Here is a 57671-nt window from a genome sequence, read left to right on the forward strand (position 1 = left end):
TGCATATGCTGTGGCGGCTTTGCATCTGCCATCATGGGAGGCGCTGCCGAGTCGAATATGCCCTGACGCACATCACGTCTTAGACTTCCAAAGGTTTGGTCACCTTTTCCGCGACAAACGGTTTGTTTCGCACCAAAAACCAGAGCATAGCGCAGATGGCTCCAACGACGACAAGCAGGACCCCGTAGCTTTGAATGAGGTTATCCGAGCGGGATGACACGATTTGAATGCCAAGTGCCCCCATAATGGTTCCGCTGAACTGGATGAGTGCTGCGGCTGATCCTGTATCAAATGTTTGTTGTTCAAGCAGCAGGTTCGCACCCGGAACGCGTAACACAATTACCGCAACCGTGTTGAGTGCCGCTACGGCAGCAAACAACCACGGCGAAACAGATCCGACCAAAAGCATTGCGATACCCGCCAAGACGATAACACCAAAACACCCTTGAATGATGGTTTCGACCTTTATTCTGCGGGACAATCGTAAATATAAAATTGGTCCGATCGTGGCACAGGCTGCGTTGAACGCGAAGATGAAACTGAAGGCTTGTTCGGACATACCGAACCCGTCGACATAGACATAAGCCGCGATCCCGAGAAAAGACATCAAGCACATGGGAGCCGCTGAGAAAATAAGCAACAGATACGCAAATCTGGGGTTCAGGACAACAACTCCTAATCTGAGCCAAGATTTGTAGAGCGGGCCTGTCGATCTTTCTTCAAGTGTTTCTTGGTAGAATATAACAAGCACGAACACAAAGGACGCAAAGACGGCCAAGGCTACGAACATCATGTGCCATGAGGCGATTTTAAGCAGGAAAGCCCCTAAAACAGGAGCCACCATTGGGGCGATGATGCCCAACGACATTATCACGGCCATAACCTGCTCTCTCTCGCGCCGATCGAACAGGTCTTTTACGATTGTGGTGCCAACGACTGCAACGCCGCCGCCGGCAAACCCCTGCAGGATACGAAACCCGATAAGATACTCAATTTGAAAGGCCAATGCGCACAACAGGCTGGCCGCGATGTAGAGCGAGAGGGTCATAAATAAGATCGGCTTGCGGCCTGTCCGTTCACTCAACGGCCCCCAAAACAGGATGCCGATAGAGAAGGCTATCATGTAGGCTGCAAGTGTCAGGTTAACCATGCCTTGGCTGGTCGCAAACGTCTTGGTCATTTGAGGCAACGCTGGCAGATAGAGATCAATCGTCAGCGGCGGGAACGCCCCTAGTGCGATCAAAAGAAACGCCGTTCCCCTTTTACCCAATGAAGGCTGTGCGATTTTCATTTCAGTTAGGCCGATCTTTATTACTAACGTTCCCTGCGCTTTTTACATGTGGGATGCTGTTTTGTGGAGGGAATGCGTCCTATGTGCGTTCAGTCGAGAATAGAATAGTAGGAAAGTGACTCCGATCGATAAGACTAAGGGCTCGCTCCCAATAATGCCATAGGATCACTAATATGCATTACATCTATCTCATGATCGCCATCGTCGGCGAAGTGGTTGGCACTTCTTTCATGAAGCAGTCTGATGGCTTTTCGAAGCTGGGCCCCTCGCTCGTGACAGCAGCAGGATATTTGGTCGCCTTCTATTTTTTGTCGCTGACGCTTCGCACCATCCCCACCGGCATCGCTTATGCGATTTGGTCCGGTGTTGGTGTCGTTCTGATCACGGCAGGCGCTTGGGTGTTCCAAGGACAGAGACTGGATTCTGCCGCTCTGATCGGAATGGCCTTCATCGTGGCAGGCGTTATCATCATGAATGTATTCTCTACCTCAATTTCGCACTGAAACGGTTTGTTGGTGGCAACGTCCAGACTGCAAGAAAATCAAAATAGCCTCACGTAGATCGGAAGATTTTGATTTTTACTCTCATCTTAACTGGGGCACACCGTCGAAACCTGAAAGACGGCTCTGGAGGCGGCCACCCAAAACATATGTGCGCGATATGACGGATGCGATCATATAGCGCTCCGTTAACCGTTGCCATTTGAGAATGCTGCCCAAGGACTTGCCTTTGATCTCGACCGCGCGCATTTATTTCCATGCATGGCATAATTTCGGTTTTCGGGCAGGGATGGCTTCCGTTGGCTCACGTCTATGTCGTGGTGGACAATATGCGTTTCATCGCCAAGGGTTGGTTTTTGTTGCGAAGGTGTATTTTGCTGCGCAACGATCAAATCCGGATCATATTCCTTTACACAGAAATCTATGGTCGTCGCATATTGGTTATCGAAAAGCATGTGGCGGGGGAGAATACTGGCAATTTTCATCGGAACCGTGCTCCATCTTTCCTTGCAAATCCAAAAGAGCCTAGAGAAGGTCCGTGTCATGCCGATGCTATCCACCCTATTTGCAAGGGCAGTACACCGCATGGGTTCGGATCCAAAGTAGGTTAAGCAAAGGATAGAGAAAAAACATGCAGCCAGTATGGATAGAGTGTAGCAAAAATGTGCGGAAAACATGGCGCAGAAAAGGCACTGAAATCTCTTCGAGCTAGATTATAAAGAAGAGGAATGGGCTCCTGACCTTCTCAAAGTCATTCGCAGTCGGAAATCCATCAATTGGTCCCTGTGCACAGAACCAGTCTTTCCTTGCTGCTGATGTCGGCCTATTCTGTTTTGAGATTTATGAGCCAATTGAGCGGGAAGGCGGAACTGGGATGCGACAGGGGTTTGACGAGTGGGTAATGGACTGTGCCGGTGCAGTGGCACGCCGTAGCCGCGATCCTTCCACCAAGGTAGGATGTGTGATTGTCCGACCTGACAAAAGCTTTGCTGCGGTTGGTTATAACGGGTTTCCGCGCGGCATGGACGATAAATCTGATTGGTGGGAGATTCGCGAAGAAAAATATGACCGTGTGATTCACGCCGAAATGAACGCACTGGCGGCAATGAAAGAGCCAGCCAAGGGCTGTATTGTTTATGTCACGCATCCACCTTGCAAAGAATGTACAAAATTTCTCGCGGCTCATCAGGTTGCCAAGGTTGTCTGGCGCCATCACGATGGGATTCAGGGACGGTTTGATACCACTCGATCAGAGCAGATTTTGAAAGACTGCGGGATAGAGTTTTCGGTGATTGGTTGAGCCTGTGGCTTGGATAATCCTTCGAGGGACATCAAAATCCCTTTGATAATCGTTTTTCCAGTGGCAATTTTCGGTCACTTTCCAGCCTTGCAGGGTCCTCCCATAAAATTGCCACAGATACCTGTATTTTCAAAGCAAATTCAAAGGGTCTTTTGACCCAGTGATCTGCCCGTTGGTCATCGCCATGTCTTTTGCATGTTTTGGAGTGGCCTTGCTCGGGTGGAGATACGCAAAGAGGAATAGAAGACTATGGTTCGCATCCATCGCCGCATTCACCGCCTGAGGGCTATTCGGCAGCTTGTTGGACAGACCGGATTGGCTGTTGTTGTGTTGTTTGGCCTGAACCAGCAGGTACTGGCCCAAGCTGTTGCCCCTAAGGTTTCCGAGCAAACAGAGGCGCATCCCGAGCCGATGGATGAGGACTGGCAGACTATCAGTAACCGCGCGTTGTTGGATCAACTGACCTATATGGCAACGGAAATTGAGAACCAGCGGGAACGCAATGCTGCATTGGAGAGCAAGGTTGATATGCTCACGCAGCGGTTGGACGGGATACAGGCGTTGTTGGTCGGCAATGGCACCATTTTGATGCCGCCGTTGCCCATTGAGCAAACCACTTTGCCAAAAAATGATAGTGCCGCCCAACACAAGTCTGTGTTGCCTCCTTTGGATTTGACCCATGGAACGCCAGACAATCAGGCTTCCATTGAGGACGCACCGTCTGGCGTTTCCCCTGCGCCAGAAGCGCAAGAGGAAACTGGATATATGAAAAAAATCCTCGACGCAGGTGGTTCGGTGGTAAAACGCGTTACTGACTGGTGAGGTGACAGAGTCGTTCTTGCGATATGACGTATTGCCAATGCCGCTTAGGACGAATTAAAATTTGCTGTGCCCGGCCAGCGCCATCAAGCGATAAGTCAGGTTTGCTGCGGTGAAGTCCCATGCCCATTGGTTCGACATGGGGGCTAGTTCTACCACGTCTATCCCAACACAGCGGCGGCCTTTGAGGGCGTGCTCTATCAGGGATAGGCTTTGGTAATAACCAAGGCCGCCGGGCACCGGCGTGCCTGTGGCGGGCATGATGGAGGGATCAAGGCCATCGACGTCGAAGGTAATATAGACATCCTGCGGGAAGTCGTTTGGCAGATCAATCTTGGTGATATTGCCGGTCACCAATTCTTCGGCATCGACAAAATGGATGTGCGGCGCAGCAAGGCGGCTGTCGTGTTCTTGCGAACACAGGGCGCGGATACCCAACTGCATCAGGGGTAATTTTTCTTCCACGGCGCATAAATGCATAACCGAGGCATGAGAGTGCTTCTGGCCTTGATAGGCAACACGCAAATCGGCGTGGGCGTCGATCTGAATGATGCCGACCGGTTTTTGCAAGGCGTCCACAACGCCCATGATGGCGCCATAAGACAGGCTGTGTTCACCACCAAGGGTAAGCGGAATGCGGCCAGCTTTGATGCTGCTGGCGGTCCTGCGGCGCAGAGCGATCATGACCTCTTCGATTGTTAAATCGCAATCGATCGGAGCGGATGTGATGATGCCATGGCTGAGAGGGAAGCCTTTGCCGTCAAAGCGTTCCAATTCTTGGCTGGCTTCAAGCAATGCCGAAGGCCCTGCACCTGTTCCTGCACCATAGGAAACGGTTTTTTCCAGCGGGCAGGGGATGACTTCAAACAGGGCGGTGTCGGGGTTGCTCTCGGCTTCTGTGAGCTCGGAGGCAAGGAAGGCTGGATAGGAGTAATCGGGCATTTTTCTGTCCTTTGACACCATATTTTACGACAGGCGGTCGCGAAATTCTTCGTAAGGAAAGCGGCGGATGACTTCGAGCGCGTCTGTCTCAGAATCCCAAATGGCGATAGATGGCAGGCGTACACCGTTGAACGTGTTGGTTTTGACCATGGAATAATGAGCCTGATCAAGGAAGGCGATGCGCTGCCCGATCTGGGGTTTTGGCTCAAATCGGTAATCGCCAATCACATCGCCAGCCAAACAGGAGGGGCCGCCAAGGCGCAGCACATGCCCCTTATCCGGTTCTCCAAGGAGCGCAGGACGGTAGGGCGCTTCGATGACGTCGGGCATGTGGCATGTGGCCGAAATGTCCATGATGGCCAGATCAATGTCGCCGTTTCTGCTCACGTCCAAAACTTCACCGATCAGAATGCCCGCGTCCAGCGCCACGGCTTCGCCCGGCTCTAGATAGATTTCAACATCATATTTGGCTTTGATGCCTTTGAGAAAATCGACCAGTTCGTCACGCTGATAGTCAGCACGGGTGATGTGGTGGCCACCGCCGAAATTGAGCCATTTGAGTTTGGTCAACCACGGAGCCAGTGTTTCCTCCACCGCTTCGAATGTGCGCTTCAGCGGCGCAAAATCTTGTTCACACAGCGTGTGCATATGGATGCCGGAGAAGGGAGCTAAATCATCTGCGTTCAATTGGCTGATCGGGGTGCCAAGGCGTGAGCCTGCTGCACAGGGATCATATTTAGGGATCGACCCTTCGGAATGTTCGGGGTTGATCCGTAGGCCAAAGTCCGGTGCATAGCCCCAGTTTTGGGCGGCGATGATCTGGGGAGAGAAGCGCGTCAATTGAGCCGGGCTGTTAAAGATCAAATGATCAGACAGCTCCAGAATTTCTGGCATTTCGTCCGCTTTGAACCCTGCGGAATAGGTGGCGACCTCTCCAGAGAATTTCTCCCGTGCCAGCTTGGCCTCCCACAGGCCAGAGGCGCAGGTGCCATCCAGATAGTCACCCACCAATTTGCCCAGTGACCAGCATGAAAAAGCCTTGAGTGCCAGCAGTACTTTGACGTCGGCCTGTTTGCCCACATCGGACAGAATAGTCAGATTGCGCCGAATAGCGGCAGCATCGACCACAAAACAGGGGCTGGGGACGCGGGAGAGGTCAAAGTCCTTGAACGCACCGGCATCACCTGCCTGAGTATCCATTATGGCGGTGTCCATGATGGTTGTACCTGTTAGTTGAATGCTCCGAGTGAGCTTTTCGATAAGGAAGAACCCGGCAAAACCGGGCTCTGGTGTTCTCTATTTAGAAGTCGAGCGGTTTGTCCAGCTCGGTCACCTGCCAAGGAAGGCCATGTTCGTTGAGCATGTCCATAAAGGGATCCGGGTCCATTTGTTCCATATTGAACACGCCCTTGCCCGACCATTTGCCCGTGAGCATGAGGGCTGCACCGATCATGGCTGGCACGCCCGTGGTATAGGAGATTGCCTGACTGCCAACTTCTGCAAAACAGTCTTCATGGTCGCAAATGTTATAGACATAGACGGTTTTGGCCTCACCGTCTTTTTCACCGGTCATAATGTTGCCGATGCAGGTTTTGCCCTTGGTGGTTTTGCCCAGATCGCTTGGGTCTGGCAGCACGGCCTTGAGAAATTGCAACGGAATGATTTCCTTGCCCTCATAGATTACAGGATCAATGCGGGTCATGCCGATGTTTTGCAATACCTGAAGGTGCGTGATGTAGGCGTCGCCAAAGGTCATCCAGAAGCGTGCGCGTTTGATTTCAGGCAGATGTTTGGAAAGGCTTTCTAGCTCTTCGTGATACATCTGATACATATTTTTTTCGCCAACAACGGGGAAGTCAAATGCCTGTTTGTTGGATAGGGCCGGTGTTGTGACCCAGTCGCCATTTTCCCAGTGGCGTACATCGGCAGTGACTTCGCGGATGTTGATTTCCGGGTTGAAGTTGGTGGCAAAATGCTGGCCGTGGTCGCCGCCGTTGCAATCGAGAATATCCAGCGTGTCGATGCGATCGAGCAGATGCTTCTTGGCGTGGGCTGTGTAGACGTTGGTCACCCCGGGGTCAAAACCAGAGCCAAGCAGAGCCATCAGTCCTGCTTCTTCAAAGCGTTGCTGATAGGCCCACTGCCAGTGATATTCAAACTTGGCTTCATCGCGCGGCTCATAATTGGCTGTGTCGAGATAGTTGATGCCGGTCTTCAGGCAGGCATCCATCAGGGTCAGATCCTGATAGGGCAGGGCGACATTGACCAACAGTGTAACGCCGAGCTTTTCGATCAGCGCTGCAGTGGCGTCTGTGTCGTCTGCGTCCACTTGTGCGGTGTGAATGGTCACGCCCGTGCGTGCTTTTACAGAAGCTGCGATTTCGTCACATTTGAATTGGCGGCGGGATGCGAGGGTGATCTCACCGAAAACTTCAGACAGTTGAGCCATTTTGTGGACGACCACGGAGCCGACGCCGCCTGCGCCAATAACCAGAATCTTGTTCATTATTAACTTCCTTTTCTTTAAAAGGGCGGTTTGCGCCGGTATCAATGTTCGAAATAAGTATATCCGTTGAGGCTTTCCTTGAAGGCGGTCATCATGGTCTTGCGCTCCTTCAGGGTCAGAGATTTTTTCGAGACAGCTTCTTCTACCATGGCTTTGAAAGAGTTGGACATGGCAAGCGGGTCATACTCGACATAGCGCAGCACTTCGGCAATGGTATCGCCTTCTACTTCATGGATGAGATTGAAGTCGCCGTCGGGCTGGATTTCAATGGTTGCCACGTTGGTGTCGCCGAACAGATTATGCAGATCGCCCAGAGTTTCTTGGTAGGCTCCAACAAAGAAAACGGCCAGTGAATAATGCTCGCCCTCTGACAAGACATGGATGGGCAGAGAAGAGGATATGCCGTCAGCCAGCACAAATTGATCCACTTTGCCGTCGCTGTCGCAAGTGATGTCGGACAGGATCGCGCGGCGTGTTGGTTCTTCATTGAGGCGCTGGATCGGGATGATGGGATGCAACTGGTCAATGGCCCATACATCAGGCAAAGACTGGAACAGCGAGAAATTGGCGTGATAGATGTCAGCGGTTGCTTCCAGTGCTGTTTCCACGTCCTCTGAAATCCATTCATCGCTTTGCGCAACTTTGCGCATTTTGGAGATCAGGTGCAGATAAAGCTTTTCCGCTTTGGCCAAATCCCGCAGGCCAGATTCGCCTCTGCCAAAGTTGCGGCGCACTTCATCTCTATAGAAGGTGACGTCGTTGAGGCACTCTTGCAATCGGGCAGGTGTCAAATAGCTTGCCACATCGCGCATATCACGCAAGGGGCGGGCGTCGTCGTCTTTGATTTCAACGTCTGCGTCATCGTTATAATGGGTGACGTCGAGAATGTTGAACAATAGCATAGAGCTGTAGGCAACGGTGGCGCGGCCGCTTTCTGTCACGATAATGGGATGGGCTTGCCCCGCATCATCCATGGTGTTTTTCACCGCCTCTACGATGTTGTTGCAATATTCGCCTGTGGTGTAGTTGATCGAGTTTTCTGTCGATTTATGTTCACCGGTATAGTCAATGCCAAGGCCTCCGCCCAGATCAATATACTGCAGCGGAGCGCCTTCTTTACGCAGTTCCACAAAATAGCGACAGGCCTCTGCGGTCGAGCGACGCACATCTAGAATGTCAGGTACTTGGCTGCCAAGATGGAAGTGCTGCAACTGTAGGCAGTCTAGAAAGCCTTCTGCTTTTAAGCGGTCAACCACATGCAAAACATCCGGCGACGACAGGCCAAAGGCAGAGCGGTCCCCTGAGGAGGATGCCCAGTTTCCGGTGATGCGATTGTTGAGCTTGATGCGAATGCCAAGGGCAGGGCGGATTTTGAGCTTCTTGGATTCTTTCAGCACCAGTTCCAATTCTGAAACGCTTTCCAGAACGATAATGGTGTTGAAGCCCAGTTTGCGCGACAACAAAGCCAGATTGATAAACTCACTGTCTTTGATGCCATTGCAAATAAGCAGGCTCTCGACGGACAGGCGCTGGCTGAGGGCAATGATCAATTCCGGTTTGGAGCCGACTTCCAGACCATAGTGATAGGGGCTGCCATATTCGACAATCTTCTCAATCACATGGGCTTGCTGGTTGACTTTGACCGGAAATACGCCGCGATATTCGGCTTTATAGTCAAGGTCTTTAATGGCCGCTTGAAAATTTCCATTGATGTGGTCAATCCGGCTTTTCAAACTATTGGCGACACGCAGCAAGATGGGCGACGCAATACCGCGTTCTTCCAAAGAATGCAGGATTTCGGTCAAGTCGGTTGTGGCCGGACCTTGTTCATGATGCGTGATCAAACCGATGTTGCCATTGTCCAGGACTTCAAACTGCCCTTTCCCCCAGCGCTCAATACCATAGATTGCCCCTGGGGCGTCTGGTTCCATGATGTTCAATCGCTTATCCTTTTTAGCATGCGGCCGTTTGTTTGCTCATCCAAGATCAGTGTCGTGGCCTTTGTCTTTTTGTGCATATGGCTGAAAGCGCGTGTCATGTGCAAGAGAAAATTCAGTTGAGACCGATTCTCTGCCTTAGGTCTTAACGATACGCGACAATTTTGCCAACAATGAGGGTATGTATGATCTATCCAGACTACACATTCTTGACTAAGTTATTGCAACAATCACGATTGAATGCACAAAACATGGCGGAGCAGAAATGGGACATCTAAAACAATTTCCAACAAAAGACGGTTTTTTTGGTGAGTTTGGCGGGGCGTTTTTGCCACCGCAACTGGAACCGCACATGAAGGAAATCGCGGACGCTTATGAGCGGTTGGCAGTCGATGGCTCCTATATTGCTGAATTGCGTTATATTCGCGAGCATTTTCAAGGTCGGCCTACGCCAGTGCAACATGCCAAGAACCTGTCAGAGAAAATGGGTGGTGCGCAGATTTATCTCAAACGTGAAGATCTGAATCATACCGGTGCCCATAAGCTCAATCACTGTATGGGCGAAGGCCTTTTGGCCAAATATATGGGCAAAAAGAAGCTAATTGCCGAAACTGGCGCGGGACAACATGGTGTGGCGTTGGCCACAGCTGCTGCCTATTTTGGACTGGAATGCGAAATTCATATGGGTGAGGTGGATATTGCCAAGGAATATCCCAATGTGGTGCGCATGAAACTGCTGGGTGCCAAACTGGTGCCTGTCGGATTTGGTGGCAAAACCCTGAAAGAAGCCGTCGATAGCGCATTTGCCTCCTATTTGGAGCAGGCAGACACGGCGTTGTTTGGCATTGGTTCGGTTGTTGGGCCACATCCTTTCCCTCGAATGGTGCGTGATTTCCAGTCGGTGGTTGGTTTTGAGGCGCGTGATCAGTTTCAGGCAATGACCGGAAATGATCCCGATCATGTTATGGCGTGCGTCGGTGGCGGTTCCAATGCTATGGGGTTATTCTCTGGTTTCATCGATAATGAAGATGTGAAGCTTTATGGTGTTGAACCGCATGGCACAGGCACCGAGCTTGGCAAACATGCCGCGACCATGACCTATGGAAAACCGGGCATGATTCATGGCTTTAAATGCATGCTGCTGACCGACGAGAATGGTGAGCCTGCTCCCGTTCATTCTATTGCATCCGGGTTGGATTATCCAGGTATTGGACCAGAGCATTCCTATTTGCACAGCATTGGCAAAGTGACCTACGGCTCAGCCAGTGATGACGAAACGCTGAAAGCCTTTTATGCGTTGAGCAAATATGAAGGCGTCATTCCTGCCCTTGAGAGCTCTCATGCTGTCGCTTACGCCATGAAGATGGCGCCACAGCATCCCGGTGAGAGCATTTTGGTCAATCTATCTGGTCGCGGTGATAAGGACATTGATTATGTCACTGAAAAATTCGGCTTCGGTGACGATTTTGAACTTTAAGATTCATTGAGGACCAAACATTGAAACAGCGGCTCCGATCTGCCGCTGTTTTTTTGACTGTATCTTTCCGTTTTGTGCGCAAAATGGTGCGATTTTGAAAGAAATGGTATTGTCACCTGTTCGCAAGATGGTTTAAACAGGTCTGGACCAATGCGGCCACTCAATGATCTCCCCGAGAGGCCGTGGAATGACACCATCGGTTTCTACCCGATGCGCCCTTTCCCTGAAGGAAAAAAAGAATGCCTGTATATCGTTCCAAGACTTCGACTCATGGCCGTAATATGGCTGGTGCCCGTGCTCTGTGGCGCGCAACCGGTGTGGGAAATAAAGATTTCGGCAAACCAATCATTGCCGTCGTCAATTCCTTCACCCAATTTGTGCCTGGCCATGTGCATCTGAAGGATCTGGGGCAGATGGTGGCGCGTGAAATCGAAGCCGCCGGCGGCATCGCCAAGGAGTTTAACACCATTGCGGTCGATGACGGCATCGCAATGGGCCACGATGGCATGCTCTATTCGCTGCCTTCCCGCGAGATCATCGCGGATTCGGTTGAATATATGGCCAATGCCCACTGTGCGGATGCGTTGGTGTGCATTTCCAACTGTGACAAGATTACGCCGGGTATGATGATGGCTGCTATGCGCCTCAATATTCCGGCGATTTTTGTGTCGGGTGGTCCAATGGAAGCTGGGCGTGCCGAAGGCATCGAACATGGACTTGATCTGGTCGATGCAATTGTTATGGGCACCGATCCTCAGGTCACTGATGAAATGGTGCAGAAGGTCGAAGAAGCCGCTTGTCCAACCTGTGGTTCTTGTTCGGGCATGTTTACTGCCAACTCGATGAACTGTCTTGCCGAGGCTTTGGGTCTTGGTTTGCCAGGCAACGGAACCGTTTTGGCGACGCACGCAGATCGCAAGGCATTGTTCCTTGAAGCTGCGCGTACGGCGGTTGCGCTTTGCAAAAAATACTATATCGACGAAGACGAGAGTGTCCTGCCGCGCAACATTGCCAACTTCAAGGCGTTTGAAAATGCCATGACGTTGGATATTGCCATGGGTGGCTCGACCAACACTGTATTGCATATTCTGGCCATTGCGCGCGAAGGCAAGATTGATTTCACCATGGCTGACATCGACCGTTTGTCTCGCGGCGTGCCTTCGCTTTGTAAATTGGCCCCGATGACCCAGAAATTCCATATGGAAAACTGTCATCAAGCCGGCGGCATCTTTGGTATTCTGGGTGAATTGGATCGCGCCGGTCTCATTCATCTGGATTGTAGTACTGTGCATGAAGCCACTATGGGCGATGCGATCAACAAATATGACATCATGCGCTCGCCTTCTGAAGAGGTTGAAACCCTGTATAAAGCAGCCCCGGGCGGCGTCCGCACAACCGAGGCTTTTTCTCAAGCCAAGCGCTTCAAAGAGCTGGATCGCAACCGTGTTGATGGCTGTATCCGTGATAAGGCCCATGCCTACAGTCAAGATGGCGGTCTGGCTGTTTTGTCAGGTAATATCGCGATTGATGGCTGTATCGTTAAAACGGCCGGTGTGGACGAGAGCATTTTGAAATTTTCTGGTCCTGCACGGATTTTTGAAAGCCAAGATGCGTCTGTCAAGGCCATCACAACGGGCAAAATAAACTCTGGCGACGTTGTGATCATTCGCTATGAAGGCCCTCGCGGTGGGCCGGGTATGCAGGAAATGCTCTATCCGACCTCATATCTGAAAGCGATGGGTTTGGGCAAGGAATGCGCGCTAATCACTGATGGCCGTTTCTCTGGCGGTACCTCGGGGCTTTCTATCGGCCATGTCTCGCCGGAAGCAGCGTCTGGTGGTGCTATTGGTCTTGTCAATGAAGGTGATATCGTCAACATCGACATTCCCAACCGGACCATTGATATCGCGGTCTCGGATAGCGAGCTGGCCGCTCGTCGTGAGGCTATGGTCGCCAAAGGCGATGCTGCTTGGAAACCGGTCGAGAAACGCGAGCGCATTGTATCTGTTTCGCTTGAAGCCTACGGCCTGATGGCAACATCAGCCGACAAAGGCGCCGTGCGCGACCTCTCAGGACTGAAACGCATCGACGACTGATCCTTTTCGGACAATATTCTATCTATCGGAAACCCGGTCTCATTCGAGATCGGGTTTTTGCGATCTATTTATTCAAGTAATAGTTGTATTGCGCTGCAATTTTGATTGTTTCTATCGTTTTTCAGGTTTAAGTCTTGATGTATGCAACTTTGCTTTTTTGTTGTGAATGTGATGTGAAATCAATGGTTAAGGATTGGGGCCTGATATGAATCTTCGAAATATTTTTCCTTTGAAAATGGTGAGAGCCGTTTCGGTTTTTGTTTTGCTTTTTGCCGTTTCCGCGTGTCAAACCACCGGCATTGACGCCACTAACCTGAAAACGCAGTTTGCTTCCGATGGCTGGTCAATGCACAAGAAGGGGAAAGTTCAGGTTTATGAATGTCGATCATGCAAAACGCCCCAATTTGTATTGATAGATCCGATCAAGGTTAGAGGGGATGTTGAAGAGGCTATTCGGGCTAATGTTCTCTCTAAAGAACTTATGAATGCCGTTGCTAATGTCATAAAAGTTGCCAGCAAGGGAGCATATCAAGCTTCGCCGGTTAAAAAAATTGCAACACCTACCTACTCTGGGTTTGAGATCGTGGGACGATTTAAAACTGGAAAAGGGATGTTCTATGTTGCGAGCCGAAGCATCATACAACAAAACCGCGGATCCAACGTCGTTTCGATTGCTTCCAACCGAGGGGTGGCTGTTCGGAATTTGAAACGCTTCTTTGCGACCAGCAAAATTACCAGAGGCAAATAGTCCTGCTTCTGCCTACGCACGGTAGCCGAATTCAATGCGCAGATTTGATAATAACCCGGTCTCTTTGGAGATCGGGTTTTTGTTTATCCAACCGGGGTCAGGCGCAGTTTGGCTTGGGCGAGGCTGGAACCGGTGAAGACCAAATGGGTGCAATCGTTGGCATAGAGCAGCTTGCCGCCAGCGCGAATGGTGCCCGATATTGAATAGGTGCGGCCACGTAGAATTTGGTGGCGATCATAGGGGATGCTGAAGGCTATCGGGATCTGCTGTGCCGGTACAATGGTGGTATTGGCCAGCATGATGGCGGGGCCATCGCTGATAGAAATGTCCAGCAAACGCACTTCCAGCGAGGCATCGTTCGGCAGTATCGTAGGGGTCAGGCTATAAGCCTCACCGCGCAGGGTGCTGTTGAGTAGATCGTCGAACAGTTTGTCGTCAGTTGAAGCATCATAGGGCGATGCAAACGGGCCAAATGACAAGGGATTGGCACTGCGATAAGCAAAGGACATGAAACTCTCCAAAAAGGTCAGGCAGTTGATTGCCAGACCAGTCTGGCGGTCAATTGCGGCAGCAATGCACCTGCAATTGAGGTCATTTCTTGACGCTTTTGGGGTCTTTTTAGGGGCTCTAGCTTGTTTCTGCGCGCACCAATTCCCGCGTTTTCATAAAGGTAATGTCTGGATTACGCTCTTTGGTATAGTCCAGATCCCATTGGCTTTTGGCCAAAAATACCGGGCTGCCTTCGCGATCATGGACCACTGTGGCTGCGTTGGCCGAGATGAAGCTTTTCAGCTTGGCTTCATCGTCACATCTCACCCAGACAGCTAGATTGTAGCTCAAGGGTTCAAAGTCGATCTCAACGCCATATTCGGCCTTGGCACGGGACTTCAGAACGTCGAGCTGCAGGTCACCGACAAGGCCGATGATCCAGTTTGAGCCGATGTTGGGTTTGAAGACTTGTGTCAGGCCTTCCTCGGCCAAATCTTCCAGTGCACGGCGCAATTGCTTGACCTTGGATGTATCGAACAGGCGGACACGACGTAGAATTTCCGGAGCAAAGGCTGGCAGGCCGGTGAACTGGATATTTTCGCCCTCGGTGAAGGTGTCCCCCACACGAATGGTGCCGTGGTTGGGAATGCCGATGACATCACCAGGGCCGGCTTCTTGGGCGATCTCGCGATCCTGCGCAAAAAACATGATTGGGCTATGCACCATCACGTCTTTGCTGGTGCGCACTTGACGTAATTTCATACCACGTTTGAAATGACCAGAGCACACGCGCATAAAGGCTACGCGGTCGCGGTGGTTTGAGTTCATGTTAGCCTGAACCTTGAAGACAAAGCCGGATACTTTTTTCTCGTCAGGGGTCACAACGCGGGCTGTGGTGGGCGAGGGGCGCGGCATAGGCGCGATTTCTGCGATCAAGTCAAGCAGGGCCGTTGGGCCGAAATCTTTCAACGCCGAGCCAAAAATAACCGGAGACAAATGGCCTTCGCGATAGCTCTCAAGATCAAAATCGGAATAGCCAATTTGCGCCAACTCGATCATTTCACGGGATTCTTCGAGCAATTGAGGATCAACGATGGCGTCGAGTTTACTGTCGTTGATATCACTTGTCTCTACCACGGTGTCAAAGGCTTCGCCTCTGGTTTTGGCGGTATAGTAGTCCCCGTTGGTGACGTTGTAACAGCCGTGAAAGTTTGAGCCTGAACCGATGGGCAGAACCATCGGAGAGACGTCCAGAGCCAAGGCTTCCTGAATTTCATCCAACAGCTCGAACGGATCTTTGGCCTCTCGGTCGCATTTGTTGATCAGGGTGATGATCGGGATATCACGCAGGCGGCAGACTTCGAACAATTTGCGCGTTTGGGTCTCGATGCCTTTGGAGGCGTCGATCACCATGATGGCGCTGTCAACGGCGGTCAGGGTGCGGTAGGTGTCTTCGGAAAAGTCTTCATGGCCCGGTGTATCAAGCAGATTGAAGATAAGGCCATGATGCTCAAAGGTCATCACCGAGGAGGTAACCGAAATGCCGCGTTCCTGTTCGATTTTCATCCAGTCTGACTTGGCACGACGCTTCTCGCCACGGGCTTTCACTTGTCCGGCCATGCGAATGGCACCACCGAAATAGAGCAATTTTTCGGTCAGGGTGGTTTTACCCGCATCGGGGTGGGAGATGATGGCAAAGGTGCGGCGGATTTCGTGGTTCGATGACAGGGCGTGCATGGATGTCTTTCTTTGGGTAGACCATGTGGCTTTGGCTATCCCTTAAGCGCTGTGTTCAGCGGTGGGCGCGATCAACGGCAAAAGGCTGGATTTGGCCGGACAATAGGGGAGATGGCACCGGATTTCCAGCGGAAAAGGCGAAGCGGTTAGCTCTCGCCCAGTTCTTCTTGCAGGATTTCCAACTCCAGCCATCTTTCTTCGGCCTTTTCTAGCAATTCTTCCTGAGCTTCCATGGCCTTGGCGGCTTTGTTGAAGGTCTCCGGGTCTTTGGCAAACAGTTCCGGGTCTTCCAAACGGGCGCGCAGACGGGCAATTTTGGCTTGGATCTCTTCCATCTTGCCCGGCAAGGTTTCAAGCATATGCTTGTCCTTGAAGGTCAGGGTTGTGCGCTGTTTCGGATCGGCTGTTGGAGTGGAGGCATCTTGTTTGGCGGTTTTTTCGCGTTTGCTCGCCTTGCGGGCCTTCACTCCGGTGCCGCGCTGGGCCACCATGTCGCTGTATCCGCCTGCATATTCGGTCCAGCGGCCATCGCCTTCAGCAAACAACGTTGTCGTACAAAGACGGTCGAGAAAATCACGATCATGGCTGACGAGGACAACCGTGCCAGAATAATCGTCGATGACTTCTTGCAAAAGATCAAGGGTTTCAAGATCAAGGTCGTTTGTCGGCTCGTCGAGTACAAGAAAGTTGGATGGCTTGGCCAGTGCACGGGCCAGCATCAACCGGCCTCGCTCTCCGCCTGATAGAACCGAGATTGGACTGCGTGCCTGTTCGGGGCGGAACAGAAAATCTTTCATATAGCCAACCACATGACGCGAACTATCGCCCACTTGCACCATGTCGCCGCCGTGGGTGGTCAAGGCTTCTTGCAAAGTCCATTCCGGCTGTAGGCTTTCGCGCTTTTGATCAAGTGTCATCATTTGCAGATTGGTGCCCAGCTTGACTGTGCCTGTGTCCGGTTTCAAGCCTTCGGTCAACAGATTGATCAAGGTCGATTTGCCTGCCCCGTTGGGGCCGATGATTCCGATGCGATCACCGCGCATAATTTCAATCGAAAAGTCTTTTACGATGTCCCGTCCATCGAAGGCAATGGACAAATTGCGGGCTTTGATCACGGTCTTGCCCGAAGATTCGCCCTCGGATGCACTCATTCTGACATCACCCACCGGGCGATTGCTGGCCATTTCACGTTTTTTGCCGCGCAGATCCTGTAATTCCCCCATGCGGCGCATGTTGCGTTTGCGTCGTCCACTAACGCCGTACCGCACCCAATCCTCTTCAGCGAGAATCTTCATTTTTAACTTTTGCTCTTCGGCTTGCTCAAGTTCAAAAATTTCGTCGCGCCACGCTTCAAAATGGTCAAACCCTTTACTAGACCTGCGGGCTATGCCGCGATCAATCCAAACGACGTTGCGGGTCAGATTTTCAAGGAACCGTCTATCATGGCTTATGATGACTTTGGCTGATCGAATCTGTTTCAATTCGCCTTCAAGCCATTCAATAGCGGGCAAATCAAGGTGGTTGGTTGGTTCGTCTAACAGCAAAATGTCGGGTTGTGGTGCCATCACCCGAGCCAGTGCGGCGCGTCTCGCTTCCCCGCCAGAAATGTCCGCAGGCTTTTCTGCGCCTGTCATGCCCAGCTGTTCGAGCAGATATTGGGCTCGATAATGCTCATCGCCTGGTGCCAGACCGTCTTCAACATAGTCCAGAACTGTGTCATAGGCGGAAAGATCCGGTTCTTGAGGCAAATAACGAAGGGTGGTGCCGGGCTGGAAAAAGCGTTCGCCACCGTCTGGTTCCACCAAAGCAGCTGCAATTTTCAACAAAGTGGACTTGCCTGACCCATTGCGACCGACAAGTGCGATGGAATCTGCTTCATGGACGGCGAGTTCGGCACCGGCCAGCAGTGCCTGACCTCCGATCGTGAGATGGATATCCTGAAGATGGAGGAGTGGTGGAGCCATGGTGCGAGCCGTTTCAACGTCCAGAGCGGTTTCGCTGAAAGAATTGCGAAAGGGGGCGCTGGTTTTTGTTTTAAGCCGTTTCATGCGCCAATGATGGATCAATTGGCCAGGAAATAGGCTCTGTGAAATTAGAGTAGTAACGAATGAAGACAAAATTTGTCGCGCATCAGGCTTTAAACAAACCGTGTGGCGTTGACAAGGCCCATGCTGGGTTTGCCAAAAAGGAAACCGCCTACAGCAGCAACGCCAGTGCGGGCTAGTGAGCGCACAGGGGGCGTGTCATGTTAGGGATTTGCGTTTTTGTCTTCGGAACGATTGGTCATTTTCCGAATGCGTTCGGCGAGTGAAAAGACCTCATTCCAAGCATCTTTTTTTTCCTCTGTTTCCGCGGCCGGAGCAACAAATTCTGTATTCGGCTTCGGTATAGCATCGACTGTTCCGTTTGAGGCCGGTTTGTCACTGTCGTCATCGCTCAATAAAGCGTGGATGACAGATTCTTCGCCTTCGGATTGGGCTGTGAAGCCTGTGATCTGGGCCGCGATATTCTTGATTTCATTGCGCAGCATCATTTCTTTTGGCGACAGCGGTGCGTTGTTATCTGGTTGTGCTGCTTTTTGTTTGAAGTCTGCAAGTTCCTTGCTCAACGCATCACTTTTGGCGATTGTATCTGATAAACGCGCTTCCAGTTGCGCATTTTCATTTTGCAAGGTGTCGACAAAGGCGGACAAGTCGTCTCCTTCTGCTGCATTCATTCCATGCTGCAGCTGCATGGTGAGACTGGCAACTTTGGCTTCGGCTTCAACACGCCGCGCTTCCGCTTCCGCAAATTTCTGTTGGCTTTCAGGATCGGTAACCGGCTTTTGCGCTTTGCTGCGTTCCAGTTGAATATTCAAATTGGAGATAGTGGCATCCATATCTGCTAATTCAGTCTGTAGGCTATCCAGCTTGCTTCGTTGCGCTTCCAAACGTTCTTTGTTGTGATCCAATTCATCAGATTTTTGGCTCAACAACCCTTCTGCTTCCGCGCGGCTGCGGATTTCTGTGTTGTATCGGCTGTGGAGCTCTGAAAGCTCTTCTTTATAATTTTCGATGCGGGTGGACTGAGCGATCAACTCGATTTTCTGTTCGCTGTAATTTGTTTCCAGATGCAACAATTGTTGCTCAAGGTCGGATTGGGTCGTCTCAAGGTCTGAAATAGTCTGCTTGGCTTGTTCCAGGTCATGGCTTGTGTCTGCGAGCGTCTGGACTGTTTGTGCCATTTCTTGCTGTTGGGCGGCTAGATCATCCTTGAGGGATAGAATGTCTGCCTCTCGTTCTGAAATTTCCGTTGCACGGGCTTGTAGATTTGCGTTGAGCCGATCAATTTTCATGGCCTGATTAGCCATATTTTCCAGTCGGGTCTCTGCAATCACTTCCAGTCGACGCAGCTTTATTGCTTGCTCGGCACGCTGCATGTCCTTTTCGGCCTGCAATTCGCTGTAGCTGATGGGCATTTCTGCCATCACACGTTTTTCGGTCAATCGGATGGCGCGCCGCCAAATCAATGGCAGAACAAAAAGCGTCAGGAGTAATGTGACAAACACTCCCAGCAGAATGTACATGGCGATTGCGATCACTGCGCCTTACCCTTCGTTGCTTGGCTGCCTTTTTGCGGTTTCATTCTACCCCCGTAACGAAACCCATCAGCGACGGCTCGGTCTTGGTAAATTTATCAGTGTCCGAGCGTCGCACCACAGCTTCTCCAGTGTTATCAGTCAACGCTGGTTAACGGAATAGCAAAATAGCGTGGTTTGGCTTTTTGTGCGTGCGCGACCCAGCGTCAGAACGGGTTCCATGTCGGTTTTCGGGTGAATTTTAAATAGCCCATGTTGACCCCCAGCCGAGCACCGATACCCGAACGGATAGGCACGATGTAATATTGTTGATCTGCGGAAAGGACCGTCAAACCAAAGCCCCCTACCAAATAGGCCGATCCATTGATGCCGCCCCAACGACGGAAAAGGTAATCAACGCTGGGAAGCTTATAGACAAGCATCATTGTGCGGTTGCCATCACCACCAAAATCCCAACCAATTGAGGGGCCTTGCCAAAAGACTTTGTGAACACCCATGTTTTTGGTGTTGAGTTGGCCTTCTCCGTAGCGACCACCAACAACAATTGCGCCGCTGCCTTCTTCACCGAGGATGTAACCATTTGGCAATCCGTATTTAGAAACAGCTCTTTCAACGAGCGAAGCGAGGCCACCGGTTACGGACCCAAAAAAACTGTGTCCTGCGGCAACAATTTCTTGAACTGTATAATGATTGTCATCGCTAGCGTTTTGCGCGCGCGTTACGGCGGGGGACAAGAATGCACCAATGGTCAGTGCGATTAGGAAGAGCCCATTGCGGTAGAAGCGCGATATATGCGGCTTGCTCAATTTTGTCATCGCTTTTCATCCTGTTTGAAACGGTCAGAGCGCTCACAGAGCGGTCGTTCTGTTTCGTCTATCGCTGGTGGTTGCCAATCAACATGCCCAGAATGTAGTTGGGCGTCTCATTGGCAATATTAAATTTACCATAAGAGATGGATGTGGCATTTTTCTTAACATCTGATTATGCAAACGAGAATAGGTTGGATTGTGATGAAAAAATGGTCGCTCCGGACATTGTTTGGTTGTGGAGTGTCAGTGATCCAGTTGGGACGGGGCGCTGCTCCGATATTGATTTGTATGGTTTAGGCAAGACTTGGCAATTGCGGCTGAGGCCCATTTGGGCTGCTTTCCGGCTCTTTTTCGTAACTTTTTTATTAATTTTTAGCGTCTATCCGATGGCGACCATGGCGTCGGGCCAGTCTCGTCGTGTGGTGGTGGACACCAATTCTGGTTATGCTTTGTTTGGCTATGATCCTGTTGCCTATTTTACAAGGCATGTTGCCGTGCCGGGCTTGCGGGAGAATGAATTCGTTTGGCAAGGGGTGAGCTGGATTTTTGCTTCAAAGGCCAATCGCGCTGTTTTTATGGATGATCCCGAGATTTATGCACCGCAATATGGTGGGCATGGGGCTTTGGCGATGGCTCGGGGATATCCTGCTGACTGCAATCCCAATGTATGGGCGATTTACGGCGACCGGCTATTCCTATTCTATTCTTATACTGCTCGTGCCGCATGGGCGGAGGCCGTTGATCTTCACGTTGAACGGGCCGACAAATATTGGGTCGAAGTAGAAGGCACGCTTTCCAGGTAGATATTTGGCTTGTCGATTCAAACTAGATTGAATGCGGTTTTGCCGATCAAGAGCTTTTTTGCAGGTTCGTTTGGCCTTAATTGGCTTTGGTGCGGTCTTTTCTGTCTTTCATCTTGATGAAACTAGCCTCTTGTTGCTTATCTGGACTTGGCACAAGGGTGCCTTAGAGGTAATCCTCAAATTATATATGACGCTGTATGATTCGCGCTGGGTGCGGATGTCTGCATCGATTTGGAATTCTTTGTGATCAGTGTGCACTCGTAAGGGGGGGCGACTGACACTGAAGTGATTCTAACGTGGTGCCAAAGCTTTCGAGGATGCAATGACTGGTATCGATACTCTTTCTTCTATGGATTTGGCCGCTCTTTTGTGTAGCCGTGTTTGTCACGACATCATTAGCCCTGTTGGTGCGATCACCAATGGTCTTGAAGTGATCGAAGAAGACAATGGCGAAGAGATGCGCGCGTTTGCGATGGAATTGATCACCAAAAGCGCCAGAACGGCATCGGCCAAACTACAGTTTGCACGGTTGGCATTTGGTGCCGCGGGCTCTGCTGGTGCTGAGATTGATACAGGCGATGCGGAAAGTGTTGCACGCAACTTTATGGCTGGCGAGAAAGCTGAACTTGAATGGGAAGGCACACGGGTTCTTATGCCAAAGAATCTTGTAAAACTGCTTCTCAACTTGGTTCTTATCGGTGGGTCGACAATTCCCAGAGGTGGTACCATCAAGGTGTCCTTGGCTGGGGATGCACGGTATCCTACATTCACGTTGGTATGTGAGGGTAAAAATGCTCGTATTCCTGCCAGCCTGGATCGGTTGTTGCGTGGCAGACCTGCAGATGACCACGGCATTGATGCGCATGCCATTCAACCCTATTATACTGGACTATTGGCACGGGAATCAAAAACCGACCTTTCATTTGATTGGGTTGATGACACTATTACCATCATAGCCAAGCCGGTACATATTCCAGCTGCGGAAGACATGATTGGTGTTGCCCAACCTTCCTGAGACACTTCAATAATCGCAGCTTCATTCGAAAATGGCTGCTTTATTTGAATTTCTGGTATTTCAGGCCTAGTTTCCGTCGAAACAGGCCTGAAAGAACGCCAGTTAGGTAGTTATTGCTCGCTAACTTTTGATTTATGCAAATTGTTTCAGCTTAAATTAACGGTTTGGCCCGAAACTCAGACGGAATAGCTGTCTTTTTTAAAGACTGGTTTCCGTTAAGAATCAGGGTTTTGGCCATGGATGATCTGTTACGCGAATTTATCGAGGAAACAAACGAAAGTCTCGACGTCGTTGATGTTGAGCTAGTAAAGTTTGAGCAAGAACCCAACAATGCTCAGATTCTCGATAATATTTTTCGATTGGTACATACGATTAAAGGGACCTGTGGTTTCTTGGGGTTACCAAGGCTCGAGGCCTTGGCGCATGCCGCCGAAACTCTAATGGGAAAATTCAGAGATGGTGCGTCGGTGACTGGCGAATCTGTCTCCATTATCTTGTTGTCGTTGGATCGCATTAAAGAAATCATGAGCGAGCTAGAGGCCAATGAGACGGAACCCGAAGGCCTCGACGAAGACTTGATTGATCAATTGGATCGATTGTCTGGAATTGGCAAATATGCTGGTCTGGATGCAGTGCCGGCGGTTGATGCAGTCGCGGAGCCTGCCGAAGAAGAGATTGAGGTCGCCGAAGCCAGCGCGCCTGCTGGAAGTGAGAGTGGCAGCGAAGTATACCAAGTCATTGAACGTGAGCTTAAAGCGGGTGAAGTCTCGCTGGATGATTTGGAACGCGCCTTTCGCGATGCAGAGGGACCAGAAGATTTTGATATTGCTCAGAGCGCTAAAGAAGCTGCCGAGCAAGCCGTTGCCGATGCCGCTGCCCAAAAACGTGCTGGCAAGGTGCCCGCCACCAAGGTGGTCGCGAAGACTGAAGTGAAGAAAAAAGAGGAGCCTAAGGCGGCTTCCGACAAAGAAACCAAATCAGTTGCTAATCAGTCCATTCGTGTGAATGTCGAGACGCTTGAGCATCTGATGACCATGGTTTCCGAACTGGTGTTGACGCGCAATCAGTTGCTTGAAATTGTTCGTCGTCACGAAGATTCCGAATTCAAGGTGCCTTTACAACGCCTATCCAACGTTACGGTGGAATTGCAAGAGGGCGTCATGAAGACGCGGATGCAGCCGGTTGGTAACGCTTGGCAGAAGCTGCCGCGGGTGGTGCGTGACCTTGCCAACGATCTCAATAAAGACATTGATCTTGTGATGATCGGTCAGGACACAGAGCTTGATCGTCAGGTTCTGGAGCTTATTAAAGATCCGCTAACCCACATGGTCCGCAACTCGGCTGACCATGGTTTGGAAATGGGTGACGAGCGTGTTGCGATGGGTAAGCCTGCCAAAGGCACAATTACCCTTTCGGCCTATCACGAAGGCGGTCATATCATCATCGATATTGAAGATGATGGACGTGGCATCAATACCGAAAGAGTCAAAGACAAAATTCTCAAAAATGAGCTGGCTACTGAAGCTGAAATTGAGAAAATGTCTGAGCAGCAGATCAACAAATTCATTTTTGCTGCTGGTTTCTCTACAGCCGAAAAAGTGACCAATGTTTCTGGTCGCGGCGTTGGTATGGATGTTGTCCGCAACAATATCGAGGTAATTGGTGGTTCTGTCGATTTGAAATCGACTCCTGGTAAGGGCTCTATTTTCTCTATCAAGATTCCGCTTACTCTGGCGATTGTTTCATCTCTGTTGGTTGAGGCATCCGGTGATCGATTTGCCATTCCTCAGCTGTCTGTTGTCGAGCTGGTTCGGGTGCAGAATAACTCCGAACACAAGATCGAGCGTATCAAAGATACACCGGTTCTGCGTCTGCGCAATAAGCTGCTGCCTCTGATCCACTTGAGCAATCTTCTGGGTATCGAAGGGCGCAATGATGAAGAGTTGAAACTGGATGACAATGGTTTCATTGTTGTCATGCAGGTTGGACCTCAGACCTTTGGTGTTGTGGTTGACGCTGTCTTCCACACAGAGGAAATCGTGGTCAAGCCAATGGCTTCAATGTTGCGTAATTTGACGCTGTTCTCCGGTAATACCATCTTGGGTGACGGCTCTGTTATTATGATTCTCGATCCAAACGGTGTCGCCCAAGCCTTCGGTAGTCATGTTGGGACTGACGTTGAGTCCAATATTCAAAAAACCGAACAGGAAGCCCTGCCAGAAGAGAAAAATACAGTGTCGTTGTTGATTTTCCGCGCTGGATCGTCCGAACCCAAAGCCGTGCCTTTGTCTCTGGTTACGCGTTTGGAAGAATTCGCGATCGACAAGATCGAATTCTCCAACGGGCGGGACATGGTACAATATCGTGGTAGCCTGATGCCGCTCATTCAGGTCAATGACTTTGTACAACGTCGCACCGAAGGATCTCAACCAATGTTGGTATTCTCCGATACAGGCCGCTCAATGGGCTTGGTCGTGGATGAAATCGTCGACATTGTAGACGAGCAACTCAATATCGAAGTGTCTTCCGAGATTCCTGGCTTGCTGGGCACTGCCGTTATCAAAGGCAAGGCAACCGAAATTATTGACGTCGGGCACTATCTGCCTCAGGCGTTTGAAGATTGGTTCCATCGCAAGGAAATGGGCGACGAGGATCGGTTGTCCAAAAAACTTCTGTTTGTTGATGACTCAAGCTTCTTCCGCAACATGCTCGGACCGGTATTGAAAGCGGCCGGGTACGACGTGACCATATGCTCTGGTGGAGCTGAAGCCCTTTCTGTCCTTGAGCGCGATCCAAGTTATGAAGTCGTCGTGTCCGACATCGAGATGCCAGAAATGAATGGTTTTGAACTTTGCGAGGCCATTCGTCGCCAGCCTGCAACGCGGGATATTCCGATCATCGCCTTGTCTTCATTGTGCACACCTGCAGCCATCGAACGCGGTCGTCGGGCAGGGTTTAACGACTATGTTGCCAAGTTTGATCGTCCTGGTTTGATTGCTTCGCTGAAAGAACAACATATTGAATTGGGAGTTGCAGCATGAGCAACCAATTTGTAAGCGAAATGGAAAAAGACAATCTGGATGAAACCATCCAGTATGTGACCATTTTTATTTCGGATCAGCTTTTCGGTTTGCCAATCAGTCGTGTACATGACGTTTTCGTGCCTGAATCTGTCACTCGCGTGCCTATGTCGCAGGCCGAGATTGCCGGTGTACTGAATTTGCGTGGTCGGATCGTAACAGCCATCGACATGCGCAAACGGCTTGGCCTTGGTCCGCTCGAAACCGAAGGCAGCCTGATGGCGATCGGGATCGAGTTTAAAGAAGAGTCATACGGTTTGATTATCGATAGTGTAGGCGAAGTTCTGGATTTGTCAGAATCCAGCCGCCAAGCTGTACCTAGCAATTTGGATCCGCGCTGGGCCGATATTGCTGCAGGTGTCCACCGTCTTGAGAATAATTTGATGGTGATCCTCGATGTTGATCGTGTTCTTGGCGATATGGTAACCACGAATGTTGCGGCCTAACGGCCTCAACATGGGGCCTTTGGAGTAGAAAAATGAAGACTTGTCTGGTCGTTGATGATTCCAGTGTTATTCGCAAAGTGGCGCGTCGCATTCTAGAAGACCTTGAGTTTGAGATCACAGAGGCCAAAGACGGTCAGCAGGCTTTGGACAGTTGTGCTGTACAAATGCCAGATGCCGTCTTGCTTGATTGGAATATGCCTGTCATGGACGGCCTTGATTTCTTGGTTGAGTTACGAAAGTTGGATGGGGGATCCAACCCTAAGGTGATTTTTTGCACAACGGAAAATGATGTTGCGCATATTGCCAAAGCGATTCGTGCGGGGGCTAACGAATACATCATGAAACCTTTTGATCGGGAAATTGTTGAAGCGAAGCTTCAAGAAGTTGGCCTGATTTAAAGAATAGAGCCTTAGTAGTGAGTATGAGTGATGGGTTTGATGTCCGCAAATGCGACGGTTTCGAGAGCCACTTCGAACCCGATAAAAGTGATGGTTGTCGATGATTCTGTCGTCATCCGAGGGCTGATTGGGCGATGGGTTAGCGAAGACCCTGCTCTTGTTTTGGCGGGATCCCACCGGAATGGTCGTTTGGCTGTTGAAGATGTAGCCAAATCCAGGCCTGATATCGTGGTTCTTGATATCGAGATGCCAGATATGGATGGTTTGACAGCCTTGCCACTGTTGTTGAAGGGATATCCAAGCACCAGAGTGATTATGGCATCAACACTGACGCGCAGGAACGCAGAGATTAGTATGCGCGCCTTGTCGTTAGGTGCCACAGATTATGTGCCGAAACCCGAATCCAATAGCCAAATCACAACATCAAAAGACTTTCGCACCGAGTTGATCAACAAGATCAAGGCCCTCGGTGGTATGCGAGACGTTGCAGCTTTGCATTTTCGTGCGTCGCGTCCTACTACGCCCCGCGCCACAGCTACTCATTCTAGTGCACGAGCGCCACAAAGTCGTACAGCGTTTACGACCGATGACACATCGCGTCCGAGAGGGGCTACGAATGTAACACCAGTTGCAGCCACGCAGGTAAAAGCGATTTCTGCTGCAGGAGGGGGAATTACCCTTCGCAAGCTCAGTTCTGCACGCCCTCGAGCGCTTTTGATCGGTAGCTCAACCGGCGGGCCTCAGGCTTTGGAAAAACTGTTGCAAGAAATTGGTCCTCAAATGCGGTCTACGCCTATTTTGATTACCCAGCATATGCCAGCGACCTTTACTGCTATTTTGGCAGATCATCTGGCGCGTGCGTCAGGAATGCCCGCAGCGGAAGCGCAGCATGGTGAGATTGTTCAAAATGGACATATCTATGTTGCGCCAGGTGGCAAGCATATGGAGTTGGTCAAGCAAGCGGGGCAGGCGGCAATCAAACTGACTGACGATGCGCCTGTTAATTTTTGCAAACCTGCCGTCGATCCATTCTTTGAATCCGCTGCGAATGTGTATGGTGCAGCGGCTCTTGGCGTGATCCTTACCGGTATGGGGCATGATGGGACGGATGGGGCGCAATATATTGTTGATGCGGGCGGAAGCATTATCGCGCAAGACGAAGCAACCAGTGTGGTTTGGGGAATGCCAGGGGCCGCGGCAAATGCCGGTGTTTGCTCTGCGGTCCTTCCTCTTAATCAAATCGGTTCAAAAGTGATGCGCATATTTAGAGGGGAACGAGCATGACGCCACAAGATTATTCCTTTTTGCAGGGGTTCTTGAAAGAAAAGTCAGGTCTGGTTCTTTCCAACGACAAGCAGTATCTGATTGAAAGCCGTCTGATGCCGATTGCCCGTCAAGCGGGGTTGGAGACAATTTCAGATTTAATCGGCAAATTGCGCAGCTTCGGAGAACGTAAACTGCAAATTGCGGTGGTTGAAGCAATGACCACCAATGAGTCGTTTTTCTTTCGCGACAAAACGCCATTTGATCATTTCGTTGACACCATTATTCCGCATCTGGTTCAAAAACGCCAACGTGGGCGCGTGCGAATTTGGTGTGCTGCAGCCTCCACAGGGCAGGAGCCCTATTCTTTGGCAATGTGTTTGAAAGAAAATGCAGCCAAACTGGGCGGTTTGAGTTTTGAGATTATTGGAACAGATATTTCGCAAGACGTACTGGAAAAAGCCAAAGCCGGATTTTACAGCCAGTTTGAAGTGCAACGAGGTCTGCCTGTACAGTTGTTGTTGAAATATTTCACGCAGCATGGCGAAATGTGGCAAATCGCTCCAGACATTCGCTCGATGGTGACTTACAAGCCTTTCAATCTTCTCGATAGCTTTGCGTCTATGGGGCAATTTGATGTCATCTTTTGTCGCAATGTTCTGATTTATTTCGATCAGGCGACAAAGTCGGATATTATGCAGCGGTTGGCCAAGCAGATGCCGGATGATGGACATCTGCTTCTCGGGGCTGCTGAAACTGTGGTCGGACTAACCACTTCATTCCAATCGGTCGCGGGCAAACGAGGTTTGTATGCCAAGACCAGAGCGAATGCTGATGGAGCGGTTGGTTCTTTGCAGAAACGCGAAGCGTCGACTGGTGGTTTTGCATCTCGCACACCATCGACGACAACAGATAAACCGGCATTGTCACCGCGATTTTCATCCATTCCGGGTGGTCGGCGGTAGGCTACATTTCGTTGTTTCTTGAAAGCCGCGTCGGCTTGTTCGATGCGGTTTTTATTTGATTAACTTTTGTTTTGTTCTCGGCGGGAACATGCAAATGCGACTTTTTAATCGCTGCCGAACATAAAAAAAGCCACCCCTCGAGGGTGGCCTTTTGAATATTGGGATCGGAATGCCTTGTCCACATAACGCGTGGGTAGGGATTTGGTAGCCCGCCACGCTGTTAGACCATCGCGTATGATGATCGGGTTAAGCGCTTTCTCTCATCGTTTCTTCATCCGGTTCGCGCAAAACATAACCGCGCCCCCAGACCGTTTCGATGTAATTGCGTCCACCGGTTGCAGTTGCGAGTTTTTTGCGCAACTTACAGATGAAGACGTCGATAATTTTGAGCTCTGGCTCGTCCATGCCGCCATAAAGGTGGTTCAGGAACATTTCCTTGGTAAGGGTGGTGCCCTTACGTAGGCTCAGAAGTTCAAGCATCTGATATTCTTTGCCCGTCAGATGGACACGTTGACCCTGGACTTCCACGGTTTTGGTGTCGAGATTGACGGTCAATTCGCCAGTGGTGATAACCGACTGGGCATGACCTTTTGAGCGTCGCACAATAGCGTGGATGCGTGCGACCAGCTCATCTTTGTGGAACGGTTTGGTCATATAGTCATCGGCGCCAAAGCCAAGGCCACGAACCTTGTCTTCAATGCCGGCCAAACCGGACAAGATAAGTATAGGAGTCTTCACCTTGGAAACGCGAAGGGTGCGAAGCACCTCATATCCGCTCATATCCGGAAGGTTAAGATCCAGAAGAATAATATCGTAATCGTACAACTTGCCAAGATCAATGCCTTCTTCGCCCAAATCGGTCGTGTAGACATTAAAACTTTCAGACTTCAGCATCAATTCGATGCTTTGCGCTGTGGCGCTGTCGTCCTCAATTAGCAAAACGCGCATGCCAATCCCCTTCTTTTGCCTTTCCTGGGCTCGGAGCAATCTGCAATTCTCGCAGCTGCTAAGGACCAAATTATCATCCCAGTTATTAAGGCTAATACATAATGGTTAACAAAAACTGATTCCATCATGCAAGCCCTGGTTCATAAGTTAACAAAAAAAACTGGTATGCTATTGAATCATAGGAAAAATGTTCCCACCGCCATTCTTAATGTTTCACTTTAAGAAACATTATTAAGTGACTCTCGTGACTCAGCAACAATCAGCTCGAACTACTAGGAATAATTTACCCCTATAAAACCCGTGGGATAATAATTAACCAATCAGGTAAACGAATCATTACCATAGGAAAGAATCATTAAGGGCTTGGCAATGGTACAGAATCTTATCGGGAAGCTGGATGACGTCTCTTCAAGGCATGCTTACGGTCGAGTGACATCGATTCAGGGGCATTTGGTTGAAGTTGCGGGGCCGTTGTTCGAAATGAGTGTCGGGTCGATGCTGACAATACAAGCCGATGGTCGCGAGCCAATTCAATGCGAGGTGGTTGGTTTTTCTAGTGATCGCGCGATGTGCCTCCCCTATTCTGAGCTGGAAGGCATCCGGTTGGGCTGCCGGGCGGTTCTGCACGGGCCCACTCTTATACGCCCCACCAATGAATGGTTGGGGCGTATGGTCAATGCATTTGGCCAACCTATCGATGGCAAGGGTCCTTTGCCCCGAGGGCACAGAGCGGTGCCGCTGCGCCAAAAGCCACCTGCGGCCCACAAACGCATGCGCGTTGGTGGACCTATGGATTTGGGAGTCCGTGCGTTGAATGGCTTTATTACCTTATGTGAGGGCCAGCGCATGGGGATTTTTGCCGGATCTGGTGTTGGTAAATCGGTTCTTCTTTCTATGCTCGCCCGAAATGCAAGCTCAGAAGTCAATATCATTGGCTTGATTGGTGAACGTGGCCGCGAGGTGCAAGAGTTTGTCGAGGATGATTTGGGTGAAGAGGGACTGAAACGCTCAATCGTAGTGGTGGCGACATCCGACGAAATGGCCCTGATGCGTCGGCAAGCGGCTTATCTTACTTTGGCTTTGTCAGAATTTTTTCGCGAAGATGGTAAACAAGTTCTTTGCATGATGGACTCGGTCACCCGGTTTGCCATGGCACAGCGCGAAATAGGTTTGGCGGCGGGTGAACCACCCACTTCTAAGGGTTATACACCCACTGTTTTCGCCGAATTACCGAAACTTCTGGAAAGAGCGGGCCCTGGTGAAAAAAATGAGGGGGCTGTTACAGGTCTTTTTACTGTTTTAGTGGAAGGTGATAATCACAATGAGCCTGTGGCAGATGCGGTCCGGGGTATTTTGGACGGTCATATTGTTATGGAAAGGGCCATTGCGGAACGAGGAAGGTACCCGGCGATAAACATTTTGAAATCTGTTTCGCGTACACTTCCAAAAGCTGCCGATCCGGCCTATTGGCCATGCGTATTAAAGGCTCGGGAGCATATGGCGACCTATTCGGATATGGAAGAATTGATCCGATTGGGAGCTTATAAACAGGGAAGCGATCCAAAAGTGGATTTGGCAATCGCTCTTCATGAACCACTGGAAGCCTTCCTTTCGCAACGCAAAGGGGACGCAACCAGCATTGAAGAGGGATATAAGATGCTCGAATCTATTGTTGGTAAGCAGGATAATTCGGGGCTTTAAGGAGTATTGAGTATGAAGTCGCGCGAAAGTCTCATCCGACTGAAACGCTTTCAAGTAGATGAAAAGCGTCGTCAGGTTGGTCAGATTGAATTGATGGTCACAGAGTTCGAAGGAATGATCCGTGATCTTGATAATCAAATTGTGGTAGAAGAGCAAAAGGCTGGTATTAGCGATATCGGACATTTTGCTTATCCAACTTTTGCCAAAGCTGCCATGCAGCGCAAAGACAATCTTCTTGTTTCGATTGCAGATCTGAACGAGCAGCTAGAGCGGGCACAGGACCTTCTGCGCGAAGCGGTAGGTGAGTTGAAAAAGGTCGAAAAGCTCGAAGAGCGCGATCATCAACGCGAACAGGCGGCTCAGGAACAAGCTGAGCAAGAAGAGCTTGATGAATTTACAATGATCGGACGTCGCAGACGCCGCTAACGGCTGCTACAGCTAACTTGTATGATATCTTCTGGATGGCGTTTAGCCATCTTCTTGCTACTCCTTTTCACCAGATTCGCTCAGCCTGTTGGCTTGAGTGGATCTGGCGCCCTTTTGTGCGTCGATTTGGTGGTGGGCGCTCTTTAAACGTGAGCCTTTCAACACGACGGCTTTCTGCTGCTTAACCGGTGCCCATTTCAATCGTGTTTTCAATCATGATGCTGGGAGTGCTTGCTGCAAGAGTACCGTTGAATTGAGTGGTGGGTCAGTCAATGCCGAAGATCACGATCGTGTTTGCCAGTCAGGATGGGCAAACGGCTAGTATTGCACGTCAGATTGCTCTTCATTTGGTCAACTATTCCATTGAGGTTGAGGTGATAAATCTTGCGGCGGGGCCTCCTGATGGGGCCGTGTTGGATGAGTCTGACGTGGTTGTTGTGGCTGCTGCCATTCGTTATGGGCATCCTCTTGCCACAGCCGAGCGGTTCTTGTCGTGTAATGCTGCGCGCTTGGTTCAAATGCCGCTGGTGATGTTGTCGATCAATCTGACTGCACGCAAACCGGACAAACGGTCTTATGAAACCAGCGTCTATCTGCGCAAATGGGTGCAGAGGCATAAACTTGCGCCGGTTCTGACTGCATCCATTGCTGGAAAACTGGATTACCCGAATTATCGTTGGTTTGACCGAGTGATGATTCAGCTCATCATGAGAATGACCGAAGGCCCGACGGACCCAACCACTTGCATTGAGTTTACCGATTGGCAACAGGTGAATGATCTGGCAGACGAGATTGCAACATTGGTGTAACTGGGCTAGTGCTCTTGATATCGACCGTGACGCCATTCTGGTGCGGGTTGTTCCAATCGGGGGTGCTCTTGACGTCGTTTCTTTTGCCTTTTCTGCTGGCTATCGCGGCATTTTCCTTCGGGCTTGGTTTGACGATGCCATTGGTGTCGCTGGATCGCTTGTTGTTTTTCACCGAAACGCCGTCGCTTATGAGCATTTTACAAGGGTTGTGGGCAGAAGAAGAAAAGCTGCTGGCACTTGTGGTTGGAATATTCTCTGTCTTCTTTCCTGCAACAAAAATCATGTTGCTGCATGTGGTGGCCTATCGCGGCAAAAAATCGCGTTCTCTGGCGCTTCTGAATGTCGCCAGCAAGTGGTCTATGATGGATGTTTTGCTGGTTGCGTTGGTGATCTTTTCGGCGAAGACAAGTGGGCTCGCTCAAGCGTCAGCAATGCCGGGGATCTGGCTATATGGCACCGCGACGCTCGCATCGGTCGTCGCATCGGCTATGATCAAAAAATAGGGCAGGGACCGAAGTCCGCTGCCCTAAAGGTTTGTCGCCGTTTATTTTTCGTCAGAGTCTAGATTGAGCCGACTGTTTTAAGCCGAATGCGGGTGTGGATTTCACTTTGGCTCAGCACGGTTGTATGAGCCCTGAAGCGTTCGATAATGGACCGTACATAGGGGCGATTGCCCGGAGAGGTGAGAAGCACTGGAATCTCGCCGATTTGAGCGGCATCTTCAAAGCCGTCTCGCACCAGGCCGACAAATTCCTGAAGTTTGCTTGGTGCCATTGCCAGTTGCTTTTCGTCTCCATCACCAATCAAAGCATTATTAAACTCCTGCTCCCAAGCGGGAGACAGCGTCAGGATTGGTAAATAACCACCGGGTGCTTGATGGTTGGCGCAAATCTGCAGCGATAGTCTGGCGCGAACATGCTCTGTCATCGACTGTACAGAGCGGGTAAAGCCTGATGCGTCAGCAATGCCTTCAAGAATTGAGGACAGATCGCGAATAGAAATGCGCTCGGAAAGCAAGCTTTGAAGCACGCGCTGGATACCAGACACCGTGATTTGGCCTGGCACGATATCGTCGATGAGTTTTTTCTGATCACCGGGCAATTCATCCAGCAGCCCTTGGACCACGGCATAGGACAGAAGCTCATCCATGTTGGCTTTGATGATTTCGGTCAGATGGGTGGAAATAACCGTGGCCGGGTCGACGACGGTCAAGCCCAGAATAGCTGCTTCTTCGCGCAGGGATCCATCTATCCACGTGGCGGGCAATCCAAACGTCGGTTCGGTTGTCTGTATACCGGGGAGCGAGATGTCGGCCCCTGATGGATCCATGGTCATAAATTGCTTGGGATAGACAACGCCGCGTCCGACTTCGACCTCTTTGACCTTCAAAATATAGTCGTTGGCGTGGAGCTGAACATTGTCCATGATGCGGACGGCGGGCATGACAAATCCCATCTCAGAGGCCAACTGACGACGCAGGGCTTTGATTTGATCGGTCAAGGCTTGGGAGTCAGCGCCGTTGGCCATGCTGATCAAACCGTAGCCGAGTTCGAGGCGCAGTTCGTCCATTTTTAGAACTTGGCTGATTGGCTCTTCTGCGGGCGGTTCAGCTGCGCGCTGCTCGACTTGTAGTTTGTCGGCGACTACTTTCTGAGCTGCAAGCTTGTGTTTGTTGCTGGCTTTATAGGCCAAATATCCTGCACCAATCCCAAGTGTCATGAAGGGAACCAATGGCATGCCCGGCAAGAAAGCCATAATGATCATGACGGCGGAAGACATGCCAAGCGCTTTGGGATAGCCAGAGAGCTGGCGCATCAGAGCCTTGTCTGCCGAGCCACTGACGCCGGATTTGGAAACCAGAATGCCTGCAGCAGTGGAAACGATAAGGGCCGGAATCTGAGAGACCAGACCGTCACCGATGGTGAGCAATGTGTAGGCTTGTGCCGCGTCGCTAAACGCCATGTCCTTTTGGGCAACCCCGATGACAATGCCACCGATTACGTTGATAAAAGTGATGATCAGGCCAGCGATGGCGTCACCGCGCACAAATTTCGATGCGCCATCCATGGACCCGAAAAAGGCGCTTTCATCCGACAGATCGGTCCTGCGTTGTTTGGCTTCCTGTTCGTTTATGAGGCCCGCAGACAGGTCGGCGTCAATGGCCATTTGTTTGCCGGGCATGGCGTCCAAGGTGAAGCGGGCGGCGACTTCCGCGATACGGCCAGAACCCTTGGTGATGACGACAAAATTGACTGTGACCAGAATGGCAAAAACAATCACACCGATTACAAAATTGCCTCGGGTGACAAAGTTGCCAAAGGCTTCGATAACATTGCCAGCTGCCCCTGCTCCTTCATGCCCATTGGCCAGAATTAGACGCGTTGACGCAAGGTTTAGCGCCAACCTTAGCATGGTGGTAACCAAAAGGATGGTCGGGAATGAAGAGAATTCCAACGGTGCACGGATGAACAGCGAAGTCATCAGGATGAGGACGGAGAAGATGATCGAGATCGCCAAAAACATATCCATAAAGGCGGAAGGCAAAGGCAGGATCATGACCACGAGAATCGTGATTACACCCACAGCCAAGCCGAGATCGCCATGGCGAAGGAACGAAACTACATTGCTCAGATGATCCAGCGGCGATGGACCGGCTGGTGCAGCAGGAGAGGCCGAGGCATCTGCGCTTGCTGTGCCTGCAACTGTCGCGTCTACATCACTCATGCGATCATCCTGTGCACTATACTAAACTCAATCACGGTGTTGTTCTTTCATCCTGGGGTCAGGCGGAAGGTTAGCTGGCAATGCGCCCTTCACCAGGCTGAGGGACTGGGACGCCTTCTTCAGAATATTGTTTGAGTTTGTTGCGAAGGGTGCGGATCGAGATGCCCAGAATGTTGGCGGCATGGGTGCGGTTGCCCAGACAATGATCCAGGGTTTCGAGGATGAGCTCCTGTTCCACTTCGGACACCGTGCGACCGACCAGATTTCTGGTGACCCCCTCTGCTGCGATGACAGCATGAGCCACGGGGCCGGATGCCAAGCCGATAATGGTTTGATCCATGCGGCTTCCATTGGGCATGCGCAAGGCCTCTGCGCCGATTTCCGTGCCTGTTGCTAATAGAACGGCGCGGTGGATGGTGTTTTCCAGTTCACGGACATTGCCATCCCAAGTGCTGGCGTGCAAATGCCGCGCACAATCGGAACCCAGCTTGCGCTGGGGCAGGCAATTGGCTTGGGCATATTTGTCGGCAAAATGGGCCGCTAGCAGGTCGATATCTTGTGGCCGTTCCCGTAATGGTGGGATTTGCAGATTGATGACGTTGAGGCGATAGAGTAAATCCTCGCGAAATTTGCCATTGCGTACTTCATCCGACAGATTTCGGTTGGATGTTGCAATGATGCGGATATCGACAGGTACGGATTTGGATCCTCCAACCCGATCGATGACGCGTTCCTGAATGGCACGCAGCAGTTTGGCCTGCAAACGGATATCCATTTCAGAAATTTCGTCCAACAGTAGAGTGCCGCCGTTGGCTTCCTCAAACTTGCCGATCCTCCTTGCTACAGCCCCCGTGAAGGCGCCCTTCTCGTGGCCGAACAGTTCAGATTCCAGAAGGCTATCAGGAATGGCAGCGCAGTTAACCGATACAAATGGTTGTGTGGCGCGGCGGGAATGGCTGTGTAAGTGGCGCGCCAAGACTTCTTTGCCGGTGCCACTTTCTCCGGTGATCAAGACAGACGCATCACTGGGAGCGATCTGGTTTGCCAACTGCACAACATTGCCCATGGCAGGGTCGCGATAAATCAGCTCTCCCTGATCCTTCGCCACCGCTTCCAAAACGGCAGCAATGATTTCTGGATCAGGCGGCAGAGGAATATATTCCTTGGCACCGGCACGTATTGCATTCACAGCGGCACGGGCATCATTTTCGATACCGCAAGCCACTACGGGCAACGTGATATGTTCGGTTTCAAGCGCGGAAATAAGACTGGCGATGTCCAATTTGACATCGACCATCATAATGTCCGCACCACGGCCAGAACGAAGATGGTTCATAGCCATTTCGATGCTATCCGCATGGGAAACTTGAGCACCACGATCCAAAGCAATTTTTGTTGCCTGAGAAAGTTGGCCGTTCAGGATACCGGTAATTAGAAGGCGCATGATATTCTCCCAGCCTATTTCTCTGATTTAATAACTTCGGTCATCGTGACACCGAGTTTGTCTTCGACAAGGACGACTTCTCCGCGCGCGACCAGTCGGGCGTTGACATAGATGTCGACGGCTTCACCAACCTTGCGGTCCAACTCGAGTACATTGCCAACATCCAATTCAAGCAATTCACTGACCGGCATTTTTGCCCGCCCAAGAATTGCCGAAACACGAACGGGTACATCAAAAACGGCTTCTAGATCCGCTGCGTTTCGATGCACGTTTTCTGTTTTAGATCCGGTTGGCAGATCCATGGTTTGAATATTCTGTTCCTGCAGCGGGATGCCGTTGTTTTCTATTTCATCGCTCATACTGTGTCTCCCACTGTTTCCTGCCGGGCAAGCTGACCGACTGGTTCTGCTTCAGGCTCGGCATTTGGCGGTTGGTTGGTTTGGGACACTGCGTCCATCGGGGCTTCCAAGTCGGGCGACGTTCTGAGTGCTGACGGGGTGGGCAATGCTGTGCCGTCTTGCGTGTCGTCTCGATCTGCGTCCGAAGATTGGGTTTGTTCGGGCTGTTGGTCTTGGCTTTGAGGCTCGGTCATGGTGTGTGCATCGTCTGATACATCTTCAGTGGAGCTGTCTTCAGGCGCATCGTTCACTTCGTCTTCTTGATCTTCTTCTGTCTCGGGGACATGGGCAAAATGATCTTCGAGCAACTGTTCGACTTGCCGGATGGCGGACCGTAGATTTCGCCCAATGCCGCCGTCCGCCCATTCCACTTCACAATCGCCAGGCATGACCGCTGCATCAGGCAGAATGGACAGCTTGCCTTCAAAGCCCAGCTCTTCCATCTGTTCGTTGACCTTGGTGCTTATGTCTTCAGCAACGGCGTCGTTTAACCGGATCGAAATGTGAGGTGTTTTGCGCAGAGGGGCTAATACTTGGTTCAACAATGCCTGAATCTCTGCTTTGGGTTCCTGGGAAACCAGTTTTTCAGCAAAGCGGGAGGCAAATGCGAAAGCCAGATTGCTTGCATCACGCTCCAAGCGCTGCATTAACAGCCCCACTTCAGTGTAGACCATAGTGGTCTCATCGAGTATTTTTTTCTGGACGTGCAGGCTTTCTTCGCTGGCGAGTTGTTCCCGATTTGCTTGTGCCTTGGCTTCACCCTGTGCTTGCGCTTGCTCAACAGCGGCCGCAAGCAAACGCTCATGTTCCGCAACCGTAATCATCGGCTCGGGCGGAATTACCTCGACCTCTTCCTCAAACTCCGGCTCTGGGGAAGCGGAGAAATCCAGATCAAAAAGATAACGAGCGGCCTGTGACATACGTTCCTGTCCGGTTTGCCAAGTGGTCTTGCCAATGGCGGTTTGGTGGTGGTCCAACTAGGACCGAATCTGTTGTTTGTTGATCAGGATGATCTGATCGGTGGTCTAGTAAACCAACTCGTCCTCGCCGTTGCCTTTGGAAATCATAATCTCGCCGCGAGCCGCCAGATCTTTGGCCATGTTGACCATAGCGCCTTGTGACTCGTCTACATCGCGAAGGCGAACCGGACCCATGGAGTCCATATCTTCTTGCAGCATGGCTCCGGCGCGTGCGGACATGTTGTCGAAGAACAAGGTGCGAATATTTTCGTTTGCGCCCTTGAGAGCCAGTGCCAAGCTGTCTTTTTCGATATTCTGGAGCAAGGATTGAACGCCAGTGGAATCCAGTTTTGCCAAATCTTCGAAGGTGAACATCAACTGCTTGATCTTTTCTGCCGACTCGCGATTCTGCTCTTCCAAAGCAGCCAACAGTCTTGCTTCAGTCTGTCGGTCAAAGTTGTTGAAGATGTCGGCCATTACTTCGTGGGCATCACGACGCTGGGTGGTGGAGAGGTTTGACATGAACTCGACGCGGAGGGTCTGTTCAACTTTTTCCAAAACTTCTTTCTGCACCGCTTCCATCGACAACATGCGGTTGATGACCTCTAGGCCAAAATCTTCCGGCATAATGGACAGCACGCGCGCCGCATGGTCGGACTTGATTTTGGACAATACGACCGCCACGGTTTGCGGATATTCGTTCTTGAGATAATTGGCCAGAACATTTTCTTGTACGTTGGAGAGCTTCTCCCACATGTTGCGACCAGCTGGGCCGCGAATTTCTTCCATGATGACACTGACGCGCTCTGCTGGCAGGAATGAATTCAATAGCCGCTCTGTGGAGTCGAAATTGCCGTTCACGGCGCCTTTGGAAGACAAGCGGGCCACAAAATCAACAACAAGATTATCCATCATGTTGGGCGTGATACCACCCAGTTTGGACATGGCGATAGAGACCTGTTTGATCTCAATGTCGTCCATCCGGCTCCAGATAGGGCCACCATAATCGTCGCCAAGCGCCAACAAAAGAATGGCTGCTTTCTCGGCACCGTCCAGTTCACGCTCTTCGTTGTTAACGGAGACCGAAGCACCCGGATTTGCCAAATTGGCTATTGCACTGCCTGCCATTTTTTACCTCACGCCGCGTCTTGAAGCCAAAGGCGAATGATTTTCGCAGCTTCTTCAGGGTTGTCTTTAACCATTTCACCCACTTTGATCAGGGTGTCGGATTGCAGGGCTCCCTGCATTTGCGCATGCTCAATGGCCTGCATGGTCGGATGTTTTGGATCATTATTCTCAGGAGCAGGGATCAATTCCCCATTCTCTGTCTTGATCATTACGACACCGTCTGCTCCAAGGATTGCCTCTGCTTCTTCTTCTTTTTCCGGTTTTTCGAACATGCGTTTCATCAAGGGGCGCACGACCAGCAAAAGAACCATCAATGTCATGATCAGTAAGATCGCGAGTTCTGCTATTCTGATATAATCGTCTTTGGTAAAGGCAAAGAGCTCCTCGCCAGCGTCATCGAAGACTGACTCTGGACCTTCTGCAAATTGAAGGTTAATGACTTCAATTTTGTCGCCGCGCCCCTGATCAAAACCAACAGCAGAACGAACGAGTGTGGCGATTTGTTCAAGTTCATCTGCTGAGCGTGGCTGATAGACCAATTCGTCATTTGCATTTTTCTCATAAGCACCGTCCACCAAAACTGCCACAGATAACCGCGAGATCCGTCCGCCCTGCACAACTTCTGTCGTGGTTTTGCGCGAGATTTCATAATTGATGAGCTCTTCAGTGACGTTGGTGGCTTCTTGACGGCCAGCCGCGTCGCCCTGATTGTCGGCTGCGCCAGGCAGTTCGTTACCCACTGTCACACCGTCGTTGGATTCTTTTTCCTGACTGTTGGCCTCTTCGCTGCGGGTCTGTGTTGAGCGAACGACTTGTCCGTCCGGATCGAAAGTGTCCGATGTTTCGGTCACTTTATTGAAGTCCATCTCCGCGGTGACTTCAATACGGCTGCGACCTTGTCCTACAATAGAGGATACAATATCTTGAACTTGATCGCGCAGGCGACCTTCCATCTGCATCCGGCGTTCATCTATGCGAGCGGAGAGGAAATTATCCTCATTGCCCCGACCAGAAGCGAGCAAGCGTCCCTTGCCGTCGATAATGGTTACATTCTGTGGCTCAAGGCCTTCAACGGCCGAACCGACCAAATGCTGGATTGCCTGAATTTGAGAATCGTTGAGGCTCCCCTGAAGCTTGACCGCGATGGAGGCTGTCGGCGTTTTCTGCTCGCGTTTGAATAGCTGGCGCTTCGGTAGGACCAGATGTACTCGTGCTTGACGCACGTTGCGAATGGTGCGTATGGAGCGCGAGAGCTCGCCTTCAAGAGCGCGCAGGTGATTGATATTCTGCACAAAGCTGGTGGTGCCCAGGGTTTCGCTTTTGTCAAAAATTTCATATCCGACGTTGCCGCCGTTTGGCAGGCCACTTTCGGCCATTTGCATGCGCAGCTTCAGGATTTGGTCCTTGGGAGCTAGGATGACGGCGCCATCATTGCGTATTTCATGGACCACATTTTGTGCTTCAAGCAATTTGCTGATTTGGATGGAGTCCTCAAAGGAAATGTCGGTATAGAGCGGGGAGAGTGTTGGCTCGGCAACGCGCACCATGATGAAGGCAAAGAAACCCACCAAAGCAGCGGTCACCACACCCATAGCCGCAATCCGGGTAGGACCAAGCGTTTTGAGGAAATCGAGAATGCCGTTCACACTACTAACCTTGCCGCTTTTAGGGACAGAAACAAATCACTAGGCAATATTTTCCTAGGTGATGGTTAACAAGGTGTTAAGGAAGTGGTTAACAGATGGTTAATGCCGCAAAATGGGGTTGTATATTGGACATTTTTTTTGGGAAAAACCGGAGATTTGTGCGCTGCGCTTTGTATAACGCCGTTTGACAAGCGCTTGAGGGGGCGTTGACATTTATTTTTCAAACAAAAGGCCCTTGCCAATTTTGACAATGCTTCGTTCTAAAAATCTGTTTTTTGGCCCGGAATTGATGTGTATGCCGAACAATAAAAAAAGGTCGAGGGAAGCCCTCGACCTTTTCAATATAGTCAACAGCTCGGATTACTCCGAGATGAATTTTTCTTACCGATATTGTTGAACTCGCGTCGCTCTCAAACCTGCCAGACCATGCTGATCTATGGAACTTTGCCAGCTGAGAAATTCCTCAACTGTCAAAGTGTATTTCTGGCAAGCCTCTTCCAAGCTTAACAAGCCGCCACGAACAGCAGCAACAACTTCGGCTTTGCGTCTGATAACCCACCGTCTTGTATTTTCGGGTGGAAGATCAGCCACGGTCAAAGGACTCCCATCGGGGCCGATGACATATTTTACTCTCGCACGTACTTGATCGGTCATTGTACTCTCACACTCAACCTGACCTCATCACAGTTGAGAATAGAACAATGCCTTTAAAAAAGGACTAAGCCTCTGGATACACTTTGGTAATCATTTTTATCAAATTGGAGTGGTTTTTGCAGAATGAGAAAATCTGCGGGCAAAAGCCTGAAATGACATCGCTTTTAAAGATTGCCAGTTTATTAACTATAACGAACAAAGAACGCCATCAGTTGCACAATGCAAGGATTGGGGCAATCGGCTTGGGCAAAGGTTTGGCGCTCTTTAGGATTTTGCTTTGATCAGCTTGTTGTTGTTGTTGTCGATGAGGTGCCTACATATTTGATCTGAGAGGTTGGTACCTTCTGGCCATTTACCAACAACATGGGTTCACTGGATGTAAGATCAACATTTTCGACAACGCCAGTGGTATCGCTCGTGATGCTCAAGGCGTTGCCGTCCTCATCCTTGGCGTCTATCTGAATGGAGTAGGTGCCTTTGCCCATACGGTTGCCAGATCCGTCGGTACCATCCCATTTGTAGGATTGTTCTCCTGACGAAATGGACACGTCTGGCTGGTAGGATACTATCTCGCCCGCTTCATTGCGGATCGTGATGTTGGCGGTGCCTTTCTCGCTGGTGGAAAAGGCAAAATTTGTGCTGCCAAAATCCGATAGATAGCCTTGGGACCCATTGATTGTTACCGTGGTGCCAACGAAATTCAATACACCCAACGCGTTTGATGACGTCATCATGGATGCCAGATTTTCCAGTTGTTCGTTGGATTTGATCTGTTGTTCCACCGCGGAATATTGAACCAGTTGTTCTGTGAACTGGCTGGAATCCATTGGCTCCATTGGGTCTTGGTTTTGCAGCTGTGTTGTTAGAAGTGTCAGAAAGGTCTCGTAGTTTCCAATCAAATCTGCTTGATCGGTGGTGCCTGCGCTAACAGCTTGGGATGTAATAGATCCGATGGTTGTCATGTTTAGCTCTCCGAAAAAGCGATCAAATTACGAGGTTGAGCCCGTTCGTGGCGACATAGGCGCCCGAATGCTGAGGCTCAAGAATGGAAGGGGTGGGGACGTCTTCAACTGGGCGTTTGTCGGCGTTGTTTGCAGCCTCCTGATCGAACGGCTCATTGCCGTTTTGCGCCATTTGTTGTCCCTTGCCTCCCTGATCCATCAGCGAGAACTCCATGCCCTGTTTGTCTAGCGTCAACCCACTTTGTTGTAGGCTTCTTTCCAGTGTGCGCTGGTCGCGCATTAGAAAGTCCAGTGTTTCTGATTTCTCTACAAACATATGTGCGCGGGTTTGGCCATCAGACCCGATGGTCAGGCGCACATCCACCTTGCCCAAATCTGCCGGGTCTAGCCTGATTTCAAATCGGGTCTCGCCTTTTCCCGCAAATTTCGAAATCTGTGCGGCAAGTGCCTGCGAGTTGGCCATTACTGCTTGTTGGGGAATTTGGCCTGTCCGCGTGAAGCTCTCCATGCCGGTCAACCGAACTGTAGAGGCCTCCCCCTGCATTGGAATGCTTGCGTCCATTTTTATGGTTTGGTCCGATTGCATGGCCAGATCTTTAAAGCCGGTTTGTCCCTCGACTTGCGCCATCATTTTGGAGAAAGCCTCGCCTTTGGGCGCGCGACTTGGTGCTGGTTTGTTTTGCTCGCCTGTGCTTGCGGTTGCATCGGGCTGCGACAGTCCCGCTGATTTCTGACCAGTTGATTGCTCATCTGTCGTCGATCCATCAGAACCGTTTGTGTTTACTGGGGCTGTGCTGGCTTGCAAGCTGGCTGCTGTCGCTGTTTGCGATTTCTGGGCCTGTGCTGACGTTGCTATGGTTTGTACACCAGATTGTTCCGCCGATTTTGCCTCTGACTTTCCTGTCGGTTTTCGGGCTGGTGCCTCTGTCTGCTGAGGCTGTGCAAGTGTGTCTGTACCAACTGCCGAATTGATAGCTGTTTGAACGTTGGCCTGTTCAGTTGGCAGTTGCTCTGGGCCCTCGCTCGGCACCATTTCAGCCGCAGTTGGGGCAACATCAATGGTCTCTCGCTGAGAGAGTGTCGCTTTAGGAATTGTCTGTTCATCCAATCGCCCGGTCCCATTGGCTTCAATAGGGGGCGTTTGTGTTTCGCTCGTCTGCATCTTGCTTTGGATGTTGGCCTCGCTCTCTGTCATATCTGGAGCAGGGGCTTGTACTGAGGCCGTGAGATCTGCGATTGCGGGCGGTTGATCTGGTTGCTGAATCGCGCCTGCGTCCCCGATGTCAGTGGAGGCCACTCCTGCTTGAAGCATCGTGAGGTCTGGAGCGTCCTTGATACCTTCGCCTATCGGAGATTGCTCTGTATTCTGGGAAAACGGCGCAGGCTGCGGCATGTTAATTTCTACGCTGGAGGGTGATTGGCTCGGCGTCAGGTAAGAGGCCGTCACTGGCTGTGCAGGAACCGCTGCATGTACGTCGCCGTTGGCTGAATTGAGGCCTTGGGCCAATTGGTCAGCAATAGCACGCTCTGGCTGGTGCCCGTTTTTTTTGGGGAGGGAGCTTGTTTCTAACTCCGCTGGAGCGCCAGAAACCTCTGTCGTTGTTTTGAATCGATTTTCAGACGATAGTGGTTGTCCACCAGACAAAGCCGATTTGACATTTGCGTCGGCCTGAATCGTTGGTACGGTCGTGCTGTCGCCTTGGGCCGAGGAATCAGAAGCATCCACCGCAGCCAGAATTTGTCCATCATTACCCATTGTGATGGGCAATGTGATCGAACCATCGCCTTGCTGTGCGGCGGTTGCTTGAGTCTGGGTGTTTGATGCCGCAGTGATGCCGCCGATGAGCCCTGTGTCCGCGTTGACACCGTCATTCACCGGTTCTGATTCTGTGGATTGTGGTGTCGGCTCTGTTTCAGCATTGATCGCGCGTTGTTTGGAATTTCCGTTTGGATTCAGTTCAGAGGCATTCTGAGCCTGATGCGTTGTATCGGTTTTTGGGTCAGGGCGCTGGTTTATCGAGGCACCGATTGGCGCCTCTTTTACTTGGGACGCATCTTTCTTGCTCTTGTCATTGCGCACAGGCTCCTGAAGTGTATGCGACTTGGACGTAGCACCTGAATCATGCTGTTGCCGCTTCGATGTGCTGCTATTTTCTAGATGACGTTCGAAATTCGCAGACGACGCAACGCTCGCACGGCTAGCTTGTTGTCGGGGTGCCGGTGCCGAAGGGGTGGCTATTGTGTCGATCAAGCCAGAATACTGAGATACCATTATCATCCTCACTGCGCAGTGTTGATGATAAGTATTCAAGAATTGTGCCAGAAATTATTTTATAAATTATATATATATATCAATGTCTTGAGTTGTTTGTTGGATGGATGTTATGATGCGCAAGGGTCAGAAATTGCCGTGCTATGGCAAAAACTGCCGAGCTGATCCAATGATTTTTCCCATTTGTGCTTTCAAATCAGCCCAAAGACGCTATATAAGAGCCAAATGTAGTGTCGGCAGCTCAACAAAGAGGACCAGAGCGGCTGTCGATAGAAATAACAGAATGGAATCGATTGATGTTGAACAGTCTCGATTTGCCTGGTCGCCCCGAAGACACCCGTGTTGTTGTTGCTATGTCTGGCGGAGTGGATTCGTCGGTCACTGCAGCTTTGCTGAAACACCAGGGGTATGACGTCATTGGCGTGACCCTGCAACTGTATGATCATGGTAAGGCAATGCACCGGACCGGTGCCTGTTGTGCTGGTCAGGATATTCAAGATGCGCGCCGTGTGGCCGAGCATCTGGATATACCGCACTATGTGTTGGATTATGAAAGCCGTTTCAAAGAAGCGGTGATTGATCGCTTTGCCGAAAGCTATCTGGCAGGGGAGACCCCTGTGCCTTGCGTGACATGCAACCAGACGGTCAAATTTGAAGACCTGCTGGCAACCGCAAAAGAATTTGGTGCCGACGCGATGGCGACGGGGCATTATATTGCTTCCAAGCAAGTTGGTAACCGGCGGGTGCTAACCCGACCGACCGACGAAGATCGCGATCAGACCTATTTTCTTTTTGCGACCACTCAGGATCAGATCAATTTTTTACGCTTTCCTCTGGGTGGTATGCCTAAGCCTGAGGCCCGTGCCTTGGCGCGGGAACTTGGTTTGAGCGTGGCTGACAAGCAGGACAGTCAGGACATTTGTTTTGTGCCGACAGGCAAATATACAGATGTAATAGAGCGGCTGCATCCCGGTGCAGCGGAGCCGGGCGATATTGTGCATATTGATGGCAGTGTGCTTGGTGAGCATAAAGGCATCATTCGCTATACGGTTGGCCAGCGGCGTGGCCTTGGTATTTCATCAAGCGATCCACTTTATGTGGTCAAGCTGGATGCCGTGCGCAAACAGGTGATTGTCGGGCCGCGCGAAGCGTTGGTGACGCGCCGGTTAAAGCTACGTGAAGTCAACTGGCTAGGGCCTCAGACCTTTGCAGAGTTTCCTGAAACCGGCATGGAAATCTATGCTAAGGTCCGGTCTACCCGTCCGCCAAAACAAGCCTTGCTCTATGCAAAGGCAGACGGTGGTTTTGAGGTTGAGCTTTTGGATGGCGAAGAGGGTGTTGCCCCCGGTCAGGCATGCGTGTTCTATAGCGGTATCGAGCCGGAGGCCCAGCTTTGGGGTGGGGCATGGATCGCCAGTACCCAGACCGATGTGGCTATCCCCGATGTGGTTGGCACTGCTGCTGAATAGGGCAGTCCTATAAAGCATTTTCAATCAAATGATTATTAAAAGGCCGACCCTAACGGGTTGGCCTTTTTGTTTGTCGGGGTGACTGGGATGGCGCTGGCCACGCGCGGGCTAACACGGCTTTTATGCCGTGCGTTTTGTTTTGAGTGGCGCTTGGATTGGCCAATGAGAAAGCACAATGGCTGTTTCAGATCTCAATCCGGGCTCCCGGGCTCTGTTTGGATGCCGAGGTCCTTTAGGGTGACGATGCGGTTGCCGCGCAGATCGTTGGCGCACACCAAGAAACCGCGTTCTTCCATATAGGTGAGGAGGAAGCGGGCGCGGGACGGAGAGCGCGTGCCATAGGCGGTGGCCAGTTCCAAATTGGTAGGGCAAGGCTTTTTGCCCAAGGCGGCCTTTGACAGCAAGAGATACACGCCGCGCATATCCTCGGGCAACTGGTCTGCGATGGTTCCCGCCTGTTTCCATTGGTCTTCGTCGAGGGATTCTTCTATTTCATCAACACCAGCGCGGGCAACGGCGAGCAGTTGACGAAACTCCTGCAAATCCGGTGTGGTTTTGAAGCTTTTGTCGATGCGGCAACGGACTTGAAAATCCTGATAAAGCACAGATACTGGCTGGAAAGCGGCTTCAGGCTCTGCCAATAAGTCCACAAGGATCGCATGCAGGATTTCGTCGCGTTCTTGTGCGCTAATACCTGGATCCAGATCCAACTGAGGTTCTGTTTCTCCCGCAAATTTTTCATCCAGACGCAAGGTTGCTAACTGATGCAGGACCTGCTCGGTTGTCTGGGTAGGGGGGGCAATAGCCCGCCTTGGTTCATCGCCTGTGCCGGGCTTGAACAGCAAGTCATCAAAATTCTCGCGGTTTAGCTCTGGCATCGGCATTAATTTGGGGCTGGATGAGCGGGCTGAGGTTTCAACTGCGCCAATCTTGACGGTTTCTGAGCGCCGATAAAGGGCTGGGCCGAGCGCGACAAAATGGCCGCGATCAAGGTTGCGGAATGTTTCGGCCTGACGACGCTCGAGTCCCAACAAATCAGCGGCGCGGGCCATGTCGATATCGAGAAAAGTTCGACCCATCAGGAAGTTGGATGCCTCGGCAGCGACGTTTTTTGCCAGCTTTGCCAAGCGTTGTGTGGCTATTACGCCTGCCAGTCCGCGTTTGCGACCACGGCACATCAGGTTGGTCATGGCAGCGAGCGAAGTGCGGCGTGCTTCCTCGCTGACTTCGCCGCCTGCAGCTGGGGCAAACAGTTGGGCTTCATCGACCACCACAAGGGCGGGATACCAATAGTCACGGTCAATATCAAACAGGCCATTGAGGAAAGCGGCAGCTGCGCGCATTTGCCGGTCTGCGTCCAGGCCTTCGAGGTTCAGAACCGCAGAGATCCGGTGCTGACGTACACGGGCAGCGATCATGCTGAGATCGGCTTCTGTGCCGACGGCATCAACCACCGCATGGCCGTATTTCTCGGCCAAGGTGACAAAATCTCCTTCGGGGTCAATGACAATCTGTTGCACCCATTTGGCGCTCTGTTCGAGCAAGCGACGTAGCAAATGGGATTTGCCCGACCCGGAATTGCCCTGCACCAAAAGACGCGTTGCCAGTAATTCTTCGAGATCCATGTGCGCCGGTTGGCCCAATTTTATGGTCCCCAGATCAATGCTGACGGTCATTTTTGGTTTTTTGTCCTTTGGTATGTTCCGAACATGGCTGTCCTAATCCAAAAGGCTCTGACCCAAAGGGCGTTACCTCAGATACGGAGCTGATTTCTGATTGTACTAAGGGCCCTGATACGTGCCATGGGAAAAGCATTTCAGCGGCAACTTCTCAGATTCGGTTGTTTAGCACAAGAAACGGGTGTGAGAAAGATGTGATCGCTGATAGGCAGAGACAGGACTTGGAAAAAGAGGCACGAAGATGACCACGGATTCGGACAAAAAGCGAACAATAAAGCCACGCGATCAAGTGATCAAACAAATGATGGGCCCCGCTGAATGGGGCATGTTGTTGTTTCTGTCCCTTTTGTGGGGCGGGTCCTTTTTGTTTGTTGGCGTGGCTGTCTCGGAATTGCCGACGCTGACCATCGTATTTGCGCGTGTCGGCTTGGCTGCTGTTGCTCTGTGGGTTGTGATTCTGGTGACGGGGCGCCCGCTGCCGCGCGATCACCTTGCGTGGCTGGCCTTTTTGGCCATGGGGCTGTTGAACAATGTGCTGCCCTTTGGTTTGATCGTTTGGGGGCAACACAGCATCGCCTCTGGGTTGGCGTCGATTTTGAATGCCTCAACGCCGCTGTTTGCTGTTTTGGTGGCCGGTATTGTACTGCATGATGAGCCCATGACAGGGCGTAAGCTTGTCGGTGTCGTGGTCGGCTTTGTTGGTGTTGTGGTAATGATTGGTGTGGATGCTCTGTCGGGTCTTGGTGCCGGAATTTTGGCGCAGGTTGCGATTTTAGGCGCGGCGCTGTCTTACGCTTTTGCGGGCGTGTTTGGGCGTCGTTTTAAATCTATGGGTATTGATCCTGTGGTCACAGCTGCGGGGCAAGTCACCGGCTCTACCTTGATATTGTTGCCGATAACCTTGATTGTTGATGCGCCATTTTCATTGCCTATGCCTTCGATTGGTGTTGCTGCTTCAATCACCGCATTGGCGTTGTTGTCGACGTCGCTGGCCTATATTCTTTATTTCCAAATCCTACAGAGGGCTGGGGCTACCAATTTATTGTTGGTTACCTTCCTTGTTCCTGTCTCTGCAATCCTGTTGGGCGCGTTGTTCTTGGGCGAGCGTCTTGAGTGGATTCATTTTGTGGGCATGGTGTTGATTGGATTGGGGCTTGCCGCGATCGACGGGCGCCTGTTCAAACCAAGCCGGTCTAACCGCTAATATTGGGCTTGCTTGCGACGGATAGCGGCCATCTTTTTCTCGGCTTCCACGGCTCCTCGAAGGGTTGTGATACCGGACGCCTCCAGCAAATCAATAAGACACAAAAGCAGTTTTGCCGTGGCGATGGAATCTCCCAGTGCTGTGTGGCGCACATCTACTGGGATTTCAATGCCAAATTGTTCAGCTAGTGTATCTAGGGTAAGGCTTGAGCTTTGACCTTGTAAATGGGCTGCTAATAGGACTGTGTCCAAAACCGGGTTGGTGAATGTGACGCCGGTCTCATCCTGCTTGAGGCTGAGAAATTTCATGTCAAAGGCTGCATTGTGAGCGACAAGAACGGCGTCGCTGACGAAGGATTGGAACTTGGGCAGCACTGTTGTAGCAGCGGGGGCGTCTGCGACCATTTGATTGGTGATATGGTGGACTTGGGTCGAGGCAGGCGGAATGGTTCGCCCTGGATTGATATAGTGATCGAACACTTCTCCGGACATAATGCGTCCATTGACGATACGCACTCCGGCGATCGAGATCATTTCATCTTTTGAGGGGTCCAAGCCGGTGGTCTCTGTATCAAATACTACAAAATTCAACTCACGCAGGGGCGTGTCTTCCATGCTGCCCAGGTGGCGTTGTTCCATCAAATCAAAATCATAAAATTCCGGTCGTTGGGGTATGGTCTGGCTTTGGAACTCCATTGGGTTGTCGCTATGATGGTCTCGCGCCGTTTTTAATGGAAGGCGCAGATGCACAGTGCCTCTGGGGATTTTAACACACCAGAAGTCGGACTTGTGGCGATCTAAAACATCACGGCCCGTGATGCTGCCAAGGTCCGGGTCTAGCGGTTCATCAAGCCAACTGTTTATTTGTGCCACCGTTAGCGCTTGGTCGCCATGCCAGTGCAAGTCGATATAGATTTTGCGGCCGGTTTGCGTTGCCTTGAGCTGAAAAGCGCGATGGCCAGTGTCTTTGCTTATTTTGCGTAAAATATACTCTATCAGCTCGACGATGGTCACCGAATCGCAATGCAGCCAGACAGGTTCACCAATGAATTCACATGTTACGGTTACGTCTTCAGCGCTGTTGCGGCGCAAGATGGAGTGGAACAGCGAAGAAGAATAGACGTCGCTCATGGGCCAAGCGCTGGCCAGCATTTGGTGGGATTGGCTGTCCAGCTCTTCCAGCTTTTTGGACAATTTGGTAGTTTCACTAGCAATCATCTGTTCAAGAGACTTGCGTGTTGTCGCATCGAGTTTGAAGTCGCCGGCCAACATTTCTGCGGTGGCTTGAAGATTGGCTGCAGGATGGCGCAGTTCTATCAATGCGTTATGCAGCAGTCTGTCCCGCTCGACATTGTCTGCCAGTTGGCGGGTTATGTCTTCAAAACTGACCATGAAACCGTTCGGTGTGCGGTCGTCATCATTGATCAACAAAGACACGCGCCCTTGCAACGTGTGGCTACCGTCTGCGGTTGTGCCAATGATCAGTTGGCTAAGCCCGTCATTGTGGCGTGTGTGTCGGTTTTCTTTCAGGCGATGATCGAGTCGTTCCAGTGCGTGACGAAATGGGGCTGCGGACACCACGGAGAATAGTGACCGGCCCAAGCCCAACTCACCGGACACATGCAGTATCTGTAGGGCGCGATGGTTGTAGAGCAGAATTTTATGCTCGAGATTGCAAATCAATACCCCTTGATCCAGATCTTTGAGCACGCTTTCAAGACGTCTTTTTTGTTTGTTTGCATTGTCGACAGCATCGGATATTTGGTTGTCGGTTTCCGTGCGGGCCTGAATGAGAGCATTAGAAATTTCGGTAATAGCGGGGTTTAAAAAACCCAGATATTTGCCAGTCTCTTGGTCGATCTTTTGCGGGGCGTCCGCGTGGACGAGCGACCGTATATCCTTGACCATCAGTTTGATGGGGGCGGCGACATGGTGATCAAATTTTTGCCAGACCCAACCGGTGATGAACATGATCCCAAAGCAGGCCAAGCCGCCAAACAATACCAGATGCGGAAGGGCATCCGGGCCGATGCGCCCTAACGCAAAATAGAGGGCTGCGACGATGATGACGCAGGATGCCAGAGCGATAAGCGCAAAAAATAAAAAGATGCGAAGGCGGAGGCTGAGTTTTTCGAGATTTATCATTGTATTGGCCTCGTTTTGGCGTTGGATCGACTAGCTGTGATCACCGGCCAGAACGTCTCGTACCGTTTGCGCCACCATCCCCATTGAAAACGGTTTGGTCAAATAGGCGCTTGCGCCCAACGCCATGCCTTTTTCGATTTCAATGTCACGGCTGTGGGCGCTCATCATAATAATCTTTACATCACAGGTGGTTGGGGCGGAGTGGATTGTTTGGCATACGTCAAAACCATCGCGGCCGGGGAGGGATACGTCGAGCAGGATAACGTCAGGACGGGAGGTTGTTGCTTGCTCTATGGCTTTGTTGCCGTCATTTGCCGTTGTGACATTGTAGCCTTCGGATTTCATCAAATGTTCAAGCGCAAAGGAAATGGAGGCTTCGTCGTCTACCACAAGAACAGATTTGGTCATTGCGTGGTGCCTCCGCGAAACGTCAAAAATGTGAAATCTTGATCCCATGCATTCGAAATTTCTGTGCGATTGGGATGCATTGGCTGCACGCTAATGAAAACTATCCCTGCAACCAGTAAGTGCCCAATAGGCGTTATGGCAATTATGGCGCTTCCACTTTAGAAAGGCTATTGGTCATTTGGGGTACCATCGTTGCGGGAGTTGATGAACATGGAGTTTTTTTGGAGGCCAATGGAGTGGCTATTTGCAAGCTGCAACAAAAAGCGGATCGTCACTTTCCAGATCAAACCACTTGGCTTGTTCTGCCATCGCTTGCGATGAAAGCGGCATCTCTCCAGACCAATCCGCGCGACGGGCTTGCAAGCAGTCGATCAACTGTAGGATTTCAGTTGTCGGTCCCTCTTTTTCAACTTGAAACAGCGCACCCAATTTGATGCCGGGCAGGGTGTCGTTTGTTCTGATGCTGTTTTTATCAAACGCCAGAAAACGATCCGTGCGTGGCACGATATAGGACAAAGGGTGCACCAAGCTGGTGCCTTTGGATGAACGCAGAATGACAACATCTTCGCCAAAGTCAGCAGTAGCCCGCGCGTACCAGCCATAGTCCAAAAGGATCTGCAACAGCATCATTCCAGCCGCAGCAGCAAAGGGAATGGCGGCTTTTGGCCGTGGCTTGCGCAAAATATACTTATAAACCAGAACAATGAATCCTGCTGCACCGACGCCGGCTATGAGGGTTCCGAGCAAAGTGAACAGCATGATTTAGGCTCCTAAATGTGGTTTTAGCATACAGGCACCGAAAGGATCTGAGCCCTTTGGGTGTTGTGACTGCTCTTGTGGCATATTTTGCATGGTGTTGATAAGGCAGTATTTCGTAGTGTATTGATTTTTATGACTTTTGCCGCCTTATTCTATCAAACTGGTTAGATGTTTGCACCCTGACTGTTGCCCAAAGCTGACTGAAGCGTCTTGATGACCGTGAAGGCATCCTTGAGGTGGTTGCGTTCCAGATCTGACAGGCTGGCTGGTGCCATGTAATTGTCTGGTTTCTGGCCCTCACGGATTTGTTTGGCCTGATGCTCCAAGCGCATGCTTGCGATCAAATCATAGGCGTCAATCAGATCTTGTGCACCGGATGCGCTGAGCGTGCCGTGCTCTTTTGCAAGGATCAACCGTTCGCGTGTATTGGCGGCTGTGATCCCTGCTTGTAGTGCGTAGGCCCGGGCAAGATCGACGATTGGCACCACACCATTGAGCTTGAGATCAACTGTGTCCTTATGCTCACCCTTTTTGATCAGAGCAAAACCACGGAAAAAACTGAGCGGCGGGGTGTGGCCCAATGAATTGGAAATCATATGAGCGCGGAAAATACTGTTCTTTTGGGCTTTGTCGAGCGTTCCTTGATACATGTCCGCAAACAGGCTTTCGTCGCCAACAATGGGTCTGAGGTCGAACATCACACTGGCCAGCATTTGCGCCATCGGGTCGGGGGTTGCGATCCAAGTGTCAAAATAACCACGCCACACCGCGGCTGGTTGGCACCATTGCGGGTTGGTGGCCATCATGTCGCCAGGGCAATAGAAAAACCCGCAGGCATCAAGCCCGTCCGAGACATATTGGGCAAACTGCTTGAAATAAGCCGCGTGATCTTGGGCGTTGTAGCGATCATCCAATATGAGGCAATTGTCTTGGTCAGAAACGCCGGTTTGCTCTTGCCTGCCTTGGGATCCGCATGCCAGCCACAGATAGGGGACTGGTGCCGGACCAAATTTGCCTTCTGCCAAATGCACCAAGCGTCTGGTCAAGCTGTCGGTCACATTGGTGACAATGCGTCCGATGTGATGGGCCTCCACACCGCTGCCGACCAATTGGGCTAGCATTTGCGGTACCTTCGCGACGATCTTGTTCAGGCTTGCAAAGTCAGACTGCCGTTGGATGTCACCAATCAGGAACGGCGCAGAAACGGCTTGTTGCCGTACAAGGTTGGTGTTTGTCAGGATGCCGACAAGTTTGTTGTTTTTGATGATCGGGAGATGGGTATGGGATCGTTCCGTCATTGCCATCATGGCGTCAAACCCCAGTGAATCTGGGCCCAGTGTAAATGGGGTCGGGGTCATGACCTCTCGGACTGGACTATCCAGTGGGCGCCCTTTGGCCACCACACGGTGGGTCAGATCGCCTGAGGTGAGGATGCCGGTCAGGCTGTCATTCTCGGTTATCAGGACGCAGGAAATATTCTTTTCCGCCATGACCTGAGCTGCTTGCATCACCGTTGCGGTTGGATTGATGGTGATGGGATTAGGCGTCATCAATTCACCAACTGTCATGGAAATCAGACTGGTGGTCTGGTCGGGTGTGTGCGGTTTGGCCTTGCGTTTGGCAAGGGAGCTATCGAAATAGGCGTGGAATGAAGGAGTCTCCTTGATGATTTGATCGAACAGGACCTTCGGGATGCTGAAGTATAGGGTGTCTTCGCTGGCGACCGCTCTGTTGGGGGCGCCTTCATTGTTGAGCAATGCTCTCTCACCAAAGCAATTGCCAACGTTGAGATGCAGCAGCACGTTGTCTTCTGGTGTGATCAGGTCAACAGCACCAGACATGATCAGGCACAGTCCGAGAACCGGTTGACCGATTTCAAGGATTATTTCGCCTTTTGGGGCCTTAAAGCAGGAGGTTGATTTGGCAATCTCTTCCAGTCGGCTCATTTCAAGCAAGTCAAAAGGATGCCGGTGAGCAGCAAAGTCTGCAAAGTCGATCTCGCTCATTGAGTGTTCCTTCCTAAAAAGCTTATGGCCGATATAAAAAGATCCCGCCGAAAAATGTCGGCGGGATCTCACAGAGTTATTTGATCAAGGGCATTGGTCTTCCTTAAGATATAGGAAAATCAAGCCGGTTAATCTCAGTGATCAATCGCAGCGCCAGACCCTTTTGGAATGCGGATGCTTTCAACGAGATCCTGAATTTCCTGAGGTGGCTCTTCAGTAGCGGAAGATACGGCGTAGGCAACAGCGAAGTTGATCATCGCGCCGATTGCGCCAAAGGCTTCAGGAGCAATACCCATGAAATGGTTGTCCGTTGTATTGGCCAGCATTGCAGTGCCCGGAATGAAGAACCAACCTTTGTACATAAAGATGTACAGCAGAGTGGAGAGGATACCTGCGAGCATTCCAAAGATAGCGCCTTTGGAGTTGATCCGCTTGGAGAAAATACCCATCATCAGAGCAGGGAAGATTGACGACGCTGCAAGACCAAAGGCCAGTGCGACCACCTGAGCTGCAAAGCCAGGAGGGTTCAGGCCGAGATAGGCTGCGATACAAATTGCAACACCCATGGAAACACGGGCGTACAGAAGTTCTTTTTTCTCGGAGATGTTTGGTGTGAAGGTGCCTTTCATCAAGTCATGAGAGACTGCAGAAGAGATAGCCATCAACAGACCCGCAGCCGTTGACAGAGCCGCAGCTAGACCACCAGCAGCCACCAAAGCGATAACCCAGTTGGGCAGCTTGGCGATTTCTGGATTGGCCAGAACCATAATGTCACGGTCCACGCTCAGTTCGTTGCCCTTCCAGCCAAATTCATCAGCTTTGGTTTTGAAAGCGTCTGATTTGTCGTTGTAATACTGGATGCGGCCGTCACCATTTTTGTCTTCAAACTTCAGCAGGCCAGTTGTTTCCCAGTTTTTGAACCAGTCTGGACGGGCTTCATATTCGAGGTTGCCGTCAACTGCGCCAACTGCGCCTGGCTGAATGGTGTCCATCAGGTTCATGCGAGCCATTGCGCCAACGCCAGGAGCGGTGGTGTAGAGGATCGCGATGAAGACCAAAGACCAACCAGCAGTCCAACGGGCGTCAGATACTTTAGGCACGGTGAAGAAGCGGATGATAACATGCGGCAGACCAGCTGTACCGATCATCAGGGACAGGGTGTACATGAACATGTTGAGTCGATTGGTCGTGTCGGCGGTATATTCGTTGAAGCCCAGATCCGTAACGATCAGATCAAGTTTGGTCAACAGCGGTGTGCCGGAAGCTGCGTGATCACCGAACAGGCCCAACTGCGGCAGGACGTTGCCGGTCAGTTCCATGGAGATAAAGACGGCAGGAACAGTGTAGGCCAAGATCAAAACGCAATATTGGGCGATTTGTGTGTATGTGATGCCTTTCATGCCACCCTGCACAGCGTACAGAAACACGATACCAGTACCAATCAGCAGGCCGGTGGATGCATCTACTTCGAGGAAACGGGAGAAAGCAACGCCAACGCCTTTCATCTGGCCAATCACATAGGTGATGGAGCAAATGATCAAGCAAGCCACGGCAACGATACGTGCTGTGGAGGAGTAGAAGCGATCGCCGATGAACTCAGGCACGGTGAACTTGCCGAACTTACGCAGGTAAGGGGCAAGCAGCATAGCCAGAAGAACATAACCGCCGGTCCAGCCCATCAAGAAAACAGATGCACCATAACCGTTAAAGGCGATCAGACCCGCCATGGAGATGAAGGAAGCAGCTGACATCCAGTCAGCAGCCGTTGCCATGCCGTTGGCAACTGGGTGAATGCCGCGGCCAGCAGCGTAAAATTCACCTGTTGTGCTGGCGCGCGCCCAAAAAGCGATGCCAATATAAAGCGCAAAGGACGCGCCCACAACGATGTAGGTAAGAGTTTGAAGTTCCATAAGTCTCGCTCCGCTGTCCTATATTACTCTTCGACACCAAATTTTTTGTCGATGGTATTCATGCGAATTGCATAGAAGAAGATGAGCCCGAGGAACACATAGATAGATCCCTGTTGAGCAAACCAAAATCCCAAGTCGGTACCACCGACCGCAATGCCTGACAGAGCAGGACGAAGAAGTAGACCAAAGCCAAACGACACCACGAACCAGATAATTAGGCAAATCGTGATGAGGTTGATGTTGGCTTTCCAATAAGCTTGTCCGTTGTCATTATTCTCGGCCATAATTCCCCCCATGGTGCTGAACCAGTTGTCGGTTCATGTTCCAGGTAACCTTTATGTCTTGGTTGCAGAACGGTCTTTATGCGGGAGCGGTTTTCTCCTGCTCCCAGACTTTCTCGCTGCTGCCAAATTCCATCAAGGTCGTGTTAGTGACAAGAGCCAGGGGCTTTTGACTAAGCCTCCTAGCGGTGTCTCTAAGTAAAATAAGTGCTGAGTTAAATTCAATTAATGTTTCGTATAATTCCATCATCCTTTAGTCGCGAAGGTCTTCGTGGCGTTATACTATTTGATCTGAAATAATTCTAAAAGAAGATTGCCTGATTGTTGTTTTGAATGGTTTTAATCTTAAAGTATAATCTTCAGATATATTTTGCTGCAAGTGCGAGATGATGATGGTTAATCTTGACGCGCTGCGAAGTGAATTTGGTTTTACGGTTCTTCCCAACGGACGAGGCTTTCAATAGGCACCCTGTCGATGGCTTGGTTGGTATCTGAATGGAGGGAGATTTAAATTTTAAATATGTAAAGCAATCAATATATATAATCCAATATTTGGGGATTATTGAGATTATATATTCTCATTTTTCTCGCATAATTAGAATTAATAAGCGATTTCATTTTTCTTTGGTGTGGCATAATAGGACAAGAATGCTGACGTAATCGACAGCTGCGCAAGGGAGGAAGTGCACCATGTCCGACTATGGCCCATTGAAATTTTATGTTCCAGAGCCCGCAGGGCGACCGGGAGATGAACCTGATTTTTCCTATTTGAAAGTGCCCAAAGCGGGCGCCGTTCGTAAACCTGATGTTGATGTGGATCCCAAGGAAATCAAAGATCTCGCGACAACCATGATCCGAGTGCTGAACCGGGACGGGGAGGCCGTTGGGGAATGGGCTGATCCGATTGAGGACGGGGTGGTTCTGCATGGTCTCAAAAGCATGATCCGCACCCGCGCTTTTGACGAGCGCATGATGACACTGCAGAGGCAGGGCAAAACATCCTTTTACATGAAATGCACCGGTGAAGAGGCGATCACGGTGGGGCAACAGCTGGCCCTGTCGCCCGGGGATATGAATTTCCCGACCTACCGCCAACAAGGATTGCTGCTGTGTCAGGATTATCCATTGGTCAAAATGATCTGTCAGATCCTTTCCAATGCTAAGGATCCCTTGCATGGGCGACAGCTGCCGATTCTCTACAGTTCAAAAGAACACGGGTTTTTCACAATTTCGGGCAATCTGGGGACCCAATATGTGCATGCGGTTGGCTGGGCGATGGCCTCTGCGATTAAGGGCGATACCAAAATCGCGACGGCCTGGATTGGCGACGGGTCAACCGCAGAGAATGATTTTCACGCTGCATTGGTCAATGCCTCTGTCTACAAGCCGCCTGTGGTGCTCAATGTGGTTAATAACCAATGGGCTATCTCGTCCTTTCAGGGGCTCGCTGGTGGTGACTCGGCCACATTTGCGGAACGGGCGCATGGTTTCGGCATCCCGTCACTGCGTGTTGACGGTAATGATTTTATTGCTGTCTATAAT

General features: G+C 51.0%; 47 protein-coding genes (1 of these 47 running past the window's edge). 20 read left to right on the forward strand and 27 right to left on the reverse strand.

Annotated features, from left to right (window positions below):
* Positions 1 to 79: 79 nt before the first annotated feature.
* Positions 80 to 1291, reverse strand: a complete 1212-nt coding sequence (locus tag C0081_RS18165) for a Bcr/CflA family efflux MFS transporter (protein WP_101535281.1) — start codon at positions 1289 to 1291, stop codon at positions 80 to 82.
* Positions 1292 to 1464: 173 nt separating this feature from the next.
* On the opposite strand from C0081_RS18165, the gene C0081_RS18170 reads away from it, so the two are divergent.
* From C0081_RS18170 to C0081_RS18185, 3 genes are all read left to right on the forward strand, one after another.
* Positions 1465 to 1794, forward strand: a complete 330-nt coding sequence (locus C0081_RS18170) for a DMT family transporter (protein WP_101535282.1) — start codon at positions 1465 to 1467, stop codon at positions 1792 to 1794.
* Between the two features lie 871 nt (positions 1795 to 2665).
* Entirely contained in the window at positions 2666 to 3091 is a 426-nt protein-coding gene (locus C0081_RS18180) for a deaminase (RefSeq protein ID WP_101535284.1), read from the forward strand.
* 249 nt (positions 3092 to 3340) lie between these two features.
* Positions 3341 to 3913, forward strand: coding sequence for a hypothetical protein (locus tag C0081_RS18185; RefSeq protein WP_101535285.1), 573 nt, complete (start codon positions 3341 to 3343; stop codon positions 3911 to 3913).
* Positions 3914 to 3967: 54 nt separating this feature from the next.
* On the opposite strand, the gene C0081_RS18190 is transcribed toward C0081_RS18185, so the two are convergent.
* The 4 genes from C0081_RS18190 to speA all read right to left on the reverse strand — a co-directional run bounded on the left by C0081_RS18190 (position 3968) and on the right by speA (position 9289).
* Positions 3968 to 4852, reverse strand: a complete 885-nt coding sequence (locus tag C0081_RS18190) for an agmatinase family protein (RefSeq protein WP_101535286.1) — start codon at positions 4850 to 4852, stop codon at positions 3968 to 3970.
* A 24-nt stretch (positions 4853 to 4876) separates the two neighbouring features.
* Positions 4877 to 6052: a carboxynorspermidine decarboxylase gene (gene nspC / locus C0081_RS18195; RefSeq protein WP_101535287.1), complete on the reverse strand. Its 1176-nt coding sequence runs from the start codon at positions 6050 to 6052 to the stop codon at positions 4877 to 4879.
* A 100-nt stretch (positions 6053 to 6152) separates the two neighbouring features.
* Positions 6153 to 7358, reverse strand: a complete 1206-nt coding sequence (locus C0081_RS18200; protein ID WP_101535288.1) for a saccharopine dehydrogenase family protein — start codon at positions 7356 to 7358, stop codon at positions 6153 to 6155.
* Positions 7359 to 7399: 41 nt separating this feature from the next.
* On the reverse strand, positions 7400 to 9289 hold the full coding sequence (speA, locus tag C0081_RS18205; protein WP_101535289.1) for a biosynthetic arginine decarboxylase: 1890 nt from the start codon (positions 9287 to 9289) through the stop codon (positions 7400 to 7402).
* 271 nt (positions 9290 to 9560) lie between these two features.
* Between speA and trpB the strand changes: the two genes are divergently transcribed.
* From trpB to C0081_RS18220, 3 genes are all read left to right on the forward strand, one after another.
* Positions 9561 to 10772, forward strand: coding sequence for a tryptophan synthase subunit beta (gene trpB, locus C0081_RS18210; RefSeq protein WP_101535290.1), 1212 nt, complete (start codon positions 9561 to 9563; stop codon positions 10770 to 10772).
* Between the two features lie 239 nt (positions 10773 to 11011).
* Entirely contained in the window at positions 11012 to 12868 is a 1857-nt protein-coding gene (gene ilvD / locus C0081_RS18215) for a dihydroxy-acid dehydratase (protein ID WP_101535291.1), read from the forward strand.
* A 205-nt stretch (positions 12869 to 13073) separates the two neighbouring features.
* Positions 13074 to 13616 (forward strand): hypothetical protein, encoded by a 543-nt coding sequence (locus C0081_RS18220; protein ID WP_101535292.1) that lies wholly within the window; start codon positions 13074 to 13076, stop codon positions 13614 to 13616.
* An 83-nt stretch (positions 13617 to 13699) separates the two neighbouring features.
* Here C0081_RS18220 and C0081_RS18225 read toward each other — a convergent pair whose 3' ends face one another.
* The 5 genes from C0081_RS18225 to C0081_RS18245 all read right to left on the reverse strand — a co-directional run bounded on the left by C0081_RS18225 (position 13700) and on the right by C0081_RS18245 (position 20234).
* Positions 13700 to 14125, reverse strand: a complete 426-nt coding sequence (locus C0081_RS18225; RefSeq protein ID WP_101535293.1) for a YbaY family lipoprotein — start codon at positions 14123 to 14125, stop codon at positions 13700 to 13702.
* Positions 14126 to 14243: 118 nt separating this feature from the next.
* A complete protein-coding gene (locus tag C0081_RS18230; RefSeq protein WP_101535294.1) occupies positions 14244 to 15842 on the reverse strand; it encodes a peptide chain release factor 3 in 1599 nt (532 codons plus the stop codon).
* A 146-nt stretch (positions 15843 to 15988) separates the two neighbouring features.
* On the reverse strand, positions 15989 to 17806 hold the full coding sequence (locus C0081_RS18235; protein ID WP_101535436.1) for an ABC-F family ATP-binding cassette domain-containing protein: 1818 nt from the start codon (positions 17804 to 17806) through the stop codon (positions 15989 to 15991).
* 284 nt (positions 17807 to 18090) lie between these two features.
* Positions 18091 to 19422, reverse strand: a complete 1332-nt coding sequence (locus C0081_RS18240; RefSeq protein WP_146006495.1) for a coiled-coil domain-containing protein — start codon at positions 19420 to 19422, stop codon at positions 18091 to 18093.
* 203 nt (positions 19423 to 19625) lie between these two features.
* Positions 19626 to 20234, reverse strand: coding sequence for a DUF1134 domain-containing protein (locus tag C0081_RS18245; RefSeq protein ID WP_101535296.1), 609 nt, complete (start codon positions 20232 to 20234; stop codon positions 19626 to 19628).
* A gap of 380 nt (positions 20235 to 20614) precedes the next feature.
* Between C0081_RS18245 and C0081_RS23115 the strand changes: the two genes are divergently transcribed.
* The 7 genes from C0081_RS23115 to C0081_RS18285 all read left to right on the forward strand — a co-directional run bounded on the left by C0081_RS23115 (position 20615) and on the right by C0081_RS18285 (position 28198).
* Positions 20615 to 21031: a YHS domain-containing (seleno)protein gene (locus C0081_RS23115; RefSeq protein ID WP_146006496.1), complete on the forward strand. Its 417-nt coding sequence runs from the start codon at positions 20615 to 20617 to the stop codon at positions 21029 to 21031.
* A gap of 322 nt (positions 21032 to 21353) precedes the next feature.
* Positions 21354 to 22046, forward strand: coding sequence for a histidine phosphotransferase ChpT (chpT, locus tag C0081_RS18260; RefSeq protein WP_101535299.1), 693 nt, complete (start codon positions 21354 to 21356; stop codon positions 22044 to 22046).
* 236 nt (positions 22047 to 22282) lie between these two features.
* Positions 22283 to 25087 carry a hybrid sensor histidine kinase/response regulator gene (locus C0081_RS18265; RefSeq protein ID WP_101535300.1) on the forward strand — a complete coding sequence of 935 codons (2805 nt, stop codon included), beginning with the start codon at positions 22283 to 22285 and terminating at the stop codon, positions 25085 to 25087.
* The gene (locus C0081_RS18270; RefSeq protein WP_101535301.1) at positions 25084 to 25572 is read left to right on the forward strand and encodes a chemotaxis protein CheW; all 489 of its coding nucleotides are present in this window, start codon (positions 25084 to 25086) and stop codon (positions 25570 to 25572) included. The genes C0081_RS18265 and C0081_RS18270 overlap by 4 nt, the downstream gene beginning before the upstream one ends.
* A 32-nt stretch (positions 25573 to 25604) precedes the next feature.
* Complete coding sequence (locus tag C0081_RS18275) at positions 25605 to 25970, forward strand: response regulator (protein WP_101535302.1); 366 nt, start codon at positions 25605 to 25607, stop codon at positions 25968 to 25970.
* 30 nt (positions 25971 to 26000) lie between these two features.
* On the forward strand, positions 26001 to 27254 hold the full coding sequence (locus tag C0081_RS18280) for a protein-glutamate methylesterase/protein-glutamine glutaminase (protein ID WP_101535303.1): 1254 nt from the start codon (positions 26001 to 26003) through the stop codon (positions 27252 to 27254).
* The gene (locus tag C0081_RS18285; protein ID WP_101535304.1) at positions 27251 to 28198 is read left to right on the forward strand and encodes a CheR family methyltransferase; all 948 of its coding nucleotides are present in this window, start codon (positions 27251 to 27253) and stop codon (positions 28196 to 28198) included. Before C0081_RS18280 ends, C0081_RS18285 begins: the two co-directional genes overlap by 4 nt.
* A gap of 246 nt (positions 28199 to 28444) precedes the next feature.
* On the opposite strand, the gene ctrA is transcribed toward C0081_RS18285, so the two are convergent.
* Positions 28445 to 29146 carry a response regulator transcription factor CtrA gene (gene ctrA / locus C0081_RS18290; protein ID WP_101535305.1) on the reverse strand — a complete coding sequence of 234 codons (702 nt, stop codon included), beginning with the start codon at positions 29144 to 29146 and terminating at the stop codon, positions 28445 to 28447.
* Between the two features lie 369 nt (positions 29147 to 29515).
* Between ctrA and fliI the strand changes: the two genes are divergently transcribed.
* From fliI to C0081_RS18310, 4 genes are all read left to right on the forward strand, one after another.
* A complete protein-coding gene (gene fliI, locus C0081_RS18295) occupies positions 29516 to 30847 on the forward strand; it encodes a flagellar protein export ATPase FliI (RefSeq protein ID WP_101535306.1) in 1332 nt (443 codons plus the stop codon).
* A gap of 12 nt (positions 30848 to 30859) precedes the next feature.
* The gene (gene fliJ / locus C0081_RS18300) at positions 30860 to 31273 is read left to right on the forward strand and encodes a flagellar export protein FliJ (protein ID WP_101535307.1); all 414 of its coding nucleotides are present in this window, start codon (positions 30860 to 30862) and stop codon (positions 31271 to 31273) included.
* A 272-nt stretch (positions 31274 to 31545) separates the two neighbouring features.
* Positions 31546 to 32082 carry a menaquinone-dependent protoporphyrinogen IX dehydrogenase gene (gene hemG / locus C0081_RS18305; protein ID WP_101535308.1) on the forward strand — a complete coding sequence of 179 codons (537 nt, stop codon included), beginning with the start codon at positions 31546 to 31548 and terminating at the stop codon, positions 32080 to 32082.
* A 68-nt stretch (positions 32083 to 32150) separates the two neighbouring features.
* Positions 32151 to 32585 (forward strand): paraquat-inducible protein A, encoded by a 435-nt coding sequence (locus C0081_RS18310; protein WP_210200559.1) that lies wholly within the window; start codon positions 32151 to 32153, stop codon positions 32583 to 32585.
* Positions 32586 to 32643: 58 nt separating this feature from the next.
* Here the strand turns inward: C0081_RS18310 and flhA are convergent, their stop codons facing one another.
* From flhA to C0081_RS18360, 9 genes are all read right to left on the reverse strand, one after another.
* Positions 32644 to 34806, reverse strand: a complete 2163-nt coding sequence (gene flhA, locus C0081_RS18315) for a flagellar biosynthesis protein FlhA (protein WP_101535309.1) — start codon at positions 34804 to 34806, stop codon at positions 32644 to 32646.
* 70 nt (positions 34807 to 34876) lie between these two features.
* The gene (gene flbD / locus C0081_RS18320) at positions 34877 to 36250 is read right to left on the reverse strand and encodes a sigma-54-dependent transcriptional regulator FlbD (RefSeq protein WP_101535310.1); all 1374 of its coding nucleotides are present in this window, start codon (positions 36248 to 36250) and stop codon (positions 34877 to 34879) included.
* A gap of 14 nt (positions 36251 to 36264) precedes the next feature.
* Positions 36265 to 36552 carry a flagellar motor switch protein FliN gene (gene fliN / locus C0081_RS18325; RefSeq protein ID WP_245418001.1) on the reverse strand — a complete coding sequence of 96 codons (288 nt, stop codon included), beginning with the start codon at positions 36550 to 36552 and terminating at the stop codon, positions 36265 to 36267.
* 53 nt (positions 36553 to 36605) lie between these two features.
* On the reverse strand, positions 36606 to 37568 hold the full coding sequence (locus C0081_RS18330) for a FliH/SctL family protein (RefSeq protein ID WP_101535312.1): 963 nt from the start codon (positions 37566 to 37568) through the stop codon (positions 36606 to 36608).
* A gap of 105 nt (positions 37569 to 37673) precedes the next feature.
* A complete protein-coding gene (gene fliG / locus C0081_RS18335) occupies positions 37674 to 38735 on the reverse strand; it encodes a flagellar motor switch protein FliG (RefSeq protein ID WP_101535313.1) in 1062 nt (353 codons plus the stop codon).
* An 8-nt stretch (positions 38736 to 38743) separates the two neighbouring features.
* Positions 38744 to 40381, reverse strand: a complete 1638-nt coding sequence (fliF, locus tag C0081_RS18340; RefSeq protein ID WP_101535314.1) for a flagellar basal-body MS-ring/collar protein FliF — start codon at positions 40379 to 40381, stop codon at positions 38744 to 38746.
* A gap of 381 nt (positions 40382 to 40762) precedes the next feature.
* Positions 40763 to 41035 (reverse strand): CtrA inhibitor SciP, encoded by a 273-nt coding sequence (sciP, locus tag C0081_RS18345; RefSeq protein ID WP_101535315.1) that lies wholly within the window; start codon positions 41033 to 41035, stop codon positions 40763 to 40765.
* 281 nt (positions 41036 to 41316) lie between these two features.
* The gene (locus C0081_RS18355; protein ID WP_101535317.1) at positions 41317 to 41997 is read right to left on the reverse strand and encodes a flagellar hook assembly protein FlgD; all 681 of its coding nucleotides are present in this window, start codon (positions 41995 to 41997) and stop codon (positions 41317 to 41319) included.
* A 22-nt stretch (positions 41998 to 42019) separates the two neighbouring features.
* Positions 42020 to 44269 carry a flagellar hook-length control protein FliK gene (locus C0081_RS18360; protein WP_180966959.1) on the reverse strand — a complete coding sequence of 750 codons (2250 nt, stop codon included), beginning with the start codon at positions 44267 to 44269 and terminating at the stop codon, positions 42020 to 42022.
* 293 nt (positions 44270 to 44562) lie between these two features.
* Between C0081_RS18360 and mnmA the strand changes: the two genes are divergently transcribed.
* Positions 44563 to 45738: a tRNA 2-thiouridine(34) synthase MnmA gene (gene mnmA, locus C0081_RS18365; protein WP_180966964.1), complete on the forward strand. Its 1176-nt coding sequence runs from the start codon at positions 44563 to 44565 to the stop codon at positions 45736 to 45738.
* Between the two features lie 191 nt (positions 45739 to 45929).
* Here mnmA and C0081_RS18370 read toward each other — a convergent pair whose 3' ends face one another.
* Complete coding sequence (locus tag C0081_RS18370) at positions 45930 to 47414, reverse strand: helicase HerA domain-containing protein (protein WP_101535320.1); 1485 nt, start codon at positions 47412 to 47414, stop codon at positions 45930 to 45932.
* A 244-nt stretch (positions 47415 to 47658) separates the two neighbouring features.
* Here C0081_RS18370 and C0081_RS18375 point away from each other — a divergent pair, with 244 nt between their 5' ends.
* Positions 47659 to 48621 carry a DMT family transporter gene (locus C0081_RS18375; RefSeq protein ID WP_245417996.1) on the forward strand — a complete coding sequence of 321 codons (963 nt, stop codon included), beginning with the start codon at positions 47659 to 47661 and terminating at the stop codon, positions 48619 to 48621.
* On the opposite strand, the gene C0081_RS18380 is transcribed toward C0081_RS18375, so the two are convergent.
* The 6 genes from C0081_RS18380 to C0081_RS18405 form a co-directional block, all read right to left on the reverse strand.
* Positions 48618 to 50765, reverse strand: coding sequence for an exonuclease domain-containing protein (locus tag C0081_RS18380; protein WP_101535321.1), 2148 nt, complete (start codon positions 50763 to 50765; stop codon positions 48618 to 48620). The genes C0081_RS18375 and C0081_RS18380 overlap by 4 nt on opposite strands.
* A 30-nt stretch (positions 50766 to 50795) precedes the next feature.
* Complete coding sequence (locus C0081_RS18385) at positions 50796 to 51173, reverse strand: response regulator transcription factor (RefSeq protein WP_101535322.1); 378 nt, start codon at positions 51171 to 51173, stop codon at positions 50796 to 50798.
* 240 nt (positions 51174 to 51413) lie between these two features.
* A complete protein-coding gene (locus tag C0081_RS18390; RefSeq protein ID WP_101535323.1) occupies positions 51414 to 51932 on the reverse strand; it encodes a hypothetical protein in 519 nt (172 codons plus the stop codon).
* 164 nt (positions 51933 to 52096) lie between these two features.
* A complete protein-coding gene (locus C0081_RS18395; RefSeq protein ID WP_101535324.1) occupies positions 52097 to 53938 on the reverse strand; it encodes a DUF294 nucleotidyltransferase-like domain-containing protein in 1842 nt (613 codons plus the stop codon).
* Positions 53939 to 54072: 134 nt separating this feature from the next.
* Complete coding sequence (locus tag C0081_RS18400; RefSeq protein WP_101535325.1) at positions 54073 to 55848, reverse strand: sodium:solute symporter family protein; 1776 nt, start codon at positions 55846 to 55848, stop codon at positions 54073 to 54075.
* A gap of 23 nt (positions 55849 to 55871) precedes the next feature.
* Positions 55872 to 56132 carry a DUF4212 domain-containing protein gene (locus C0081_RS18405; RefSeq protein WP_101535439.1) on the reverse strand — a complete coding sequence of 87 codons (261 nt, stop codon included), beginning with the start codon at positions 56130 to 56132 and terminating at the stop codon, positions 55872 to 55874.
* Between the two features lie 687 nt (positions 56133 to 56819).
* On the opposite strand from C0081_RS18405, the gene C0081_RS18410 reads away from it, so the two are divergent.
* Positions 56820 to 57671, forward strand: the 5' portion of a protein-coding gene (locus C0081_RS18410; RefSeq protein WP_101535326.1) for a 3-methyl-2-oxobutanoate dehydrogenase (2-methylpropanoyl-transferring) subunit alpha. It continues 375 nt past the right edge of the window; 852 of the gene's 1227 nt are visible here — the first part of the coding sequence; its start codon is at positions 56820 to 56822; its stop codon lies off the right edge, out of view.

Origin of the sequence: Cohaesibacter celericrescens (genome assembly GCF_002866925.1) — a bacterium.
Classification (GTDB): domain Bacteria; phylum Pseudomonadota; class Alphaproteobacteria; order Rhizobiales; family Cohaesibacteraceae; genus Cohaesibacter; species Cohaesibacter celericrescens.

What these genes read in the sequence shown, in the direction of transcription:
- sciP (WP_101535315.1), bottom strand. Translation starts at nt 41,035, where the DNA reads ATGACCGATCAAGTACGTGCGAGAGTAAAATATGTCATCGGCCCCGAT.
- fliG (WP_101535313.1), bottom strand. Translation starts at nt 38,735, where the DNA reads ATGGCAGGCAGTGCAATAGCCAATTTGGCAAATCCGGGTGCTTCGGTC.
- C0081_RS18190 (WP_101535286.1), bottom strand. Translation starts at nt 4,852, where the DNA reads ATGCCCGATTACTCCTATCCAGCCTTCCTTGCCTCCGAGCTCACAGAA.
- fliN (WP_245418001.1), bottom strand. Translation starts at nt 36,552, where the DNA reads ATGGATCTGCCAACCGGATCTAAAACAGAAAACGTGCATCGAAACGCA.
- ctrA (WP_101535305.1), bottom strand. Translation starts at nt 29,146, where the DNA reads ATGCGCGTTTTGCTAATTGAGGACGACAGCGCCACAGCGCAAAGCATC.
- trpB (WP_101535290.1), top strand. Translation starts at nt 9,561, where the DNA reads ATGGGACATCTAAAACAATTTCCAACAAAAGACGGTTTTTTTGGTGAG.
- C0081_RS18265 (WP_101535300.1), top strand. Translation starts at nt 22,283, where the DNA reads ATGGATGATCTGTTACGCGAATTTATCGAGGAAACAAACGAAAGTCTC.
- C0081_RS18225 (WP_101535293.1), bottom strand. Translation starts at nt 14,125, where the DNA reads ATGTCCTTTGCTTATCGCAGTGCCAATCCCTTGTCATTTGGCCCGTTT.
- fliI (WP_101535306.1), top strand. Translation starts at nt 29,516, where the DNA reads ATGGTACAGAATCTTATCGGGAAGCTGGATGACGTCTCTTCAAGGCAT.
- nspC (WP_101535287.1), bottom strand. Translation starts at nt 6,052, where the DNA reads ATGGATACTCAGGCAGGTGATGCCGGTGCGTTCAAGGACTTTGACCTC.
- C0081_RS18235 (WP_101535436.1), bottom strand. Translation starts at nt 17,806, where the DNA reads ATGGCTCCACCACTCCTCCATCTTCAGGATATCCATCTCACGATCGGA.
- C0081_RS23115 (WP_146006496.1), top strand. Translation starts at nt 20,615, where the DNA reads ATGGCGACCATGGCGTCGGGCCAGTCTCGTCGTGTGGTGGTGGACACC.
- C0081_RS18275 (WP_101535302.1), top strand. Translation starts at nt 25,605, where the DNA reads ATGAAGACTTGTCTGGTCGTTGATGATTCCAGTGTTATTCGCAAAGTG.
- C0081_RS18245 (WP_101535296.1), bottom strand. Translation starts at nt 20,234, where the DNA reads ATGACAAAATTGAGCAAGCCGCATATATCGCGCTTCTACCGCAATGGG.
- C0081_RS18360 (WP_180966959.1), bottom strand. Translation starts at nt 44,269, where the DNA reads ATGGTATCTCAGTATTCTGGCTTGATCGACACAATAGCCACCCCTTCG.
- C0081_RS18390 (WP_101535323.1), bottom strand. Translation starts at nt 51,932, where the DNA reads ATGCTGTTCACTTTGCTCGGAACCCTCATAGCCGGCGTCGGTGCAGCA.
- C0081_RS18370 (WP_101535320.1), bottom strand. Translation starts at nt 47,414, where the DNA reads ATGACCGTCAGCATTGATCTGGGGACCATAAAATTGGGCCAACCGGCG.
- C0081_RS18180 (WP_101535284.1), top strand. Translation starts at nt 2,666, where the DNA reads ATGCGACAGGGGTTTGACGAGTGGGTAATGGACTGTGCCGGTGCAGTG.
- C0081_RS18185 (WP_101535285.1), top strand. Translation starts at nt 3,341, where the DNA reads ATGGTTCGCATCCATCGCCGCATTCACCGCCTGAGGGCTATTCGGCAG.
- C0081_RS18220 (WP_101535292.1), top strand. Translation starts at nt 13,074, where the DNA reads ATGAATCTTCGAAATATTTTTCCTTTGAAAATGGTGAGAGCCGTTTCG.
- C0081_RS18375 (WP_245417996.1), top strand. Translation starts at nt 47,659, where the DNA reads ATGACCACGGATTCGGACAAAAAGCGAACAATAAAGCCACGCGATCAA.
- flbD (WP_101535310.1), bottom strand. Translation starts at nt 36,250, where the DNA reads ATGCGCCTTCTAATTACCGGTATCCTGAACGGCCAACTTTCTCAGGCA.
- C0081_RS18200 (WP_101535288.1), bottom strand. Translation starts at nt 7,358, where the DNA reads ATGAACAAGATTCTGGTTATTGGCGCAGGCGGCGTCGGCTCCGTGGTC.
- C0081_RS18230 (WP_101535294.1), bottom strand. Translation starts at nt 15,842, where the DNA reads ATGCACGCCCTGTCATCGAACCACGAAATCCGCCGCACCTTTGCCATC.
- C0081_RS18395 (WP_101535324.1), bottom strand. Translation starts at nt 53,938, where the DNA reads ATGAGCGAGATCGACTTTGCAGACTTTGCTGCTCACCGGCATCCTTTT.
- C0081_RS18285 (WP_101535304.1), top strand. Translation starts at nt 27,251, where the DNA reads ATGACGCCACAAGATTATTCCTTTTTGCAGGGGTTCTTGAAAGAAAAG.
- C0081_RS18355 (WP_101535317.1), bottom strand. Translation starts at nt 41,997, where the DNA reads ATGACAACCATCGGATCTATTACATCCCAAGCTGTTAGCGCAGGCACC.
- C0081_RS18400 (WP_101535325.1), bottom strand. Translation starts at nt 55,848, where the DNA reads ATGGAACTTCAAACTCTTACCTACATCGTTGTGGGCGCGTCCTTTGCG.
- speA (WP_101535289.1), bottom strand. Translation starts at nt 9,289, where the DNA reads ATGGAACCAGACGCCCCAGGGGCAATCTATGGTATTGAGCGCTGGGGG.
- fliJ (WP_101535307.1), top strand. Translation starts at nt 30,860, where the DNA reads ATGAAGTCGCGCGAAAGTCTCATCCGACTGAAACGCTTTCAAGTAGAT.
- C0081_RS18385 (WP_101535322.1), bottom strand. Translation starts at nt 51,173, where the DNA reads ATGACCAAATCTGTTCTTGTGGTAGACGACGAAGCCTCCATTTCCTTT.
- C0081_RS18270 (WP_101535301.1), top strand. Translation starts at nt 25,084, where the DNA reads ATGAGCAACCAATTTGTAAGCGAAATGGAAAAAGACAATCTGGATGAA.
- chpT (WP_101535299.1), top strand. Translation starts at nt 21,354, where the DNA reads ATGACTGGTATCGATACTCTTTCTTCTATGGATTTGGCCGCTCTTTTG.
- C0081_RS18380 (WP_101535321.1), bottom strand. Translation starts at nt 50,765, where the DNA reads ATGATAAATCTCGAAAAACTCAGCCTCCGCCTTCGCATCTTTTTATTT.
- C0081_RS18170 (WP_101535282.1), top strand. Translation starts at nt 1,465, where the DNA reads ATGCATTACATCTATCTCATGATCGCCATCGTCGGCGAAGTGGTTGGC.
- flhA (WP_101535309.1), bottom strand. Translation starts at nt 34,806, where the DNA reads ATGAGTGATGTAGACGCGACAGTTGCAGGCACAGCAAGCGCAGATGCC.
- C0081_RS18405 (WP_101535439.1), bottom strand. Translation starts at nt 56,132, where the DNA reads ATGGCCGAGAATAATGACAACGGACAAGCTTATTGGAAAGCCAACATC.
- C0081_RS18330 (WP_101535312.1), bottom strand. Translation starts at nt 37,568, where the DNA reads ATGTCACAGGCCGCTCGTTATCTTTTTGATCTGGATTTCTCCGCTTCC.
- C0081_RS18165 (WP_101535281.1), bottom strand. Translation starts at nt 1,291, where the DNA reads ATGAAAATCGCACAGCCTTCATTGGGTAAAAGGGGAACGGCGTTTCTT.
- C0081_RS18280 (WP_101535303.1), top strand. Translation starts at nt 26,001, where the DNA reads ATGGGTTTGATGTCCGCAAATGCGACGGTTTCGAGAGCCACTTCGAAC.
- hemG (WP_101535308.1), top strand. Translation starts at nt 31,546, where the DNA reads ATGCCGAAGATCACGATCGTGTTTGCCAGTCAGGATGGGCAAACGGCT.
- ilvD (WP_101535291.1), top strand. Translation starts at nt 11,012, where the DNA reads ATGCCTGTATATCGTTCCAAGACTTCGACTCATGGCCGTAATATGGCT.